Below are 55,643 nucleotides of genomic sequence, written 5' to 3' on the forward strand. Positions count from 1 at the left end.
ACATGTACAGGATGAACCCGCTTTCGAAGGAGCCCGTCATGACTGCCGCCCCTGACCGAGACCCCCTGGACGTCCTGCTGAATGAGTCCAGCCCCCGCACATCGACAGTGACGGACGACGTCGCCGCCGAGCTGGCCGAGCTGCAACAGCTCGCGGCGGCAGAGGCCCGCGTCAGCCGCCACCGCTGGGCCCGTCCTGCGGTCGCCGGAGTCGCTTCGCTGGTACTACTCGGTGGCATGGCGACAGCGGCCGCCGCGGCGACGGGCGCGTGGTCGCCGTGGGCGGAGACGCCGGACGCCTCGATCACCTATTCGCTGCCCAGCGGTGTCCAATGCGAGGAGCGCATGGGAGACGTTCAAGGGACCGATCCGGCGGCCGTCGCCGTAGTCGAGAACTTCTACCAGACGACCGACATCGACGCTCTCCTCAGCGACGGTGCGCTCGAGGGGACCATCGCGCAACTGCGCACCGAGGACCAATCCTTCATCAACGCTGACGGATCCCGCACGTCGGCCGGCTACGGCACCGAGTTCTACAACGCCGACCGGGAGTACTCGACCGCGGTTGGACGCATCATCAGCAACGCCCGCGACGCCGAACTCACTGCGCAGAACGTCGACGTCGACGCCGCGAACATCAGCATCGCCGGCGAAGCCCACTGCCCCGGAGCGACCTGGTGACCCGCAGGAAGATCGATGAGGCGGAGCAACTCACCGAGGCCCTGCGCGTCGCCTCGCCCGACCTGCTCAAGTACCTACAACGCCGCCTCCCTCTCGAGGACGCCGCCGACGCGCTCGCGGACGTCATGCTCACCGCATGGCGCCGTGTCAGCGCCCTCCCCCGCACCGCGGAGGAGTCGAGGATGTGGCTGTTCGGCATCGCCCGGAACGTCCTCTCGAACAGCACTCGCACCGAGAGCAGACGAGCTGACCTCTCCGGCCGGCTCCGCGGCGTCCTCGCGACCGCTCCCACGGAGGGACGCCCAGCCGACGAAGGAGTCGACGTGCGCGACGCGATCGACAGGCTCGCGCCAGAACAGGCCGAACTCGTCCACCTCATCCACTGGGACGGCTTCTCCATCACCGAAGCAGGACACCTCCTCGGCGTCCCCGCGTCCACCGCACGTACCCGCTACCAACGAGCACGAGAAGACCTGCGGTCGACCCTGGCGACATCACCAGCACGCGATGACGACGCCAAGCCCCTCCGAGCGGTCCGCTGAAAGCGTCCCGCAGATCGATCCCTCATCGGGACGTCTCCGCGGGCGGCCTGTTCGCCTGCAAGGATCGCGCCGTGACACTTTCGGACGTTCTGGCGATCATCGGCCTTGTCGGCGGCGTGGTGGGGTTCCTTTTCGCTCTTAGCGCCCGCAAGACGGCGGACAAGTCGGAGCGCGTTGCCAACGACGCTCGCGCAGACGCCGCAGCGGCTCAGAGGCGGAGCGCAGATTCGAATGATCGGATCGCGGCGGCAGTCGAACAGATGGCGGCGCGCTCCTCCGAGCCCGATGTCGACTTCGTGCGTGTGTTCGAGGACGCCTTGAACGCGAGGGTGGAGTGGGCGATCGAAGAGCGGGCCGAGCCGCACTCGTATCGGCTGCGAAACACCGGGAACGTCGGCGCCGAGGACGTGCAGATCAGGGCCATTCCTGCGGAGCACGCGGCCCTCCTCGATGGAGGCGACCTTGGCAACATCGACGCGGGACAGGTCGGCCTCTTTAAGACCTCACCGCGCCTGTCGCTGTCACCGCATCGCGTAGCGGTGAGCTGGATTGAAGGGGACACCCGGCAGCCGATGAGGGCTGAGCTCAACCTCCCCTAGGCCCGTCCCGCAGGCCTACAGGTTAGAGCGGGAGACTCCATCCCTCGGGCTTGTCGATGACCTGGCCGTTACGTCATCCCCATCGACGGCTCCGCTCGTAGAACGGGTTTCTGATCTTCGGACCATGACGCGGGAGTCAACGCGGGTCGACTACTTTCCCTTGGGGTGAGCCAGACTGGCACGGGGGCGTTGCGGTCGCCTCCGTGATCTATCGAGGAGGCAACGTGGCTTTTGTGCGGACAGCAGCCGGCGCAACGAATTACGCCACGCCCGGGGAGCTGTATCGGAACCTTCCCCGCCGTCCCGGCGCCGTGCCAGGGCTCTGGGCGCATCAGGCCGAGATGCTGAGGACCTTTACCTCGAAGGCGAACGCTCCGGACGTTGCTCTGGAACTGCCCACCGGCACCGGCAAGACGTTGACTGGTCTCTTGATCGCGGAGTGGACTCGCCGGAGCCGACGAGCGCGAGTTGTATATGCCTGCCCGACCCAGCAGCTCGCCCGGCAGGTGGCGTCGTCGGCGTACCGCGAAGGTATCGACGCCGCCGTGCTCGTCGGGCGCCACACGGATTGGCCAGTCGCGGGCCACGCGGCTTACGAGGCTGCCGAAGCGATCGCTATCACGACCTACAGCAGCGTCTTCAACAGCAATCCTCACCTGGCCGACGCCGACCTCATCCTGTTCGACGACGCGCATGCCGGGGAGCAGTACGTCGGTGAGGCTTACGGCGTGGAACTCACTCGTTGGAAGGACCCCGGGGAATACGGGGCCGTGCTGACAGCGATCGCGCCCGCACTCGATGGCGTCTTCCTGGAGCGGCTGCGCAGCGCTCAGCCCGACCCCAGCATCAACGGCGACGTCCGCCTCGTCGTCCCGCTGCGCCAGCCCGGGATGGTCCCCGCGCTCGACGCCGTGCTGAGCAAATTCGGCTCCCCGCACAGCTACCGCTACTCGATGATCCGGGGAGGCCTTGCATCGTGCCTGGTCTACGTGGCCTACTCCGGGATCCTGATCCGCCCGTACCTCCCGCCGACCTACCAGAATCACCTATTTTCCGGTGCCCGCCAGCGGGTCTACCTCTCCGCCACCCTCGGAGAAGGCGGGGAGCTCGAGCGGGCGTTCGGTCGACCCGGAATCGTCCGGCTTGAACAGCCAGACGAAAGCACGGCCCCACGGTACGGCCGGCGCTTTTTCGTCTTTCCCGAGTTCGTCGAGGACGCAGACCCGTTAGACCTGAGCAAGCGGATCGTCGCCAAGGCAGGCAAAGCGCTTGTCCTCGCGCCACAGACGGAGACCGCCGTCACCGACTCCAATGCGCTCGCCCAGCCGGGATGGCCGGTCTGGGGAGTCGATCGGGTCAGCGACAGCATGGCCCCCTTCGCCGCGCTCGAACACGGCGTCTGCGGGCTCGCCGCACGATACGACGGTCTTGACCTCCCGGGAGATGCCTGCCGACTCGTCGCGCTCGATGGAGTTCCCGACCAGGACAGCCTCCAGGAACGTTTCCTCCAATCCCGTGCCCGCGCAGGAGCAGCGCTGGCGGCCCGTGTCCGCACCCGCGTCGTACAGGGCGCCGGGCGATGCACTCGAGGCCCCGGCGACACCGCGATCGTGCTCGTGCTCGGCTCCGCGTTATCCCGCTACTTGACCCGTCCCGAAGTGATCGCAGCCCTCGACTCGGAACTGCAGGCCGAGATCCGCTTCGGACGCGAGAACTCGCAGGCAGCCGAGACGGCGGATGTGATCGCCAACGTCGAAGCGTTCCTTCATCAGGACACCGACGAAAGCTGGCGGACTCAGGCGGAACCGGCCCTGACCGACTACCGGCGGGAGATGATGCAACAGATGCCTCCCGGCACGTCCGCGCTTGCGTCATGCGCCGAGCACGAGATCCAAGCATGGGCAGCCGCGACGACCGGAGCCTGGGCCGATGCTGCCCAGCACGCTCACGAGGTCGCCCGACTCGTCGGAGCCGGCGGCGCCAGCACATCCGGCTACCGTGCCTTCTGGATCTACCTCGAGGCAGCATGGGCTGATCAAGCTGCCGACGATGCGGGCGACGCCGCGAGCCGGTCTGCCGCCGGCAGCCTCGTGCGCCAGGCCGAGCAGGTGATGGGCCTGGGCTCATGGGTTCGGCAGATGGCGCCCTTCCCCGCCATGCAGCGCTCGGCGTTGAACTCCGTTGACGCGCTTGCCGTGAATGCGGTCGTCGCGGAGCTCGAAACCGGCGTAAACCAGGGAAAGCTCCACCGCCGGCTCGGCGAAGTGCAGGCTGGCCTGCAGGAGCGCAGCCCCGGTCTTTATGAGCCCGCGTTGACTAAGCTCGGCGCCCTCGTCGGCGCGACGGCCGAGAAGCCTGCCGGCCCAGGAAGGTGCGACTCGACCTGGTGCTGGGACAACGAGCTCTGGCTCGCGCTGGAGGCGAAGAGTGACCACGAGCCGACCGGGGTTGTACCTCATAAGGACGTCCGGCAGGCCAACGACCAACTCAGGCTGCTAGCAGCCGAGAGAGGTGTGGAGATTGCGCCGGTCGGAAGCGCGACCATCATCATCTCGCCCAAGCCGGGCGTACACGATAACGGCATCAAGGGAGCGGAGCCGCACGTACATCTCGCCCAACCGCCCACGGTCTCGGAACTGGCTCATGACGTCGAATCGGCGTGGAACGACCTCCTCGCGAAAAGCAGCGGACGATCGACCGCGCAGCTTCGGCAACTCGTCGCGGACACGTTCAACAGTCGGGGGGTGCTGCCGTCGCAGATCCACGAGCGGCTCACCATCGATCCGGTTGGCGAGAAACTCGAGCCGCCGGCGTGACGACGACGGGGCAGAAGACAGACGATTGGGGAAGCAGCCGTACTTCACCTACGAGCTCGACGCGGCACTCGCTATGGCGCGCATCGTCTCGGCGTGCTCACAGCACGGCCTAGAGCACCACCGGACGCCTCAGCGACCCAGAGGACGATCCCCATACGGGACCAGGCGGTCTCGGGGTGGAAGACTCTGCGGTAGCTTCACGAGCGGGGGTAGTCATGGTGGAAGTACTCAAGGGTTTGAGCCTGCTCGCTTCGGGTGTCGTGATCGCCTTGATCTGCTCGGTGTTGGAGTTTCAGAACGGCGTTCGTGCGGACCTGGATCAGACCGGGGGCCAGCTCAGCCCGGTCCTGGTCGTGGGTTTTCTGATCGGACTCGTCGTGTCAGCCGTCGGCGCGATCGTGCTCTACCGGTGCTACGAACGTGCCCGCGGCGTTCGCTAGCTGCTAGCCGGAACCTGCAGCCGGAGCGTCAAGCGCTGTGGACATGCGGCCTGTGGCGGTGAGGTCGAGAAATGGGGACTTCGCTAACGCCGCACGCGACGGACCAGCGGAGGCCGCCGGTGTCGCCCTGCTCTCGGCCGCGACGCACAGCCCGGCCGAGAGCAGCACCGCCGGCCCAGCGGCCCAGCGAACGATCCCCTTCGGGACGGTCCGCCGGCGGTCCGTGCAGCACGGCACCGACTCCCGGACTCGGTTCGGCCTAGTGTCGGGAGCGCGAGCCGATGACTGGCCACCTGGACAGACGACGCGCTCGTAGCCTCGTGCGTGTCGGTCTCGCGAGCTTCAGACGAGAGGTGGTCGGAACGCATGACGTCGCTGAGCAATGCGGTCGGAAGCGGTCGCCCGAAAGCAGGTACACGGATCGAAACAGTCCGCGTCAGGTGGTATCTGCGCTCGACGTCGGATCCTGTTCCGCCCTCGGTCTGGACGCAGCTCTGCGCACGCCACTTCCGCGAAGGCACGCCAGTCCGCTTCGGGCAAACGGAGCCGTTGCGACAGAAGTTCGAGGACGACGTCTTCCACGCGGTGTGGCAAGCGGCCCGCCTGGATGTGCAGTTCACGGGAGCTAACACGCTCACCTACGGGTCGCTTCCTTCGGCGAAGGACCAGGAGAGGCACCTCTCCTCTATCACGCTGAGCCTCGCACCCCAGGCGATCAACGATGCATTCACCGCGCGACTGCTCGACTTTTTCGTCGCAGTCGCGGACGCTTATTCGGCCTTCTACGCTTCCGCGGAGGTCATCCGTGGCTCGATCGCCGGCAGGCGCGGAGTGCTCAGCGACTCCGAGACAGAGACGGTGGTCGTACTCCTCCGCAGCTCAAACTAGTTCGCTCTACCCCCGTAACCCGTCACGCTCGCCTGGTACGGAGCGCCATACCTGCCACGCATCAGAGAGACCCTATCATGGTGGATGGTTCACGTGCATCGAGACGGGCTCGTCCATCAGCTGTCGAACTCACTCGACACCCGGGAGCGCCTCGGGGGCGATGGTGAGTGGGTCGACCCCCACCTGCGGTGCGTCGTGCAGCCTAACGACGGACGGACACAGCCGCTGCCGATCACTCCGGCGCGCGAACGGCCCGACCTCGCTCCGCTGAGGTAGACCACTCGTCGAAACGGACCGGATGACGATCCCCATATGGGACGGAGCTGAGCGGGTAGCGTCACCGGCATGACCTCGGGTTCGCGTCACCGCATTCGAGTTGCTGCCGCGCTCACAACCGGAGCGGCGCTGCTCACCGCCGCCGGCTGCGCGCCGGCGGTGCAGACGTCGGGATGCCCGGGCTGGACGTATTTTGGATCCGCGGAAGCCCGCTACGAGGTCGCCGAAGCGGTCATCACGACCGCCTCCCCTCGTGCCTCGGGAACTCAGAGCGTCTTCAGCGTCGCAGCATCCGCATACATGGTCACCGTGGATGAGACAGAGAAGGGACCGTTCATTGCAGGAGAGACAATCCGCGTCGTGTCGATGCCTGATGCGTGCAGCGGCACCGACCTCTACCCGGACGGAGACCCGATGGACACCGACCAGCCCCTCCGCCTGTACCTCAGTTCCGGGAACGGATTCTGGGCGACACTGACTCCGCTCGAGGGCGCTGAACCGATCGAGGAATAGCCCGCCAGTCGATCCTCTTACGGAACACGACCGCGCTCTATTTCCGAGGCTCGGCTACCGACGTCGAAACGCTGCATACAGCGCGCCGGTGATGATCAGAACACCGATTCCAACGAGGACCCAGGTACGAGGATCCTCATGGACGCTGGTGCAGACGCCCGGCGAGTTCACGTACTCCGCGCAGCTCCCCGACCGGTCACCGGCAAGAAGGACCACCGCGATTAGAGCGACGAACGCAACCGCGAGCCACCACCACCGCACGCGCCGCCGAACCAGTGCACCCATGACGAGACTGTACGACGGCAGCGCTTCGTCGCGGGGGCTGCCAGGTCTCGATCGTCGATCGATGTGATTGCCCGCCGCTCCCCCTCTCATCGGGGCCGACCGCCCCGATGCCAGCAGGCCAGAGGAGCGTCCGAGTGCCCCGGAGCGAGAGCGACCCGCTCAACCATCCCCTACCGGACACCACATCCTCTCAGGCCGCTGTTCTGGGAGAGTGGACTGAATCGTGAGGGGCACCAATGATTGATGCGCGGCGGACCGTAGATATGGATCGGCTGCCCGGAGGGTTCCGATGAACGGTCCGCGCGAAGTGCTCGGCCTTCCGCCCTTCGCGCTGTTCTGGAGCGCAACGACCATCCGCTCTTTCGGCAGTGCGATCGCGGGTGTCGCGTTCCAGGTGCTGATCGTCTCGGTACTGAACGCAACGCCTGCGGAGATCAGCATTCTCGCGGCGCTCGGCGTAGTGCCGTACCTGCTGTTCGGTCTGATCGTGGGCGCGCTCATGGATCGGTGGCGGCGCCAGCGGACGTTGGTCGTCACCAGCATCGGGCGTGCGCTGATTCTGGGAATGATCCCCGTCCTTCTCCTTCTCGATGCGCTCACCTTCTGGTCACTCGCCGCGGCAGTCCTGCTGCTCGGTGTCCTGACCTTGTTCGCGGACTCCGCCGCGCAGCCGTTCCTCCCGCAGATCGTTCCCCGGTCGTCCTTGGTGATGGCCAACGCGCGACTGGGCCAGAGCGAGACCCTGGCGGGAACGGCAGGACCCGCGCTCGGCGGAGCACTGCTCAACCTGATCGGCTCACCACTCCTGCTCGCCTTCGACGCTGCCATCAACGCGGTGTCGGCGGTGCTGCAATCACGCATCAAGGTGGAGGAGCGCCGGCCCGATCGCCGCGCACCAGGCCGTCACATCGGTCACGACATCCTCGAGGGAATGCGATTCACCTACCGGCAGCGCACCCTCCGGCCGCTCGCGCTCTCCGTCCACGCCTGGTTCCTCGGCAACAGCATCGTGACGACGGTGTTCGCGGTGTTCGTTCTCCGAGAGCTGTCCCTGCCCGCTTGGGCGTTCGGCGTCTCGCTCGCGTTCGGCGGCGTCGGTGGCCTCCTCGGAGCTCTCGTCGCACCTGCTGTCGGGGCGCGGGTCGGAGCGGGTCGTGCGATCCTGCTGGGCCGTGCGCTCGTCATCCTGCCCTGGCTGGCACTCGCCGTTCTTCCCCTCGACGTGGACAGCGGCCTCGGTCTCCTGCTTCCCGTCGTCTGCGCCGTGCAGTTCGTCTACGGGCTGTCGATGGGTATTGAGGATGCCAACGACACGGGATACCGGCAAGCGATCGCGCCCGACGAGATCCAGGGCCGCATGAACTCCACCATCCGCACAGCGAATCGCGTCGTGTTTCTCTTCGGTGCGCTGTTGACCGGCGTCCTCGTAACGGCTTGGGGCTACAACCTGACGATCGGAGCGGCGGCGATCGCCTTCACCGCAGCCGCGCTCATCGTCGCACTCTCCCCCCTGCGCAATGCCCGCCACGAAGACGCAGAGATCTCTCCCGAGCAGGCTCCCGACTCGATGGACGAGACAACTCGCTAAGCGAGCCCGCCTGACGCCAAGTTGAGGTGTGCTCCAAACGAGCGCTCTCTGCCGCCATAATGCGATCGCAGAACACCGCCACAGAGCGATCATCTCTACACAGTGTCCCGACAACCCCGTCCGATGAAGAGTCCCGCTGAGGCACCCCACTCGGGACGGTACTCGTGGCGACCCGACGAAGGCGAGCTGCTCAGAGGCGCCGCTGCCTGTGTGCTCCGTCCGTCCGTGACGGCGACGTGTTCCGGCGGAACGACGCCCTCGGCGACCTGCGGAAAGACGCCCTCGGCGACCTCCGGGTCGGGCCGCGGCCGTCGCTCGCCGAGACCGAGACGGCGCTCGGCATCGAAAGCGATCCCGGCGACCCTCCCTCCGCCCGGCCGTCCGGCCGTTCGAGCAGCGGGCCAGCGCGCCCGGTCTCGTGGTGAACGTTCACGTGCAGGATCCGCGACGCACTTGTCCCGTCCCCTCCCGCCCGCCTACCGTGGTGCGTGAACGTTCACGCCGACGACGCCGCGAAAGGGTCACCCATGACCGACTCCACCCCGACCACTCCCGCACCCGGCTGGGCGGTGCTCGGCCCCGGCAGCATCGCGCGCCGGTTCCTCTCCCAGCTCCCGGCGAGCGACCGCGGCGCCCGGCTCGTCGCGGCGGGCAGCTCCGACCCGGGGCGCGCCGCGGCCTTCGCCGCCGAGGCAGTCGAGCACGGCTTCGCGGACGCGACCGCCGGCGACTACGCCGCGGTCCTCGCCGATCCGCGGGTCACCGCGGTCTACATCTCCACCGTGCACACGGGTCACGCCGCGCTCGTGCTGCAGGCGCTCGAGGCCGGCAAGGCCGTGCTCTGCGAGAAGCCGCTCGCCGTCAATCACGGCACGGCGATGGCCCTGGTCGACGCCGCCCGCAGCGCCGGTCTGCCGCTGGTCGAGGCGTACATGTACCGCTTCCACCCGCAGACCGCCGCGCTGCTCGAGCTCGTCCGCGACGGCGCGATCGGCGACGTCGTGCACATCGACGCCTCCTTCTCCTTCCGCACCCCGTCCCGCGAGGGCCGCCTGTACGACGTCGCGACGGCCGGAGGAGGCGTCCTCGACGTCGGCGGGTACACCGTCACCGCCGCGGCGGCCGTGGTGCAGGCCGCGACCGGTGCCGCCGTCGCGGACGAGCTCGAGCAGCGCGGCGGTCTGCGGGTGGAAGCGGTACATGTACGCCTCGACCAGCGGCAGACCGGCGCTGCGGGCGGCGTCGACCAGGGCCATCGCCGTGCCGTGATTGACGGCGAGCGGCTTCTCGCAGAGCACGGCCTTGCCGGCCTCGAGCGCCTGCAGCACGAGCGCGGCGTGACCCGTGTGCACGGTGGAGATGTAGACCGCGGTGACCCGCGGATCGGCGAGGACCGCGGCGTAGTCGCCGGCGGTCGCGTCCGCGAAGCCGTGCTCGACTGCCTCGGCGGCGAAGGCCGCGGCGCGCCCGGCGTCGGAGCTGTCGGGCGCGACGAGCCGGGCGCCGCGGTCGCTCGCCGGGAGCTGGGAGAGGAACCGGCGCGCGATGCTGCCGGGGCCGAGCACCGCCCAGCCGGGTGCGGGAGTGGTCGGGGTGGAGTCGGTCATGGGTGACCCTTGCGCGGCGTCGTCGGCGTGAACGTTCACGCACCACGGTAGGCGGGCGGGAGGGGACGGGACAAGTGCGTCGCGGATCCTGCACGTGAACGTTCACCACGAGACCGGGGGCGCTCCCCCGCTGCTCGAGCGGCCGGGCGGCCGGGCGGAGGGAGGGTCGCCGGGATCGCTTTCGATGCCGAGCGCCGTCTCGGTCTCGGCGAGCGACGGCCGCGGCCCGACCCGGAGGTCGCCGAGGGCGTCTTTCCGCAGGTCGCCGAGGGCGTCGTTCCGCCGGAACACGTCGCCGTCACGGACGGACGGAGCACACAGGCAGCGGCGCCTCTGAGCAGCTCGCCTTCGTCGGGTCGCCACGAGTACCGTCCCGAGTGGGGTGCCTCAGCGGGACTCTTCATCGGACGGGGTTGTCGGGACACTGTGTAGAGATGATCGCTCTGTGGCGGTGTTCTGCGATCGCATTATGGCGGCAGAGAGCGCTCGTTTGGAGCACACCTCAACTTGGCGTCAGGCGGGCTCGCTTAGCGAGTTGTCTCGTCCATCGAGTCGGGAGCCTGCTCGGGAGAGATCTCTGCGTCTTCGTGGCGGGCATTGCGCAGGGGGGAGAGTGCGACGATGAGCGCGGCTGCGGTGAAGGCGATCGCCGCCGCTCCGATCGTCAGGTTGTAGCCCCAAGCCGTTACGAGGACGCCGGTCAACAGCGCACCGAAGAGAAACACGACGCGATTCGCTGTGCGGATGGTGGAGTTCATGCGGCCCTGGATCTCGTCGGGCGCGATCGCTTGCCGGTATCCCGTGTCGTTGGCATCCTCAATACCCATCGACAGCCCGTAGACGAACTGCACGGCGCAGACGACGGGAAGCAGGAGACCGAGGCCGCTGTCCACGTCGAGGGGAAGAACGGCGAGTGCCAGCCAGGGCAGGATGACGAGCGCACGGCCCAGCAGGATCGCACGACCCGCTCCGACCCGCGCCCCGACAGCAGGTGCGACGAGAGCTCCGAGGAGGCCACCGACGCCGCCGAACGCGAGCGAGACGCCGAACGCCCAAGCGGGCAGGGACAGCTCTCGGAGAACGAACACCGCGAACACCGTCGTCACGATGCTGTTGCCGAGGAACCAGGCGTGGACGGAGAGCGCGAGCGGCCGGAGGGTGCGCTGCCGGTAGGTGAATCGCATTCCCTCGAGGATGTCGTGACCGATGTGACGGCCTGGTGCGCGGCGATCGGGCCGGCGCTCCTCCACCTTGATGCGTGATTGCAGCACCGCCGACACCGCGTTGATGGCAGCGTCGAAGGCGAGCAGGAGTGGTGAGCCGATCAGGTTGAGCAGTGCTCCGCCGAGCGCGGGTCCTGCCGTTCCCGCCAGGGTCTCGCTCTGGCCCAGTCGCGCGTTGGCCATCACCAAGGACGACCGGGGAACGATCTGCGGGAGGAACGGCTGCGCGGCGGAGTCCGCGAACAAGGTCAGGACACCGAGCAGCAGGACTGCCGCGGCGAGTGACCAGAAGGTGAGCGCATCGAGAAGGAGAAGGACGGGGATCATTCCCAGAATCAGCGCACGCCCGATGCTGGTGACGACCAACGTCCGCTGGCGCCGCCACCGATCCATGAGCGCGCCCACGATCAGACCGAACAGCAGGTACGGCACTACGCCGAGCGCCGCGAGAATGCTGATCTCCGCAGGCGTTGCGTTCAGTACCGAGACGATCAGCACCTGGAACGCGACACCCGCGATCGCACTGCCGAAAGAGCGGATGGTCGTTGCGCTCCAGAACAGCGCGAAGGGCGGAAGGCCGAGCACTTCGCGCGGACCGTTCATCGGAACCCTCCGGGCAGCCGATCCATATCTACGGTCCGCCGCGCATCAATCATTGGTGCCCCTCACGATTCAGTCCACTCTCCCAGAACAGCGGCCTGAGAGGATGTGGTGTCCGGTAGGGGATGGTTGAGCGGGTCGCTCTCGCTCCGGGGCACTCGGACGCTCCTCTGGCCTGCTGGCATCGGGGCGGTCGGCCCCGATGAGAGGGGGAGCGGCGGGCAATCACATCGATCGACGATCGAGACCTGGCAGCCCCCGCGACGAAGCGCTGCCGTCGTACAGTCTCGTCATGGGTGCACTGGTTCGGCGGCGCGTGCGGTGGTGGTGGCTCGCGGTTGCGTTCGTCGCTCTAATCGCGGTGGTCCTTCTTGCCGGTGACCGGTCGGGGAGCTGCGCGGAGTACGTGAACTCGCCGGGCGTCTGCACCAGCGTCCATGAGGATCCTCGTACCTGGGTCCTCGTTGGAATCGGTGTTCTGATCATCACCGGCGCGCTGTATGCAGCGTTTCGACGTCGGTAGCCGAGCCTCGGAAATAGAGCGCGGTCGTGTTCCGTAAGAGGATCGACTGGCGGGCTATTCCTCGATCGGTTCAGCGCCCTCGAGCGGAGTCAGTGTCGCCCAGAATCCGTTCCCGGAACTGAGGTACAGGCGGAGGGGCTGGTCGGTGTCCATCGGGTCTCCGTCCGGGTAGAGGTCGGTGCCGCTGCACGCATCAGGCATCGACACGACGCGGATTGTCTCTCCTGCAATGAACGGTCCCTTCTCTGTCTCATCCACGGTGACCATGTATGCGGATGCTGCGACGCTGAAGACGCTCTGAGTTCCCGAGGCACGAGGGGAGGCGGTCGTGATGACCGCTTCGGCGACCTCGTAGCGGGCTTCCGCGGATCCAAAATACGTCCAGCCCGGGCATCCCGACGTCTGCACCGCCGGCGCGCAGCCGGCGGCGGTGAGCAGCGCCGCTCCGGTTGTGAGCGCGGCAGCAACTCGAATGCGGTGACGCGAACCCGAGGTCATGCCGGTGACGCTACCCGCTCAGCTCCGTCCCATATGGGGATCGTCATCCGGTCCGTTTCGACGAGTGGTCTACCTCAGCGGAGCGAGGTCGGGCCGTTCGCGCGCCGGAGTGATCGGCAGCGGCTGTGTCCGTCCGTCGTTAGGCTGCACGACGCACCGCAGGTGGGGGTCGACCCACTCACCATCGCCCCCGAGGCGCTCCCGGGTGTCGAGTGAGTTCGACAGCTGATGGACGAGCCCGTCTCGATGCACGTGAACCATCCCCCCTGAGAGGTTCTCTCTGATGAGTGGCAGGTATGGCGCTCCGTACCAGGCGAGCGTGACGGGATACGGGGGTAGACCGAACCAGTTTGAGCGGCGGAGGGGTACGACCACCGTCTCTGTCTCGGAGTCGCTGAGCACTCCGCGCCTGCCGGCGATCGAGCCACGGATGACCTCCGCGGAAGCGTAGAAGGCCGAATAAGCGTCCGCGACTGCGACGAAAAAGTCGAGCAGTCGCGCGGTGAATGCATCGTTGATCGCCTGGGGTGCGAGGCTCAGCGTGATAGAGGAGAGGTGCCTCTCCTGGTCCTTCGCCGAAGGAAGCGACCCGTAGGTGAGCGTGTTAGCTCCCGTGAACTGCACATCCAGGCGGGCCGCTTGCCACACCGCGTGGAAGACGTCGTCCTCGAACTTCTGTCGCAACGGCTCCGTTTGCCCGAAGCGGACTGGCGTGCCTTCGCGGAAGTGGCGTGCGCAGAGCTGCGTCCAGACCGAGGGCGGAACAGGATCCGACGTCGAGCGCAGATACCACCTGACGCGGACTGTTTCGATCCGTGTACCTGCTTTCGGGCGACCGCTTCCGACCGCATTGCTCAGCGACGTCATGCGTTCCGACCACCTCTCGTCTGAAGCTCGCGAGACCGACACGCACGAGGCTACGAGCGCGTCGTCTGTCCAGGTGGCCAGTCATCGGCTCGCGCTCCCGACACTAGGCCGAACCGAGTCCGGGAGTCGGTGCCGTGCTGCACGGACCGCCGGCGGACCGTCCCGAAGGGGATCGTTCGCTGGGCCGCTGGGCCGGCGGTGCTGCTCTCGGCCGGGCTGTGCGTCGCGGCCGAGAGCAGGGCGACACCGGCGGCCTCCGCTGGTCCGTCGCGTGCGGCGTTAGCGAAGTCCCCATTTCTCGACCTCACCGCCACAGGCCGCATGTCCACAGCGCTTGACGCTCCGGCTGCAGGTTCCGGCTAGCAGCTAGCGAACGCCGCGGGCACGTTCGTAGCACCGGTAGAGCACGATCGCGCCGACGGCTGACACGACGAGTCCGATCAGAAAACCCACGACCAGGACCGGGCTGAGCTGGCCCCCGGTCTGATCCAGGTCCGCACGAACGCCGTTCTGAAACTCCAACACCGAGCAGATCAAGGCGATCACGACACCCGAAGCGAGCAGGCTCAAACCCTTGAGTACTTCCACCATGACTACCCCCGCTCGTGAAGCTACCGCAGAGTCTTCCACCCCGAGACCGCCTGGTCCCGTATGGGGATCGTCCTCTGGGTCGCTGAGGCGTCCGGTGGTGCTCTAGGCCGTGCTGTGAGCACGCCGAGACGATGCGCGCCATAGCGAGTGCCGCGTCGAGCTCGTAGGTGAAGTACGGCTGCTTCCCCAATCGTCTGTCTTCTGCCCCGTCGTCGTCACGCCGGCGGCTCGAGGTTCTCGCCAACCCGCTCGATGGTTAGCCGCTCGTGGATCTGCGACGGTCGCACCCGCCCACAGTTGCACGTGTCCGCGACCATTTGCCGAACCTGCGCGGTCGATCGTCCGCTGCTTTTCGCGAGGAGGTCGTTCCACGCCGATTCGACGTCATGAGCCAGTTCCGAGACCGTGGGCGGTTGGGCGAGATGTACGTGCGGCTCCGCTCCCTTGATGCCGTTATCGTGTACGCCCGGCTTGGGCGAGATGATGATGGTCGCGCTTCCGACCGGCGCAATCTCCACACCTCTCTCGGCTGCTAGCAGCCTGAGTTGGTCGTTGGCCTGCCGGACGTCCTTATGAGGTACAACCCCGGTCGGCTCGTGGTCACTCTTCGCCTCCAGCGCGAGCCAGAGCTCGTTGTCCCAGCACCAGGTCGAGTCGCACCTTCCTGGGCCGGCAGGCTTCTCGGCCGTCGCGCCGACGAGGGCGCCGAGCTTAGTCAACGCGGGCTCATAAAGACCGGGGCTGCGCTCCTGCAGGCCAGCCTGCACTTCGCCGAGCCGGCGGTGGAGCTTTCCCTGGTTTACGCCGGTTTCGAGCTCCGCGACGACCGCATTCACGGCAAGCGCGTCAACGGAGTTCAACGCCGAGCGCTGCATGGCGGGGAAGGGCGCCATCTGCCGAACCCATGAGCCCAGGCCCATCACCTGCTCGGCCTGGCGCACGAGGCTGCCGGCGGCAGACCGGCTCGCGGCGTCGCCCGCATCGTCGGCAGCTTGATCAGCCCATGCTGCCTCGAGGTAGATCCAGAAGGCACGGTAGCCGGATGTGCTGGCGCCGCCGGCTCCGACGAGTCGGGCGACCTCGTGAGCGTGCTGGGCAGCATCGGCCCAGGCTCCGGTCGTCGCGGCTGCCCATGCTTGGATCTCGTGCTCGGCGCATGACGCAAGCGCGGACGTGCCGGGAGGCATCTGTTGCATCATCTCCCGCCGGTAGTCGGTCAGGGCCGGTTCCGCCTGAGTCCGCCAGCTTTCGTCGGTGTCCTGATGAAGGCACGCTTCGACGTTGGCGATCACATCCGCCGTCTCGGCTGCCTGCGAGTTCTCGCGTCCGAAGCGGATCTCGGCCTGCAGTTCCGAGTCGAGGGCTGCGATCACTTCGGGACGGGTCAAGTAGCGGGATAACGCGGAGCCGAGCACGAGCACGATCGCGGTGTCGCCGGGGCCTCGAGTGCATCGCCCGGCGCCCTGTACGACGCGGGTGCGGACACGGGCCGCCAGCGCTGCTCCTGCGCGGGCACGGGATTGGAGGAAACGTTCCTGGAGGCTGTCCTGGTCGGGAACTCCATCGAGCGCGACGAGTCGGCAGGCATCTCCCGGGAGGTCAAGACCGTCGTATCGTGCGGCGAGCCCGCAGACGCCGTGTTCGAGCGCGGCGAAGGGGGCCATGCTGTCGCTGACCCGATCGACTCCCCAGACCGGCCATCCCGGCTGGGCGAGCGCATTGGAGTCGGTGACGGCGGTCTCCGTCTGTGGCGCGAGGACAAGCGCTTTGCCTGCCTTGGCGACGATCCGCTTGCTCAGGTCTAACGGGTCTGCGTCCTCGACGAACTCGGGAAAGACGAAAAAGCGCCGGCCGTACCGTGGGGCCGTGCTTTCGTCTGGCTGTTCAAGCCGGACGATTCCGGGTCGACCGAACGCCCGCTCGAGCTCCCCGCCTTCTCCGAGGGTGGCGGAGAGGTAGACCCGCTGGCGGGCACCGGAAAATAGGTGATTCTGGTAGGTCGGCGGGAGGTACGGGCGGATCAGGATCCCGGAGTAGGCCACGTAGACCAGGCACGATGCAAGGCCTCCCCGGATCATCGAGTAGCGGTAGCTGTGCGGGGAGCCGAATTTGCTCAGCACGGCGTCGAGCGCGGGGACCATCCCGGGCTGGCGCAGCGGGACGACGAGGCGGACGTCGCCGTTGATGCTGGGGTCGGGCTGAGCGCTGCGCAGCCGCTCCAGGAAGACGCCATCGAGTGCGGGCGCGATCGCTGTCAGCACGGCCCCGTATTCCCCGGGGTCCTTCCAACGAGTGAGTTCCACGCCGTAAGCCTCACCGACGTACTGCTCCCCGGCATGCGCGTCGTCGAACAGGATGAGGTCGGCGTCGGCCAGGTGAGGATTGCTGTTGAAGACGCTGCTGTAGGTCGTGATAGCGATCGCTTCGGCAGCCTCGTAAGCCGCGTGGCCCGCGACTGGCCAATCCGTGTGGCGCCCGACGAGCACGGCGGCGTCGATACCTTCGCGGTACGCCGACGACGCCACCTGCCGGGCGAGCTGCTGGGTCGGGCAGGCATATACAACTCGCGCTCGTCGGCTCCGGCGAGTCCACTCCGCGATCAAGAGACCAGTCAACGTCTTGCCGGTGCCGGTGGGCAGTTCCAGAGCAACGTCCGGAGCGTTCGCCTTCGAGGTAAAGGTCCTCAGCATCTCGGCCTGATGCGCCCAGAGCCCTGGCACGGCGCCGGGACGGCGGGGAAGGTTCCGATACAGCTCCCCGGGCGTGGCGTAATTCGTTGCGCCGGCTGCTGTCCGCACAAAAGCCACGTTGCCTCCTCGATAGATCACGGAGGCGACCGCAACGCCCCCGTGCCAGTCTGGCTCACCCCAAGGGAAAGTAGTCGACCCGCGTTGACTCCCGCGTCATGGTCCGAAGATCAGAAACCCGTTCTACGAGCGGAGCCGTCGATGGGGATGACGTAACGGCCAGGTCATCGACAAGCCCGAGGGATGGAGTCTCCCGCTCGAACCTGTAGGCCTGCGGGACGGGCCTAGGGGAGGTTGAGCTCAGCCCTCATCGGCTGCCGGGTGTCCCCTTCAATCCAGCTCACCGCTACGCGATGCGGTGACAGCGACAGGCGCGGTGAGGTCTTAAAGAGGCCGACCTGTCCCGCGTCGATGTTGCCAAGGTCGCCTCCATCGAGGAGGGCCGCGTGCTCCGCAGGAATGGCCCTGATCTGCACGTCCTCGGCGCCGACGTTCCCGGTGTTTCGCAGCCGATACGAGTGCGGCTCGGCCCGCTCTTCGATCGCCCACTCCACCCTCGCGTTCAAGGCGTCCTCGAACACACGCACGAAGTCGACATCGGGCTCGGAGGAGCGCGCCGCCATCTGTTCGACTGCCGCCGCGATCCGATCATTCGAATCTGCGCTCCGCCTCTGAGCCGCTGCGGCGTCTGCGCGAGCGTCGTTGGCAACGCGCTCCGACTTGTCCGCCGTCTTGCGGGCGCTAAGAGCGAAAAGGAACCCCACCACGCCGCCGACAAGGCCGATGATCGCCAGAACGTCCGAAAGTGTCACGGCGCGATCCTTGCAGGCGAACAGGCCGCCCGCGGAGACGTCCCGATGAGGGATCGATCTGCGGGACGCTTTCAGCGGACCGCTCGGAGGGGCTTGGCGTCGTCATCGCGTGCTGGTGATGTCGCCAGGGTCGACCGCAGGTCTTCTCGTGCTCGTTGGTAGCGGGTACGTGCGGTGGACGCGGGGACGCCGAGGAGGTGTCCTGCTTCGGTGATGGAGAAGCCGTCCCAGTGGATGAGGTGGACGAGTTCGGCCTGTTCTGGCGCGAGCCTGTCGATCGCGTCGCGCACGTCGACTCCTTCGTCGGCTGGGCGTCCCTCCGTGGGAGCGGTCGCGAGGACGCCGCGGAGCCGGCCGGAGAGGTCAGCTCGTCTGCTCTCGGTGCGAGTGCTGTTCGAGAGGACGTTCCGGGCGATGCCGAACAGCCACATCCTCGACTCCTCCGCGGTGCGGGGGAGGGCGCTGACACGGCGCCATGCGGTGAGCATGACGTCCGCGAGCGCGTCGGCGGCGTCCTCGAGAGGGAGGCGGCGTTGTAGGTACTTGAGCAGGTCGGGCGAGGCGACGCGCAGGGCCTCGGTGAGTTGCTCCGCCTCATCGATCTTCCTGCGGGTCACCAGGTCGCTCCGGGGCAGTGGGCTTCGCCGGCGATGCTGATGTTCGCGGCGTCGACGTCGACGTTCTGCGCAGTGAGTTCGGCGTCGCGGGCGTTGCTGATGATGCGTCCAACCGCGGTCGAGTACTCCCGGTCGGCGTTGTAGAACTCGGTGCCGTAGCCGGCCGACGTGCGGGATCCGTCAGCGTTGATGAAGGATTGGTCCTCGGTGCGCAGTTGCGCGATGGTCTCCTCGAGCGCACCGTCGCTGAGGAGAGCGTCGATGTCGGTCGTCTGGTAGAAGTTCTCGACTACGGCGACGGCCGCCGGATCGGTCCCTTGAACGTCTCCCATGCGCTCCTCGCATTGGACACCGCTGGGCAGCGAATAGGTGATCGAGGCGTCCGGCGTCTCCGCCCACGGCGACCACGCGCCCGTCGCCGCGGCGGCCGCTGTCGCCATGCCACCGAGTAGTACCAGCGAAGCGACTCCGGCGACCGCAGGACGGGCCCAGCGGTGGCGGCTGACGCGGGCCTCTGCCGCCGCGAGCTGTTGCAGCTCGGCCAGCTCGGCGGCGACGTCGTCCGTCACTGTCGATGTGCGGGGGCTGGACTCATTCAGCAGGACGTCCAGGGGGTCTCGGTCAGGGGCGGCAGTCATGACGGGCTCCTTCGAAAGCGGGTTCATCCTGTACATGTCCACCCGACCCGCAAACGTCTGCCGCAGCACGAAATCGGCTCGCCGCCCTCGTCAGGGCGCCGGCGACCACGCCGGACGTCAGGTCGCGAGGGACGCGGCGAGCTCGGCGGGCGCTCCGGCGGAGCGGGGCTGCCACGACTCGAAGACGCCGTAGGCGATGATCCGCTCCGCGGTCGACAGCAGCGGATTGCAGCTCGTCATCGTGATGAGGCGGTCGGTCGGAGCGACGTCGCTCGTCCAGGGGACCGGATCGATGACCTGCACTTCGGAGGGCTGCACGTATTCGAGGTTCCGGAACCGGTAGGTGTACCAGCCGTCGGCGGTCTCGATGTAGATCGCATCACCCAGTTGCAGCTCATCGATGAGGTGCATTCCTCCGCCGGCGGCGGAGCGGTGCGCGGCGATCGCGAAGTTCCCCACTTCGCCGGGCATCTGCGTTCCCGGGTAGTGGCCGATGCTGCCCACGTCGAGCACGTTCTCCGCGTCGACGCCCTCAGCGATCGTGCGCACCCACCCCTCGCCGTACCGGGGGATGTAGAGGTTCCCGAACGTCGTGTCCAGAGCCGCGACCGGCGCGATCACCGGGTCAACAGGCGCGGCCGGCTCAGCGCTCGGCTGTGACGGCACCTCAGCGGACGGCGCGCCATCGCCCCAGCTCTGGCGCAGCTCAGCCGCTTGATCGGTCTGCCGGCCTGCGATTACGGCGTCGTTCCACCACAGCTGCCAGGCGAGGAACAGCAGAACGAGCACCCCTGCGGTCATCAGCAGCTCGCCTAGGACACCGAAGAAGGACAGGCGTCGACGGGCCGGACGGCGCCGGCGCCGCGGCACGTCCACGGATGACGGAGCGGTCATGCGAGGAGTCTAGGTGTGCCGCTCTCACCGGCATCGCTACGGGAGACGTCTCGTGCGGGAATCGTTCGACGGTCCGACGTTTTGGGCCACTGCTCGTTCTCGCGCGCCGTCGCCGTCCCTTCCGCTGCCTGCCCTGACCCACTGGCAAGCGCGTCACCGCAAGCGAATCGCGTCGCAGTGTTCAGCCCGGAGTGCACCGGGCCGAACGATCAGATAGCGACGGACGGTGTAGTAGCTGCTCCATCCGGCGTGTTTGTGCGAATACTCGGGTTCCGGGTGCGTGACGGGTAGACGAGGGCTAGACCGGCTGCTGCAATCCAGCACGCTGTCCAGAGGCCGTGTCCGGGAGTGCTGTCGGCGCTGCCCCATTCGACCCAGAAGAATCCTGGGTCTGCCACAGGGCAGGCGATAACAACTGCTGCAACCGTCGCTACCCCTGCGGGAACCCAGGGAACGAGGCGTGCGACCACCAGAGCTACAACGACGAGAGCGAGGGCGCCCCAGAGATACAGAAGGGGCATGAGGTCGTATGACGACATGGCCTCAGCGCAGGACGGGTTCATTTCATTCCATCTAGCGCCTGTGCATGGCTGCCAGTAGGACGACGTCGTCCAGGTCACCCACAGTGAGATGCCCATGAGCGTACCCGCGCACGCCAACCGGACTAGAGCCTTAGTGTGCTGGCGTCGCCCCATGCTGAAAATGCTAGTCCGCCGACCGTCCCGGTGGACGATCGTTCATCGGTGCACGCAGACGCGACACCGAGCGCCTGTCGTTCCTCACGGTCGCCTGCACAGCTCGTCGCTGCGTCCCAAACCTCGTGCAGATGACCGTGAACGTTCAGGTCTTCGAGTTCGTCTGCACAACCGACGTGAGCGCGCCGGAATCGTCAGCCGCAGTAGTGATGCTCGAGTACTTCACCCCTCGAAGAAGTAGTGCAGCACTCACCCCGCCGACTACAGCCGCCACGACACCGAGACCGACAGCGATCCCCGCCGTCATCGGATCACCCACGACGGCAGCTACGCCGGCCGCAACAACCCACGGAACGCTCGACCCTACGGCCGGCCCAATAGGGCTGATCAGCGGGGACGACTCGGTGGCTCGTCCCGACCGCAGAGTGATCAGAATCGCCACGAATCCTCCGGCGACGGCAGCCAGGGCACTGACCCCACCGATAATGGCGCCCACCATAATCAAGTAGGCGAAGGCGCCCCACCCGCCCTGTTCGCGGAAGTCGGAGTTACCCGTAAGGACCAATCCCAGACCGAGCAGCGCACCCAGCACCACGCCGACGGGTACAGCACAGAGAGCGGCCCTCCGATGAAGATGGACGATCTGCCGCATGTAGCCACGTTAGCCGGAGAGTCTCCCGGTCAGCGCAATGGCCGTCCCGTAAGAGGATCGTTCACCGATGCGGATCTGACCCGAGTGGTCCAGCGCGCTCCTGCCGTTCACCCGTTGGTCCGATAGTGATGTTGTGCAGACGCTGTCGCTCAAGGCTTCCGCAGCGATCGCGGGCGCAATCACTCTCCTCGCCCTCGTCGCGGGCGTCTTCCTCGACGGATTCTCGTTCGCGTGCAACGAGTCCCTTCCGCCTCAGTGCACGGGGTTTGACGTCGCGTGGCCGGCTCTGTGCTCTGTCGCCCTCGCGACCCTTGTTCTCCTGGTCGTAGCGATTCGCGCCAGCAGGCGCTCTCACCCTCGATGGAGGTGGCTGTTGCTCGCCTTGGGCGTGGTCGGCGCCGTCACCAGCTGGGTTCTCGCTCTGCGTACCGCCATGATCATCGGTTGAGCAGCCCACGGCACGGTCGAACGACCGCTTGTTCCGTATGGAGATCGTTCATCGGGGCGAGGGGGCGGTGGCCTTCGCTTCGACCGTGTGGATCTAGCTCAGGTTCACCTTCGAGTTCTATGTTGAGCCCATGAAGCGACTCGCGACGTCAGGCCAGTTGGTTGGATGGACAATCGCCTTGCTCGGGGCTGCTGGTGCCGCCGCGTTCCTGGTGCACTGGAGCTCGTGCCTCGGTGGCCTGAACGAGGGTTGCTACAGCGCCACACAGTCAGACTTCACGTGGATCGCCACAACGATCGTCTGGGCCGTCGCCTTCCCGCTCGTGATATTCGGCGCCTTCGTACTCTCGCCAGGACGACCCGTCACGCTGATTGGTGTTGGGCTCCTCATGGTCATCAACCCCCTCACCGACCCTGGAGCGTTCTTTCTCCCGTGGGATGTCGCGGACACCTTGCCCTTTACCGGCGTCGCCACGTCGCTAGCTGCTGTGACTGCAGGTGTCCTCCTGGCCGGATCTTCCTACCGAGCCCGTCGGCCCGATCACAGCCGAGTCGGGAAGCCAGCGCCCGCTGACGTCGCCTACTGACCTTCGATCGGACTTGGGTCGTCCCGTTAGGGGATCGTTCACCGGTCGCGTATCCAGCTACGGGCAGCGGTAGGTCTTCGCGAAGTCGGTTGCCGTGAACTGCCTTCCCTCGGTCATAGAGGTCAGTGACGGGCAGATGTCGTTGTTGTGCGCCGCCGCTACGAAGGGGGTCGCTGCTTGTGGGACGCAGCCGTAGTCCTGGTCGGGCTGGTCGAGGATTCGCAGCTGACCCGTCTCCCCGGCGGCGAGGTGAAGATCGGACCAGGAGCAGGACCAGGTGAGTGAGGCTCCGGTGTCGTTGGTGATGCTGACGTAGTGGGAAGGGCCATGCACTCCGAACAGCAGATCACCCACCCACAGAACCGCGGCCGCCACGACGGCTAGAGCTCCCAGCGCGATCGACAGTCTCACCAACCGTCGTTGGCGGGGTGGTGTCTGCCGGTCCGGCGAGAGTCCACTCGGATCCCAACTGTCCAGACGTTCAACCACGGCGCCTCCACCCCTCAGCGCGGCTAAGAACGGCGACGAGTGCCGCGCTAGTTCCCTTAAGTTTTCCCACGGGAAAACAGTCGGCATGACACGGCTCTCACCACGAGGAGCAACCGACTCGCGACCGAGAGCGTTCCGTTAGGGATCGGTCCCGCTTTCAGGTTGGATGCGCTCACAGCGGGTATCCGAAGTAACGTTCTTGCCAGCTCGGATTGCTCATCACGATCGGCCCGTCGTACTGGCCCCAGAGGGATTCCTCGGCAGCGACCGCGAAGTCTAAGGCTTCGAGAGCTGCGGTTATCGGTTGCAGGTCCTCCGGTTCGACCAGCGCGTCGAACTCCTCTCGCGAGTACGCTCCCGGCCTCTCGAGGGCGATGAAGCAGAGGTCCCCGTGCTGGCTGATGGCGACGACGAGGTCTGCCGTCGTGCGTGTGGCTGCACCGTTCACTGTCACCTGAGTAAACGTTGCGGAGTCCTGCCAACTCCACGGATCGTCTACCGACACCGCGCCGGGAAAGCTCTTCTCGAGGAGCGCTGCAAGCGCGTCCACCTTTGCGGCCAGTCGTTGTCCGTCGAAATCGATCGGCCGCTCGGGAGCCGCAGGGTCATCCATCTCGCGTAACCGGCGTTCAAGCGCCGCGCCCTCTAACCACATGCTCGAAGTGTCCTCCATGCCGACCAGGTTCGGCTCGTCTGATGAGCTGAGACGACGGAGCAAAGTTGACCGCCCTTCAGCTCGAACGGACGCACGGTCGGCTGCTTGTGGTCATCGAGGCTCGCCCGGAGCAGTTGACTGTTCCGTTAGGGGATCGTTCACCGGTACACGCAGACGCGACACCGAGCGCCGCGATGTGGAGTTGATCGCTTTGTGGCGGTGTTCTGCGGTCACATCATGGCGGCATCGAGTGACCGTCTGGAGTACCCCCTCAACGCAACAGCTTGTGGATCGCCGCGTTGTCTAGCGACCTTGTGACGGAGTTGAGTGTCGCGTCTGACTAAGGCCGAGTCGTTTCGGTTGACTTCGACCGACCCAAATCTCAGAGCTAAATCGGTTCTCAGCAGCGCGAAAACGGGATGTCAGAGCGCGATATGGCGATAACGTTTCGACGGACAGGGTCGAACGAAGGATGATCGGTTCGTCAATTAGAGCCAAGGGCCAATTTGGGGCTACCCGGTCGGAGCACGGGTAGCCCCAAAATCAGATGTTAGCGCCTTCGCTCCGAGCGGACCGGAGTCCTAGACAGAGAGCCTTCATCGTAGAGCGAAGGTCAACTTCATCCTTCAGCCGGTCGTTGCCCCGAATCCGGAGATATTTCCGTCTGCGAAAAGAGTCGCCTTCATCGAGTAGCCGTAGGTGACGATACCGGCCTGGACCTGGTACTGGTCCTCGACGTACCGTTCGGTCTCCGTTCCAGCGTCAGAGCAGGAGACGCCAGTGACCGTGACATTCACAGAGTAATTCGTGAAGCAACTGTGTGAACCAGTGAAGCCGTATCGAGCCTGAGTGACCCACGAGTAGGTACCGTCGAAGTACCAAGTACCGTTCTGCGTACGGCTGTAGGCAGCTCCGTTGGTGAATTGGCTGTAGTGGCGGCCTGTGACCGCTTGGGCCGCAGCCGCGGCAACGAGGCGGTCCTTCTCCTCCGCGGGCAGGTCGGCGGCCTTCGCCTCTTCGACACTCACCACGTATGGCTCGCCCGCGGTGGTGGTGGTCTCAACGACGCAGTCTTCGGCGGTAAGGCCCGACGCCTCACCTGACGCCTGTAGCGACTGGACCTGATCGACGCATTCCTGAACGTAGGTCGTCTCTGTCTCACTGACTGCCGCGGACGCAGGTGTTGCTGCGAGAGCTGTGCCGAGGACCATCGCCCCAGCGCCGATGAGTGAAAGATACTTTCTCATAGATTCCCCCGAATCGTTTGGTCTGATACTACGACCGACGCATGAAATTGCGTCTCGTGACGCAGGCCATCGCGCAGTCAAAGCGGGTCACATTAGAAACCTCGGTTCCACCGAACGTCGGGATTAGGCGCCTCGCAACTGCCCATTCAGGCGCGAGGCCCTCCGTCTCGTGGGGGATGCGAGACGCACTTGATGCGAGTATGGTCGGGCTATGGACATGTCGGCATTGCTCACAAGTATCCTGGTTGCCCTCATTGGGGCCGCCTATGTTGCGATTGCGATACTCGCTCTCGTGCAAATTCTTCGCTCACCGAACGAACTAATCTTGAAGGCCATGTGGGTGGCCGTAGTCATCATCGCCCCCTTCCTCGGTTCGGTCGCCTGGTTCTTCCTTGGAAGAAACCGCGGCCAAACATTGAACCACGGTCGAATGAGATGATTCAGGCTCTTCGCTCGAGGCCGACGCATCCGATTTTGGTGATCGCACGAGTCTGATACGTGGTTCGAATGACCGGAAAACAGTAGCTTTTTGAGACGTGCCTTCCGGCGGTCGCGCCACGTTCAACGGATCTGGATTATCGGGACGTCGGCTGTCTCGGAAAGACGTCTTGTCGCGTTTCGTCTCAGGAGGGGACGCGGAGGGTGTTTCCGAGTCAGAATGAGGTCGTGAGGCTTCTGGGTTAAACGCGTGTAAGTACGTCGAGTCAGGACGCGCAGCTGCAGCTCGACGCGCTTGTCGCCGCCGGCGTGCAGAAGCGCGACGTCTTCGCGGACGTCACCTCGGGGAGCAAGACCGCGATCGAGCGGACCGGGATGAAAAAGCTCCTCGAGTACGCCGAGGACGGCGACACCGTCGTCGTCTGGCGAGTCGACCGGCTCGGCCGCTCCCTGATCGACGTGCTGAACACGGTGAACCTGCTGCGCGAGCGCGGTGTGCAGGTCCGCTCGATCTCGGACGGCATCGATCCGTCGACGTCGACGGGCCGGCTGATGCTGAACATGCTGGCCACGCTCGCGGAGTACGAGCGGGAGCTCATCGTGGAGCGGGTCAACGCCGGCATCGCGGCCGCCCGCGCGAACGGCACCCGGTTCGGTCGGCCTCTGTCGGATCCGGTCGTGATTGCGGACAAGCTCGAGATCGCCGCAGATGCGCGAGCGCGCGGTCGCACCGCTGAGGACGCTGCTCGTCTCGTCGGGTGGAGTCGCGCGACGCTCTATCGCCATCAGCAGGCCCGAGCGGTCCGCGAGAGTGCAGCGATGTAGCGACTGATGGACGGCCTCGAGCGGTGGCGGATCCTTCGACTTCACGTCGAAGATCAGGTCCCCCTCGCGGCCATCGCCCGCGAGAGCGGCATCGGCACGCGGACGCTGCAGCGCTGGCATCAGCTCTATAAGAGGGACGGGCTCGCTGGGCTCGATGACGCTGCGAGGACGGACAAGGGCGGCCGGCGCACGGATCCGGCGACCGTCACCGCCATCGAGCGGCTCGCCCTGACCCGGCCTCGTCCGTCGATCGCGACGTTGCATCGCCTCACCATTGAGGAGTGCCTGCGCGACGGCCGGCCAGCGCCCAGCTACGCGACGGACCGTCAGATCGTGCAGGCCCTCGACCCAGCGCTCGTCACCCTCGCGTTGGAGGGTCCCGCTTCCTATCGCGACCGGCACGAGCTGGTGTTCCGCCGTCGGGCGGAACGGCCGAACCATATCTGGCAGGCTGACCACACCGAACTCGACATCCTCATCGTCGGAGCGAACGGCAAGCCCGACCGCCCCTGGCTGACGACCGTCATGGATGATCACTCCCGCGCGATCTGCGGCTACATGCTCTTCACCGGGGCACCCTCGTCGCTGAACACCGCTCTCGCCTTGCGGCAGGCGATCTGGCGGAAGACCGACCCGGCATGGGCGATGTGCGGGATCCCCGACGTGCTGCACGTCGACCACGGCTCCGACTTCACCAGCCACCACCTCGAACGCACCGCCGTCGAGCTGCACCTCCGGCTCATCTTCTCGACCGTCGGCCGACCCCAGGGGCGCGGCAAGATCGAGCGCTTCTTTGGCACCATCAACACCGAAGTCCTCCCGACCCTCCCCGGCCACCTCGGCCCCGGGAACCGCAGCCCGCAGCCCGTGCTCGATCTCCCGGGCGTGGACCGGGCGATCGGCGCCTTCATCGCCACTTACAACCAGCGCACCCATCAGGAGCTCGGTATTTCCCCGCGCGACGCGTGGGTCGCGGACGGCTGGATACCCCGCATGCCCGACACCCTCGACGAGCTCGACGGCCTGCTACTCACCGTCCCGACCCATCGCACTGTGCAACGAGACGGCATCCACTTTCAGGGCCAGCGCTATCTCGCGCCCACCCTCGCCCCGTTCGTCGGACACACCGTCACCATCCGCTACGACCCCCGCGACGTCTCCGAGATCCGCGTCTACGACCACGACACCTTCCTCTGCGTCGCCGTCGACGAAGCCCACCCCAACATCCGCCTCAGCCTCCGCGACATCGAAGCCGCCCGACGCGCCCGCCGCCAGGAACTCCGCCGCGCGATCCATGACCGCATCCCCACCGTCGCCCACCGCGAAGAACCCCACCTCACGGACCCCACCCCGCGCAAGAGACGTCTCCGCACCTACGAGGAGGAGTGATGAGCCAGAGCTTCATCGTCACCAAGGAACACCGCCGGTTCGCCGAGTTCGCGAACGCCGTCAAGAAGGAACGCACCATCGGTATCTGCCACGGCGACGCCGGCGTCGGGAAGACCAACTCCGCCCGCCGCTACGCCAACTGGGACGTGCTCGAGCCCTACGTCACCGCGTGGGGCCCGCGCAGCGAGGACGACGCGAAGCACAACGCGCTCGCCAACCGCTCCCGCACCGTCTTCTACACACCCGAGGTGCTGCCGCGACCCAAGGACCTCATGCGGGAGATCGGCAAGTGGCAGATCGACCTCGGCATCTGTATCGACGAGCACCTCCGTACGATCGGGAAAGTCACCGGCACCCGCAACGGAGACGCCTACCGACGGGTTGAGCTGCTCATCGTCGACGAAGCCGAACGCCTCACCCCGACCGCGCTCGAGCTGCTCCGCGATGAACACGACCGCACCCACCTCGCGATGATCCTGATCGGCATGCCCGGCATCGACCAGCGCTTCCGCCACTACCCCCAGCTCTATAGCCGACTCGGCTTCTCCCACCGCTACCGCGCCCTCGGCCGCGACGAACTCCTCTTCGTCCTCGACCGACACTGGAAACACCTGGGCCGCACCCTCAACCCCGACGACTTCACCGACGCCCAAGCCATCGCCGCCATCGAACGCATCACCCGAGGGAACTTCCGCCTCCTCGAGCGGCTCTTCCCCCAGATCAGCCGCGTCCTCAAGATCAATGAGCTCGAAACGATCACCGACGACGTCATCGAAGCCGCCGCCAGCGTCCTCGTCATCGGCAACTGACCCGCGACACGGAGCAATCACAGAACACCGCCACCGAGCGTGCAACTCCACACCCGCGGCCGGTGTCAGTTTTCGAGGTCCTCTGCACAAGTTCGCAAGGTCCTCTGCACGACGCTTTGGGCGGCCCGTCGCGAAAGGCGGCACACGGCGGCTTCTAAGGAAATGCTCATGCCGCTGCACTCTGGAGGGCGGGCGAGAGATATAACGTCAGCGGGCGAACGTGCGCCCGTAGACCGCCACGTCCAGTCGTTCGTCTCCGAGCGGCAACGCAGAGGCGAGGACACCTTCACAAGTGAACCCGAGCCGCTCAGCAACGCGCGAGCTGCGCTTGTTCTCCACCGCCGTCCGAATCTCAACTCGACGGATTCCTCGGCTTCGGACCTCCGTCAGCAACGCAACGCAGGCACGAGTCACGGCGCCACGACCCTCGGCCGCAGCGTCGATCCAGTACCCGAGTTCCGCTGTCTGCGTGTAGGAGTTCGTTCGAAGAGAGGCGGAACCGACGAGGGCGTCGCCGGACATGATGACGGTCGGCAGCACGGATCCCGCGGCGAAGTCCGCCAGCTCAGCACGAGTGAAGGCAGCGGTGCCTTCGAGTGTTTGGTCGTAGAGCGCCCACGGCTCCCACCGCCGTAAACGCTCAAGATTGGCGAGCGTCAGAGCGTGCATCTCCTCGACGGTATCGAGGGTGCGTAACGCGAGCCGGAATCCACCGCCGAGTTCGTGAGTGAAACGCATGCGACCAGCATCTCGTAGGCAGCCCACTCCAACTACCGGAGCTGTCATTCGGAGCGTACGCCGGCATCGGGGAGCTACGTCTAGGTGCTCTTGCGCCCGAGGACGAGAAGGCCATCTGGTCGCACCTCACCCGTGGGCGAGACGTGACGGTAGAGCGTCTGGCGCGAGATGCCCAGTTCTTTGCACAGGGCGCCGATGTTCGTTTCCGGCTTGCCCATCGATGCCATTGCGAGTCGCACCTTGGCGGGCGTCATGGTGAACGGGCGCCCGCCGACCCGGCCGTTGCTCAGGTGCAGGACGCTGAGCACCAGATCCTGGAAGGGAGGATCGTGCTCGGCCAGCCGGGGAGGGTACATTCGACCACGGTACGTCAACATGCTGTCAAAGCGTCACATTACTGCCGGTATGGGAGGCGACGCGCCCGTCCCGTATGGGGATTCTTTATAGCGGATCGATCAGGCGGTCGGTGCGGGTGCGAGTGTTGCGCTTCCGGAGACAACCATCCAGCGCCCGGCGATTCGTTGCCATGCGCGGACGTAGTGAAGCCGAGCCTCGATCCGTGTGCTGTGGTCGATCACAACGACGTCTACGACGGACCTGGTCTGGACGCCGCCGGCAACGGCCAGCGTGCTGCGACTGATTTCAGCAATCGACTCGAACTTCGTTGTGCCCGACGAATGTGCTTCGAGATCTTCGTTCCGGTTGATGATCGAGCCTTCGGGTGTCGTGAAGATCAGCTCGGGTGCGAGCAGTTGACCAAGCGCATCGACGTCACTTGCGCGCATCGCCTCTAGCAATCGATCCTCGGCAGCATCGACGGTTTCGTGGGGCATGGACGGGGACGACATCCGGAAAGAGTATCTCTGCTCGTTGCGCGGCCTGCGTCCGTATGGGGATCTCTGCCGAACGGTGGGGGGAGCGGTCTGGAGGGCGTCCGGTAGGGGGTCGTTCACCGCGCCACTTCGGCGAGCGGACTGGGCTGTCGTTCCTCGTAGACGCCTGCACAACGCGTCGCGCCACCCCGGCACTCGTGCAGACGACCGTGAACATTCAGATGCTCAAGGTCGCCTGGACAACCGACGACGGCGGACACGCTGTGAGGAATGTGGACGAAGGGGAGTCTCAGTGCAGCCCAGGAATGTCGCAGCGGCTCTCTTGAGCCTGCTCCTCCTCACCTCATGCGCGGCCACGCCACGGGCAAACGAAGGACCAGCAACCACCGGCGAAACCGACTCCGACAGAGTGGCCGGCGAATGGGTGGAGTTGCCAGAGTCGCCGCTATCCGCCCGCCAGGGCGTCAGCGCCCAGGTAGTCGGCACACGCTTCGTTCTGATCGGTGGATCCACCGACCTGGCATGTCCTCCGACTGCGAGCTGCGTGCCGTCCCTTACCGGCTACCGGAGCGATGGGGCTGTCTACGATCCGGACACGAGAACCTGGCAGCGGATCGCGGAGGCGCCGGTTCCGGTGAGCTTCTTCAGCACCGCGGCAATCGATGACAGCCTCTACCTCCTTGGCGCAGCGGATCTCACAACGGGCGACGACGTGTTCCTCCGCTACGATCTCGGCGCAGAGGAGTGGCAGCCCTTGCCGGACCCACCGACCACCGGCAGCAGCATCATCGCCACCGATACGCAGATCCTCGCGATCGCCGGGACGAACGAGTTCGGTCCTACCGAGGATGCCTTCTTCTCACCCACGACCGGAGCGTGGACCCCGTTACCGCCGGATCCGCTCGGCGACAGCTTCAATCGGAGCGCGGTCTGGCTCGGCGATCGCCTCCTGCTCTCTGGTCAGCAACTCATCGACAACCCGGGCGCGGAAGCTCCCTCGCTGACGCGGATGGCCGAGCTCAACGCAGACCTGACGACATGGACGCTGCTGTCGGACAGTCCGATCATCGGCGGCAGCCCACTCGCTGTCGGGGACGACGTCATCTTCCCCGAGCGGGGAAGCGCGGACGGTGGTGAGGTGGGGAACTGGGGCCGCTTCTACGACCTCGGCGGAATCTGGAATGCCTCGACTGGAGAATGGAAGACGCTACCGGCGGGCAGGCCGGACCCTGCTCAGCACGGTCTGTGGACGTCTGCACGCGGAGCAGTCAGCAGCAACCTGGCACTCCTCGATGACTCGCTCCTCAATCTGTCGGAGCGCACCTGGAGCCGGATTCCAGAACCGCCACGTGGCACCCGCCTCGGTCAGACGGTAGTCGTCGGAGGGGGCGCGGTCCTCGTCTGGGGAGGCACCGATGGTGCACAAAACGTTGCCGACGGCGCAATCCTGTACCTCTGACCCGGGGTACACGTCAGCTTCACGCACCAGCTAGCTTCCCGCGCCGCCTCCAAGAACAGAGACGCCACTTTGGCCAATGGACCACGCGCAGTGTGGCCAGCGCATTCATCGGCCGTGTACGGGCGGCCGTCCCGAACCTGGCAACCTACCCACGCACGGGTCTGATCGACTCCGCGTTTCAAGCACCGGCATCGAAAGTATGGACCGCTGACACATCCACAACGGCTCCGGACGCGAATCCGGCAGGGTCTATCGACGTGATTGAGTACCTGGTCTGGTCCCGGAAGATCGCCCAGATCACGTTGATGCGGCGTCGAGCGAGAGCGATCAGCGCCTGCTTATGCGACTTGCCTTCACGTCGCTTCCGTTCGTAGAACGAGCGCGAGACGGGGCAAGTTCTGGAAGCGATGAAGGCCGCCTGGAAGCAGGCGTTCAGCAGGCGCCGGTCGTAGCGCCTGGGCCGGTGGTGGTTGCCGGAGATCTTCCCTGAGTCGCGAGGTACCGGCGCGAGGCCGGCGAAGCTGGCCAGCCGATCGGGACTCTCGAACGCGGCGAGATCAGCACCGGTCGCGGCAAGGAAGTCCGCGGCGATCCTGCGCCCGAATCCCGGGATCGACACCAGCAATTCCGCCGAAGTGCTTCCCTCGAGCGCTGCTTCAATCTCTGCCTCCAACTCGGCGAGCTCGTCCCGGATGCGGAGAAGGTCATGCGCGGACCGGCTGATCAGCCGAGCTGCGGCAGCTTCCCCCACGACAACGGAGGTCTGTTCACGAGCGGCCTCGATCGCTGTTTTCGCGACGACCGCAGACTTCCAGCACCCCTGCCCCCTCAGCCACGACGCGAGACGGCTCTCTCCCATTCGCCGGATCGCTGCGGGCGTCGCGTACCGAGTGAGCAGCACCAGTGGCCCCCTGGTCGTTGCGAAGTTGAACGCTGACTCCAGCGACGGAAAGTAGTGGACCAGGATCGCGCGCAGCCGGTTCACGGCGCGGGTGCGATCGTGCACCAGGTCCTCCCGCCGGGCCGACAGCAGGCGCAGATCCGCCGTGACCTCGTCGGCCTGGCGCATGAGCGTCACGTCTCGCCGGGTCCGCGCCTGGTCGGCGATGATGACCGCGTCCTTCGCGTCGGTCTTCGCCTCGCCCCTGTAGGCGCCCGACGCGTGGTGGATCACGCGTCCCGAAATGTAGAACAGGGGCTGAGCATGGGAGCTACTGCAGCAGCCCTGTCCCGCCGTGGTTCAGATCCGTCGCCCACGCGACGTCCGTCCCACCCGGCAGAGACGCGACGTCACCCATCAAGGTCAGGATCGCCGATTCCCGGTTCTTAAACCGCTGCGACAGCAGCTTCGTTCCGTTGCCATCAATGACGACACAGTGATGTTCGGTCTTGCCGGCGTCGATACCGGCCCAGAGTTGGGGCACGCAGGGTCCTTCCGTTGAGGGGTGCGGTACGCCATGAACGACCTTGCCGGCATGTCCTTACGGGGCGATCTGGTCGCGTTTCTCAATGAGCGGTCCTGCCGTTGCGGGATCCCGGGCGGCTAATCACGGCGTGCCATCAGTCGGCTGAAGGCGGTCAGCCGTACCCGGGATCCCTGGCGCGTTCCGGAGCCTACAACTGCCCCGGATCCACGGAAATAACGGTAAGGAAGGCGGTTCTCCGCCTGAGCAACCGAAGGGCGCAGTGCAACCCGGAGGGCGGCGGTGGAGAGAGTTTCGGCGCGATGTGAGGGAGCGCCGCGACCGCGTGCCGAAAGTCTCGGAGGAGCCGGTGGCGCAGCCACTTGAACGGAGCCCGTAGGTAGCTACGAGCGCAGCGAAGCGGAGGGAGCCGCCGAAGGCTTCACGGCAAAGAAGCGTGAGCCCAACGGGCGAACATCAGCGGCCGGCACCGCCGGCCGAACCTCTGGGCGGCGCTCCGTCGCCGCTGCGCGAGTGCAGCTCGCGCCCCCGGAACGGGGATGCCGGGGAGTGTGAGGGGATCGCCCCTCGCGGGCCGGCTGGAAGGCCGGCCCTCCCCCACCTGCGACCCCTGCATGTGAGACCGAGATCCGACTGCTGGACGCGGCGGATCTGGGGCACACCGAGATCTGATCGTCGCTGAAGGCCGGGGTCCCGCTCCCGGCCTTCGTCATTTCTGGTCCCCACCCGGAAAGGGGCCGCCGCGGAGGGACATCTGCCCGTTCCTGCACGGATGTTCACGGTAACGTCAGCCGACTCCTCAGCGGCGAGGAGGTCGGCGGGAGCTCGTGCCCCCGCCTGCTGCCGCTCGGGGCACTCAGCGAGGACCGACCCAGAGGACGACCATGCGACGACGACACGCCCTGCTCCCTGGAGCGCTCACCGGACTGCTGCTGGCCTCCGGGCTCGTCGCCGGAGGGCCCGCCGCGGCTCCAGCGGCGGCCGCTCCGGTGGCCCCCGCTCCCGCCGCTCCCGCTCCGGACCGCCCCGTCGCGGCTCCGGACGCCGAGCCCACCGTGATCGAGCCGGAGGCGGACGCGACGACGCAGCAGGCCGCCCTCGCCCTCGACGCCGACTTCGTCGACGTCGAGATCCCGGCGCGCGCCCAGGTGCAGACGCACCGCGTGACGATCGCGCTCGTCGCTCCGCAGGGCACCGTCCCGGGCGGGTACACGACCGCCGACGCCGTCCGCGCCCTCGACCTCGTCGACCGGTTCTACTCCCGCGAGACCAGCGGGGCGATCCGCTTCGAGCTCGACCAGGTCGTCGACTGGCAGGTCGTCGACCAGCCGATCGGCTGCACGAACACGGGCGGACTGCAGGACTGGATCGCGCAGAGGACCGGCTGGCAGCGCGGACCGGGCAAGCACCTGGTCGCCATGGTGCCTGAGGGTGACCCGTGCCCGAACTGGGCCAACGGCGAGCAGTCCGGCGATCCCGATGACGGCGGACGCGCGTTCCAGCCCGGACCGGACGCGTACTTCCTCGCGCACGAGCTCGGCCACAACCTCTCGCTGCCGCACGCCTACAGCGTGAACTGCGCCACGACCCGCGACTACGCCTCCACCCCGCTGCCCGCGGACTGCCGCCGCGAGGAGTACGGCAACCGGACCGACGTGATGGGCGGCGCCTGGTCGTTCCTGCCGCTGTCGTCCCCGTCGCTGGCGCGCCTGGGCACGCTGCCGAACACCCGCCAGCCGGTCTGCGGCGCACCCCGCACCACGACGCTCGACACCCTCGGAGCCGGACCCGCCGGCCGGCGTGCGCTCACCTGGAACGACCCGCAGGACACGGGCATCCGCTACTGGGCGCAGTACAACGACCGCGCCGACACGACGTCCGACGGCGGCGCGTACACGAGTCCCTTCCAGGTGCGCCGCGACGTCTCGGGCGTGCAGATCCTGCGCTCGAACCCGGGCCAGCCGTACGCCGGCGACCTGCTCGAGCGTCCGGGCGACGCGAGCGAGGCGAACGAGTTCGTGCTCGCCGGAGAGAGCGCAGCGCTCAACTCCGGCATGTCCGTGCGGGTCGACCGGATCGACGAGCTCACCCGGACCGCGACGGTCACCGTGACCGTGCCGTGCACCGACTACGTCGGCGACATCGCTCCGCTCGCCTCGTCGACGAGCGCTTCGTACACCTCGCCGTGGACCTCGGTCGGAGCGGTCGCCGACGGCGCCGCCTCGACGATCTGGGGCTCCTGGCCCCGGGTCGGAGAGCAGCACGTCGAGCTGCGCTGGCCGAGCGCCGTGACCGTCGACAGCGCCTCGGTGCTGTTCGCGAGCGACGCGGCCGACGCCGACGGACGCGGGCTGATCCCCGCGCGGTCGTGGCGGGTCGAGCACCTGGTCGGCGACGTCTGGACTCCCGTGAGCGGAGCGGCTCCCGGCCGCGAGCGCGACGTGCTGAACCGCGCGACGTTCGCTCCGGTGACCACGACGGCGCTGCGGCTCGTGTTCACGGCGTGGGGAGCCGGCGAGTACGGCGGGTCCACGGGCGTGGCCGAGATCGAGGTGAACGGCATCGCCCTCGCGGCCTCGGCGGAGGCGCGCGGGACGCTGCAGAGCGTGACGACCGCGACGACGCGCGACCTCGCGCAGTCCGTGCTGGTGCGCGACTCCTCCGGTCGCGCCCTCGCGGGCCGCTCGGTGGGCTTCGCGATCACCGGGCCGGCGGCCTTCGAGAGCGGAGCGACGACCGCCGCGGTGCTGTCGGGCGCCGACGGCGTCGCCGCGCTCCCCCGGATCCGCACCGGCTCCTCCGCCGGCACCGTCTCGATCACCGCGCGCGTCGACGGCGTGACGACGGCGCTGGCCGGAGCGAGCGTTGCGCCCGGCGCCTCCGTCACCGCGAAGGCGACCTCGCGGCTGATCCTCGGGAAGGTCGTCGTCACGGTGACGGCGACGAACACCGGCCGCGCGGCCGCCGATCTGACCGTCGTGACGCTCTACGGCACGGCGTCCTCGGCCGCGGTCGCCCCGGGCGCCACGGTGACCAAGGTGTTCCGCACGGGCAAGAGCTCGATCGCCGCCGGCACCGGCACGGTCACGGCCGTCTCGGGCGCCTCGCGCGCGAGCGTCTCGGTGGTCATCCCGCGCGCGTGACCGGGACGGGGGCTGCCCGCCCGCCAGGACGACTCCGTCCGGGCGGGCGGCTGCTGTTGGCGTCGAGGTGACGCGCCCGGCGACGTGCCGCGGCGGAGTGATCGGGGGACACGATGAGGCGGACGACCGCAGGGATCGCACTGGCAGGAGCACTGCTGCTCGCCCTGACGGGATGCGCGGGCGGAGGCGGGACGGTGGGCGAGGTCCGACTTGTAAGCATGACAACAAGTCAGCGCGGCCCGCTCGTCAGAACAGAGGAGGGAGCTGCCCTGAGGTGAGGATCAGCCGCAGCCCGACCGCGAGAAGAGCGCCCGTCGCGATGACGACTCCGACGATGAGCCGCCGCTCAGCGGCGCTGTCCGCCGCGGCGATCCGGTTCGCTCGGATCGCCTCCTCCTGCTCGATCAGGCGGCGGCTCGTCTTCCGACTCAGCCCCGTCAGCCGCTCGCCGTGCAGGCGCACACGGTCGGCCTCCTGCTGGAGTCGGCCGCTGGACAGGCGCGAGAGCTGATGAGCCGCGCGCGCGGCCCCGGGCCGCTCATCGACACGGCTGCGCTCGATCACGTAGTCACCGCCGGGATGAGGAACGCGATCAGCGCGGCGGCGTGGTCGGTGCCGTCCTCCCGGACGGGGAACCCTCCGAGCACCCACACCCCGGGGAGGGTGAGCGTGCTGCGGACGCCCGCGAGCAGCCGTTCGGTGCTGTAGCTCTCGTGCTCCTCGTAGTAGTTGCGCTCGAACGCGACGATGAGGCCGATCTGCTCGGGCGTCGCGCATCCGGTGTCGGCGTCGATGACCGGTGCGGTGCGGGCGGGGTCCGGGGTGAGGAACGCGATCAGCGCGGCGGCGAGGGCGGAGCTGTCGTCCTCGACGGGCTCGGCGCCCGGCAGGGCGTGGGCGTTGCGGACAGCGGCGAGCATCACGTCGTCGCTGTCGTCGGCGTTCTGGTCCCAGTGAGCGCGCTGGTCGGTGATGATGAGGGCGACCTGATCGGGGGTCGCGAGGCCGGTGTCGGTGTCGGTGCGGTACATGGTCTGTTCCTCTCAGCGGGTTGCGGCCAGCGCGGTGTTGATGTCGACGGTGATCCCGCGCTCCGCGAGGCGGTCGAGGGTGGCGGGCTCCTTCGCGATCTGCTGCCAGCCCTCGGGCGAGATGACGACCGCGTGATCCCCGTCAGCGTCGTTGAAGAGGACACAGGTGCGCGAGTCGAGAACGGCCCCGGTGCGCGGGCAGAGGATGTTCTTGCTGACGAGGTAGGTGACCGTCTGGTCACGGAGGATCGCTTCGAGGGTGTCCATGTGTGTTGCTCCTGCTCCTGGCTGATCGTTTTTCTTTGCCTCTCCGGCGGGGAAAACCGTTTGAGTGGAGCCGGCGGAGTGACACCGATCACGGGCGAAATAAGCCCGTAGGGCGCGTCCGGGATCGGTGGCACGCAGCCGGTGGAGCGAAATAGGTTGGAACCGCGGAGAGGTGAAGATTCTCAATCAGGTTTGTCAAGCCAGCGGGGGTGGTCTGGCTCGGTTGTTCTTCCTTCTCTCCCAGCGTTTTTTTGCCTGGAAGGCACGTAGTGCCGAGCAGGGTCGGAGGTGGGAGCGCAACCCGGAAGGCGGAGGAGGAGAGGTTGTCGGCGCGATGTGAGGGAGCGCAGCGACCGCGTGCCGAGAACGTCGGAGGAGCCGGCCGCGCAGCGGCTTGCGTGGACGCCGCAGGCCCGTACGTTGCCGAAGGCTTCCAGGCAAAAATGCGCACAGCGCACAGCACCGCGTCGACCGGAGGTCGGCGTCCATGTCGGTGCCCGCGTCCGAGATCGTCTGCGCACCAGGGGCGTGCTGCTCCATCGGGCCGCACGTGCTGCCTTTGTATGCAGTGCGTACCGCTGAGAAGCCGCATATCTCCGCGGAGTAGGCCGGTTCCGCCGCGCCACGGGTGCGAGCATGACCGTAGGAGGCCTGGATGCGTGACGCGGTGATGGTCGTCGAAGACGACGTCGAGATGGGCGAGCTCATCAAGCGGGGCCTCACCGGCGACGGCTACGACGTCGACCTGTTCTCGAACGGGGTCGACGCGCTCAATTCGGCGCGCGAAGCGGACTACTCCGCGGCGATCCTCGACGTGATGCTCCCGGGGATGAGTGGCTTCGAGATCTGCCGGCACCTGCGCGCGAGCGGTGCCACGCTCCCGGTGATCATGCTCACCGCCCGCGACGCCCTGCAGGACCGCGTGTTCGGCCTCGACGCGGGCGCCGACGACTACCTCGCGAAACCGTTCCACTTCGAGGAGCTCTCCGCCCGCCTCCGAGCGATGATCCGCAGAGAGCACCTCACGAACCGGGCACCGGTCGTGCTGGGAAATCTGCGCGTCGACCCCTACGCGCACGCCGCGACGATCGACGGCGCCGTCCTGCCGCTGAGTCCCAAGGAGTTCGGAGTCCTCCGCGCGCTCGCGGCGCGTGCCGGGGACTTCGTGCCGCGGGAGGAGATCCTGCTCGAAGTGTGGGGGTCGGCGGACTTCGTGGACCACAACATCGCGGAGCAGTACGTCAGCTACCTCCGCCGCAAGCTCGTCGCCGGTGCCGCGTCGGTCGAGATCGTCACCCGTCGGGGTGCGGGCTACCGGCTCGGGGGGAAGCCGTGAGCTGGCGGTCCCTGTCGATCCGGGTGCGGATCACGGTGTCGAGCCTGCTGGTCGCGATGCTGTTCTTCGGGATCGTCGCGATCGTCGTCCGCGAGCAGCTGGACCACATCCTCGACGCCTCCACCATCGAGCTGGTCCGCTCGGGAGCGTCGCGGGCGCTGATCGAGGAGAGCCGCGACACCGCCGAGGCGGTCGTCGGCGGCGTCAGCAGGACACTCCTCCTCGCCCTGGCGATCCTCTTCGTCGTGTTCGCTGTGACGTCCTGGGTCCTCGTCGGCCTCGCGCTGCGCCCCGTCGGCAGGATGCGCGCGATCGCCGACCGGCTGCGCCAGGGACGCTCCACCGAGCTGCTCCCGGTCGGGCCCGCCCGCGACGAGCTCTCCGACCTCGCCTCGACCCTGAACGCGCTGATCGCGGACCTGCGGGAGTCGGCGGACCGGGAGCGGCGGCTCGTCGCCGACGCGAGCCACGAGCTGCGCACCCCGCTCGCCGCGCTGCGCACCCGGCTCGAGCTCGCTGAGCGGGTCCGCGACGATCCGGCGGCTCTCTACGCCGATGTCGTCGACGCGCGCCGCTCGATCGACCGCCTGCAGTCCCTGACGGACGGGCTGCTGATCCTGTCGAGGATCGACGCGGGCATCGCTACCGGCGACGCCTCCTCGGCGGCTCTGCGGGAGGAGGTAGCCGACAGCGTCGACCGCGCCCGGATGCTCGCCCGCGAGCGGGACCTCGCGATCGACTTCGTCGCCCCCGCCTCGATCGTCGCCGCCCGGTACCCGATCTCCCCGACCGATTTCGGCCGGATCCTGGACAACCTGCTCGCGAACGCCGTCACTGCGACGCCCGACGGCGGCAGCGTCAGCGCGACCCTCGTCGAGCGCGCCGAAGAGATCGTCCTCTCCGTCGACGACGACGGCCCGGGCGTTCCTGACGCGTTCCTCGCGGTCGCGACTGACCGTTTCACCCGCCCGGATGCCGCCCGCTCCCGCGACGGCGGCGCCGGCCTCGGGCTCGCGATCGTCGCCGGTCTCAGCCGCGCCGCCGGCGGCGAGCTCCGACTCCGCAACCTCGCCCCCCACGGCCTCGGTGTCGACGTCCGCATCCCCGCGACGCAGCCCCACCCGACCTCTCGCAAGGAGAACCGATGATCGACCCCCAATCCCTCCTCGACGGCGCCGGCCCCTGGGCGATCGCCCTGGTCTGCCTGATCGCCTTCGTCGAGACGGGCCTGCTGATCGGGTTCTTCCTCCCCGGTGACACCCTCCTCTTCTTCACCGGTGTCTTCGTCGCGACCGGCGTGATCTCCCTGCCGGTGCCGCTGGTGATCCTGATGGTCGCCGCCGCCGCGTTCCTCGGCGACCAGCTCGGGTTCGTCATCGGCCGCGCGAGCGGGCCGCGGATCTTCGAGCGCAAGGACAGCGGGCTCTTCAGCCGCTCGAGCGTCGCCCGCACCCAGTCGTTCTTCGACCGGTTCGGCGGCTGGGCGGTCACCATCGCCCGCTTCGTGCCGGTCGTGCGCACCTTCGCCCCCGTCGCCGCCGGCGTCGGGAAGATGCACTACGGCCACTTCGTCGGCTTCAACGCCCTCGGCGCCGCCGTCTGGTCCACCGGCGTGATCCTCCTCGGCTTCTTCCTCGGGCAGATCCCCGGCGTCGCGGACTTCGTGGGGAAGTACATCGACATCGTCCTCGTCGGCATCGTCGTTCTCAGCCTCGCCGGCATCGCCCTCACCTACTGGCGGCAGAAGAACCGCGCCGGACGCGACGCCTGAGCCCAGCGCTCAGGGGGTCGCCGTGACGGCCGCGCGCGGTCGGCGGAGCGCGATCACCGCTACCAGCAGCATGAACACCGCGAGGGCCGCGAGCGTGACCGGGCCGGTGCCCAGGCCCAGGCCCTTCCGGTCGACCGGATCCGCGAGCCAGTCGCAGACCGAGGCGCCGAGCGGTCGCGTGACGACGTAGGCGGCCCAGAACGCGAGGACCGCGTTCCGCCCCGTGAACCGGTGCGCGAGCGCCGGCACCGCGATGACCGCCGCGAACAGGACCGCGGACGGCAGGTAGCCGAACCCGAGCGTCGACGCGGTCAGGTCCCCGGCGGCCGTGCCGAGCGCGAAGGTCCCGGAGACGGCGAGCCAGTAGAACGCGGAGCGGCGCGGTGTCGTGATCGAGTGGATGGACAGCGTCCGCTCCACCCGCCACCACACGACAAAGACCGCCGCGAGCGCCACCGCGAACCCGAGAGTCGAGACGAGGTACGGGACCTCGGCGATCACGTGAAGCACGTCGGCGGCCATGGTGCTGAAGACCCTCACCATCAGCACCGCCAGCCAGTACACCCAGGGGACGTACCGGCGGGCCGCGAACTGCAGCGCGAGTGCCGCGAGGAACGCGAGCCCTGTCGCGCCGACCACGATCACCGGGTCGAACGCGGTCGCGAGGAAGTCCGACGCCGTCTCGCCCATCCCCGTCGTCAGCACCTTGAGGATCCAGAACAGCGCCGTCGCCTCGGGCACCGTCGAGGCGGCGTACCGGCCGGCGACGAGATGTGAGCGGATCCGAGGGAGCGGAGGTCGGCGCTGATCGGTGAGGTGCGTCATGCCGCCATGCTCGGGCAGCCTGCGGCACCCGGGCCTGGGGGCTTCGCCGGGTCCGTTGAACAAGCGCACAGCGACCCGCTCACCGGCAGCGCTGCCCGCTGCCTTCCGCCGTCATCTGGTCGGACGGTGCCCGGAGAAGCGCCGCCAACGGAACGACGGTGATGCAGCACGTTCGGTGTGCAGCCTGACCGCGAGCGGCGCCCAGACGATCAACGCCACCCCGGCGCCCAGGAGCAGCCCGCCGACGGTGTCGGAGATCCAGTGCGCACCGAGGTACGTGCGGCTGAGCATCATCGCCACCGTGTAAAGGGCTCCGGCGATGCGGACCCACCACAGCGGGAAGACGATCGCGAGGACCATCGCGGTCGTGGCGGCGTTCGCGCTGTGGCCGGAGGGGAACGAGCCGAAGTCGGCGTTCACGAGGATCTCCAGCGGCCGCGGACGCCCCACCGCGTTCTTGAGGATCTGCACCAGCAGCCCGCTCAGCGGCGCGGCGATCGCGAAGTACGTCGCCGCCCAGCGACCCCGCCAGACCAGCAGCGCCACGAACACGACGAGCGGGACCACGATCGTGCCGACGATCCCGCCGCCGAGGCTGTTCATCACCAGCAACGGCACCAGCCAGAACGTCGACCGGTGCTCGATGATCTCGTTCATCCACGCGGTGTCGAACCCGAACGGCTTGTCGTGCTCGCGGTAGAAGATCAGCGCGGCCAGAAGTCCCGTGAGCAGCACCGCGAGGCCCGCCGAGATCAGCGGCCAGCGTCGCGCCGCCCGATAGGCGATCGCACCGTCCGGTAGGGGTTCCCGGTTCGGCATCAGTGTCGTCCTCGTCTCTCGACGCGAAGCACGCCGCAGAAGTCCACGCTATGAACGAGCCGTCTGTGGCGGCGGCGGATTCCCCTGCATCCGTTGTGAAAGCACAGAGCCTCGACCCCATCAGCTCGGTACCGACCTGATCGCGTTCGGGTACTTCGGGTCGTTGTGAGCAAACACAACGCAGCACGGCGCATCCCGAGCCGCCGCCCACGTCCCGACTGAGACTCTGCGGGCATGGACATCTCAACGACGGCAGCACCGTCCCGCGGCCGGCGGCTGCTCAGCAAGGTCCCCGAGGTCACGATCTGGTTCTGGATCATCAAGATCCTCTGCACCACCGTCGGCGAGAGCTTCGCCGACTGGATCAACATGGTCCTCGGCGTCGGCCTCATCGCGACCGCCGTGATCTTCATCATCGTCACCGCAGTCGTGCTCGCGATCCAGATGCGGCTGCGCCGCTACCTGCCCGCCGCGTACTGGCTGACCGTCGTCGTCATGAGCGTCACCGGCACCCTGCTCACCGACATCCTCACCGACCAGCTCGGCGTCCCCCTCTGGGCCGGCTCCCTCGTCTTCTCCGTGCTGCTCGCGATCGTGTTCAGCGTCTGGTACTCGAAGGAGCGCACCCTCTCCATCCACAGCATCGACAACACCCCGCGCGAGGCGTTCTACTGGCTCACCGTCCTCGTCACCTTCGCGCTCGGCACCGCCCTCGGCGACTGGACCCTCGAGCTCACCGGCTGGGGCCCCGGCGTCTCGATCCTCTTGCCCCTCGCCCTGATCGCCATCGTCACGGGCCTCTGGCGCTACGGAGCGAACCCCGTCCTCGCGTTCTGGATCGCCTAAATCCTCACCCGCCCCCTCGGCGCCAACATCGGCGACTGGCTCGGCCTGTCCCCCGACGAGCAGGGCCTCGGGCTCGGCACCTTCGTCACCAGCATCATCTTCCTGCTCGCGATCCTCGCCACCGTCGTCTACCTCTCCCTCAGCAAGGCCGATGTCGACAAGGGCGCATCCGAGCACTACACCACGCCAGTCGCCCGCGAACGCCGTTCACTCGTCGCCTTCGCGGTCCTCGCCGTCGCCGTCGTCGGGCTGCTCGCCTTCACCAACAGCCAGCCGCACACCAGTCCGGCACCGGAAGGCGCAGCCCCGGCCTGCGATGCGTCGGGAACGCTGTCCGCAGCTGACGCGAAGGCATCCGTTCAGACCGACTTCCCCTCCGCCGACGTGCAGAACTTCCAGACGATCACCGCCGACACCCTCGCCCTCGTCACCAGCGGCGATCAGGCCGGCGCGAAAGCCCGCGCCACCGACCTTGAGACCGCCTGGGACGACGCGGAGCCCGCACTGAGCGCCGCGAACTGCCAGACGTGGACCTACGTCGACCAGCAGATCGACCCCGTTCTCTCCTCCGTCCGCGCCGGCAGCCCCGACCCGGTTGTCGAGAAAACGAGCATCCAGGACCTGCTGACCACTCTCGCCGGACGCTGACATGAGGCGTCAAGGTCTTCTTTTGCGACCCGAATCTGGCCTCCTCCGACCAATTGATCACTGCCGCCCTGCCCTGCCGCCGCCGCATCGGCATCAGCGCGACTCAACACATCGATCGGAACCGGTCGGTGACAAATCGGTCCGCTACTGAACCCATGCTCGAGCTCGTAGACGCACTCCGAGCACACGGGGCTGCCGACCAGGCCGGCGTCCGCGAGGTGCTCCACCCAGGGGTGCGAGCACTCACCACAGACCTCAGCGAGCAGAACCCGGAACCGGGCGCGGCGCGAACGGCGAGCGTCAGCTCGCCGTTCGCCACTGCGAGAGGCCGACCATCACGTGAGCGTAGCGAGCGCGCCACCAAGCAATCGCGCGCTTCGCCTCATACGCATCGCCTCTGGCGTCCCGTTTGGGGATTCCCATACGGACGGTAACTAAGGATCTATCCGGCGGTGATCAGCTCGCCGGGCGCACCGAGAGACGCGAGGGCGACATGGCACTGTGACGTCAGGAGCTTTCCGCTGATCCCGTCGTAGACGGCGGTGAAGACGTCCACCCGATGGAGGTCGAAGCCATAGGGCACGTCTGTTCTCTCCGCGGGCGCGTGCACGGTCAGCGCCCAGACCGGCTCGTCCTGTGCGACCCAGTAGTGGTCCGCGAGAGCGGGGTCATAAGCGGCGAGCTCCTCGTACGTGGTTCCGACCGCGTAGATCGGGTACTGCTTCTTCTCCTCCGCACTGAGCGTCGAGAGCTGGACTCCGGTGCCGTTAGCCAGGTCGAGCGCCGGGTTCGTCAGCTGCTGGACGTCGATGATCGGTCCCTCAGAGGCGGCGGTGGCAATGGGGGTGCCCGGCGGACCCTCTGGCGGAACGGTGGGTGTCAGGGACTCCGTCATCTCTGTTGGTTCGGCAGGCGTCTCGGTGGAGATGGGGGTCGTGCTGGCGGTGGCGTCGATGGTGACGGGGCCGGAGCGGATGCGCATCGTCGTGGAGGTCTGGGTGAGGCTGACGTCCTCGGCGCCCAGCACGTCCATGAGCCACTGCTCTCGTTCGTCGGCGGCGTCGAGGCAGCCGACGTACGTCGTCGCGGGGCCTCCGGTGACCACCCACACGGAGGTCTGCAGGCCGGCGGACTGGAGGTCGTAGGTGAGCGTGTTGCAGGGACCGTCGACGCTGAGCTGCGACCGGCCGTCGGTGCCGGTGATGCGAAGGCTGACGGGGTGATCGAGCAGCCATCCGCCCGATCCCTGGTCACCGACGACCGAAGTGGTCTCGTAGACGAGCCTGGTCGCGACTTCGGCGCCGAGCAGTTCACCCGGCACCTGCGCCGTCGACGGCGACCCGGGGCTGCTGGCGCTCGTCGCGCATCCACTGGCGAGGAGCGCCGCGGAGAGGCAGAGGATTATGAGGGGGAGGACTCTCGCCCGCCTGACGGTCACTGGTCCACTCCGGTCTGCGTCGCGGGCGGGTTGGTGCAGTCGACCGCGGTGGTCAGTCCCGTGAATATCTCGATCCGGCCGCCCTTTTGGCACACCTGCGTTCCTGCGAGGGAGAACAAGGCGGCGTCCGTCCCGTCTGCGTCGGTCCCAGCGAGCGCAGCACACGCCGCTGCGAGCGACGCAGTGGACTGCTTCGCGGGCGTCTGAATCTCGCCCGACAGGGCGACGCCCTGCCCGTCCTGTTCCCAGCAGGTGACGGGCGCTGCGACCGGAGTGCCGCGCTCCGTCGTCACCGCCGTGAGGACAGCGACGCTGAGAATCGCGCCCGCGATGCCGGCGAGGGTCACCGCCGCGGCCTGGCCGAGACGTCGGCGGCGGCGGATGCGGTGCGCGAGGCGTGCGCTGATGCGCTCGAGCTGCTCGTCGCTCAGGTCAGGATCGTCCATGGTCTTCTGTCCGTTCCGTCAGGGTTCTCGCCAGTGATGTCCGCACCCGCGAGAGGCGGTTGCGGACAGTCCCGTGGGACAGGCCGAGGGAGCGAGCGGCATCGCTGTAGCTGAGGTCGTCCTCGATGCACGCCGTCCAGATCGCCCGGTCCGTCGCGCTCATCTGCTCGACCAGACGCCGCACGTCGAGCAGCCGGTCGCTCGTCTCCGCGTCGACGCCGCGAGAGGCGGTGTCGTCGGAGAGGGGCAGGTGGCGTCGGCGCTGCTCGCGGCGGTTGGTCGAGAAGCTGAGGTTGCGTACCGTGACCAGCAGCCAGGGCAGCACCGACTCCCCCACGATGCGCACGCCCGAGCGGCGCTGCCAGAGCAGGAAGAAGCTCTCCTGCACGACGTCCTCGGCATGACCGGCGTCCGCGAGGAAGCTTCCCGCGGCGCGGTAGACCGCGCGGCCGTGCATCCGGAAGAGAACGTCCAGCGCCGACGGGTCACCGCCGCGAAGACGATTTACCAGCGTCACCTCAGCAGCACCGACCATCCGACATCACCCCCTCAGTAGTGAATGCCCTCAGAGCACGGTTTCGTCTCAGGCGTCATTAACGAACTTTGTCGGTTCGACAGTGCCTCTGTGACCTATCCCCTACCGGACGCCCGCCAGATCATCATCCGCGCGCGACGGTCGGCCTGGCATCGCGCCGCCGTGATCATCGCTCGGGAGTCGAGGGACGGCCTTAAGGCATGTGGGAGGCGATGGCCGCGAGGGCGAAGCCGACGAGTGCGGTCGGCAACGCCAGGATGCACCAGACGATTTCCCACCCGTGGTGAGCATGGGCCCCGCTTGTCGCGCGAATGACGGTGAGGACCCAGACGCTGATAGCGCTGGTGAGGGCGACGATGCCAGCCGCGAGGAGGAAGGCTTTCCCTGCTGCGGCCTCCTCGTCGGTGGGCATCAATCCCATGCCGATTCCTCTCTCACTGATGGAGAGGTAGGTCAGCATGACGGGCGCGACGATCATCCCGAGGACGGCGATCGCGGCGATCACCGGACTCAGGGGTCCCTTCCGAGCGACGTCAACCACGCAGTGCACACTATCCGCGCGTCGCTAAGCCCCCCCTGCGAGCGGGCCGCTCGTCGTCCGGCATGGAGACGCCCTGCCGGACGCCCGCTGGACCATCCCCATACGGGACGCGCACAAGGCGCTCGGGTTCGCGAGACTGAACTGATGTCGGGGTTGCTGGTCATCGATCTCGTGTCGCGCGTGATCAGAGCCCGCTGCGGCCGAGCCGCGGCGCACGAGAGGTGACGCGCCCGACGTCGGGAATCAGCACGCCTCATGATTCACGGCGACGGAGAACAGGACATCAACCGGCCGATCTGCGGCGTCGGCTCAGTGCCCAGACGAGCGCGCCCGCAAGGAGCACCGCGCAGGTCAGCCCGGCGACGTGCAGGACGAGCGAGAGCGTCCCGTTCTCGGGGAGCAGGAAGCCGTAGGGCACCCACCCGTCGGTCGCTCCGCGGACGAGCACGACGACGACCCAGACGATCGGGTAGGGCAGGACCACCCACAGCCGGCGCCAGGAGAGCGGCCCGCGGTCGTTGACGACGATCCAGTCGAGGAGGACGAGCGCGGGGAGCACCACGTGCAGGACGGCGCTGACCCAGGGCGGGGCCGTCCCGGTACCGGGAACGAGGGGGTTGTAGATCACGGCGACGACGATGGAGTAGGCCGTCGCCGCGCCGCGGACGTAGCTCAGCCACACGGGCGTCGGACGGCGGGCGAGCGCGACCGATCCGGCGACGATCAGCACCGCGCTCGCGAGCAGGCTGGTCTGGTTCGTGAAGTAGCCGAAGTAGTCGAACGGATTCGGGTCGCCGACCGCAATGCTCAGCGCGTAGGTGTGGAGGATCACCGCGACGGCGGCTGCACCGACGGCGATGCGCGCTACACCCACGAATGGGCGGGTCGGTGCCGGGGAACTCATCGGGTCAGCCTAGGAGCCGTCGGGCTTCCTGATGACCCGCAGCAGACCGGCTGACAGCGGTCAGCCCGCCGGCACCGTCCGCATCTCCTCGCCCACCGAGGTGTGCAGATCGCCGCTTCGACTGGGGCTCTGCACCATCGATGACTCTGTCCGAGTGCGAATGACGGGGGTCCGTGTCACCCTGACTGCATGGGTTAACTCCCGGCCGGCGCTGGGCTCTGCCTCTCCCCTTCGTCTCTTCCCAGCCGGTGCAGCACTGACGGGATCGGGCAGGCTCGCCTGGCTAGCGCTACCGAGGGGTGGGTGCTTGCATGGCCCTCATGTCGACCCCATTCACGCCTCAGCCCTCCTCGCCCCGCGCGGAACCGCACGACAGCGCGATTTCAGGGCGGCTGAACTGGTTGCGAGCGGGCGTGCTCGGCGCGAACGACGGCATCGTCTCGGTCGCCGCTCTCGTCGTGGGTGTCGCCGGAGCGACGACCGCCACGGCACCGATCCTGACGGCGGGCGTCGCAGGGGTCGTCGGCGGTGCGATCTCGATGGCGCTCGGCGAGTACGTGTCGGTGAGCAGCCAGAGCGACAGCCAGCGCGCACTGATCGCGAAGGAGCGGGTCGAGCTGGCCGAGGATCCCGACGGGGAGCTCGAAGAACTCGCCTGGCTCTATCGAGCGCGTGGCCTGACCCCGGAGACAGCGCATCAGGTCGCCCGCGAGCTGACCGAGAACGACGCTCTGACCGCACATCTGGAAGCGGAGCTCGGATTGAACGAGGAAGCGGTCGCCAGCCCGCTCGCCGCCGCCGGCGCCTCGGCGCTGCCGTTCCTTCTCGCTGCTGTGCTGCCGCTGCTGGCGATCCTGCTCCCTCCGCCGGACTGGAGGGTTCCGGTGACCTTCGCCGTGGTGCTGATCGCCCTCGCCGCGACCGGATACATCAGCGCACGGGTCGGCGGCAGCCCGGCTCTGCGCCCGATGATCCGCATCGTCGTCGGCGGCGCTCTGGCCCTCGCGGCGACGTTCCTGATCGGCCTGCTGCTCGGCACGTCCGGCGCAGTCTGATGTCCCGGATCCTCGTCGTCGAGGACGACCCGCAGATGGGTGCCCTCGTCGAGCGGGGACTGCGGGAGGACGGCTACGACGTGCAGCTCGTCGACAACGGCGTCGACGCGCTGATCGCCTTCACCGCGGGAGACGTCGATGTCGCCGTCGTCGACGTGATGCTGCCAGGGATGACCGGGTTCGAGGTCTGCCGACGGATGCGGGAGTCGGGCAGCACCGTCCCGGTCGTGCTGATCACGGCGCGGGACGCCGTCGAGGACCGGATCTTCGGGCTGGACTCGGGCGCCGACGACTACGTCACCAAGCCGTTCCACTTCGGCGAGCTGAGCGCCCGGATCCGCGCACAGATCCGGCGCCGAGCCAGCGGCCCGCAGCCAGTGGTCCAGATCGGAGCGCTGCGCCTGGATGCCCTGTCCGTGCGCGCGACGGTCCGAGAGCGTCCCTTCGCGCTGAGTGTCAAGGAGCTCACGCTGCTGCGCTTCTTCGCCGTGCATCTCGATGAGGTACTGACCCGGACGGAGATCCTCGCCGAAGTGTGGGGGTCTACGGAGACGTTCGAGCCGACCCTCGTGGATCAGTACGTCAGCTACCTCCGCAAGAAGCTCGCCCTCGCCGACACAGGCCTCCGGATCACGACCGTCCGCGGCGCCGGATACCGGCTGGAGCGCGCCGAGTGAGGTTGCTGCGCTCCCTGTCGATCAGCTCCCGGATCACCCTCGGCAGCCTCCTCGTCGCGCTGATCGGGGTCGGCGTGATCACCCTCGTGCTGCACGGGCAGTTCCGCAGCATCGTCGTCGCGTCCGAGGTGACCCTCGCCGAGGGCGACCTCGCCCCGTATCTCGCCGATCTGGGATCGGACCCGACCGAGACCCCCGACCCTCCGGCCGAGGGGATCCTGATCTTCGCGCGCGCTCCCGGCGGAGCGGTCCCCGTCGATACGATGCCGCACGACGTCCACGAGGTTCTGGAGCGCAGCACCGGCAGCGACGGCACCTCGACGGTGATGACCGACGAGGACGTCCGGTTCACGATCGTCTCCCGGACCCTGGACACGAGTGCGGGCACGTGGGAGCTGTGGGCGGCTCGCAGCGGCGCCGGCAGCGACCTGACCGTCGCGGCCCTGGACCGGACGCTGCTCGTCAGCGCCGCGGCCCTCGTGATCCTGTCCGCCCTCGCCGCATGGCTGCTCACCGGCGCCGCCCTGCGTCCGGTCGAGCGGATGCGCCGCACCGCCGCGTCGCTCGGCGACCGGCACGGCGGCGAGCTTCCCGTAGGCCCGGCGACTGATGAGCTGTCGGATCTGGCGGAGACGTTGAACGCGTTCATCGCCCGGACGCGGGACACCGCCGATCGGGAGCGGCAGATGGTGTCCGCGGCCAGCCACGAGATCCGCACGCCGCTGGCAGTCGTCATCACCCAGCTCGAACTCGCGCACCGGCACTTCGGCGACGCGGACGCCCTCGAAGAAGAGATCCGCGCCGCCGAGGGGTCCCTCGCCCGCCTGTCCCGCCTGGCGACGAACCTCCTGGAGCTCTCCCGGCTGGACGCCGCCCCGCCCGTCACCGCGCGCGCGACGGCGAGCGAGCTGGAGACCGAGCTGATGGACTCCGTCGACCGGCTGAGGACGATCACCGGCGGCACCGGCCCCGACATCGAGCTCGATACCGCGATCGAGCGCGCCGACGCGCCCTACCCGCTCTCGGTGAGCGCGTTCTCGCGGATCCTCGACAATCTCGGCGCGAATGCGATCGCCGCGACGCCTCCTGCCGGACGCATCACCCTCCTCCTCGAGCAGCACGATTCCACCCTCGAGCTGAGCGTCCGGGACACTGGGCACGGCATCCCGGAGGAGTTCGTGCCGCACGCGTTCGAGCGCTTCTCTCGACCCGACGAGGCGCGCACCAGCCGCGACGGCGGCAGCGGGCTCGGGCTCGCCCTCGTCGCAGCTCTCGTTGACACCGCGGACGGATCGGTCACCATCGAGAACTGTCGACCCGCCGGAGTGAGGGTGACGGTCGTGCTGCCCGAGCGGTGACATGTGAGACCTCGAACACGAATCGGACTCCGGCGGGGAATCGGCACGCATCCCTCATAGTCGACACCAAGACTCCCCCGCGACGGTAGGAGCGCGCCCCCGGAAACCCGAGGTCGGCGCATGCGACACCGACCGGAGGGCGCCGCCGTGAGCACCACGATCCGACCGACCAACGCACCCGCACCCCACGCGCCGACCACGCTGCGGCGGTCGCAGGCCGACCGCGAGCGATCCCTGCGTCGGCGCCTGCGTTCCGCGGACGCGCTCGTCACCGCCGGCTGGGTCTCGGTCGCCCTCGCCATCGCGCTCTACCTCGCAGCCGGCGGGCCCGCGGAGGCCACCGATATCGCCGGAGCTCTCACGGCCGCAGGGATCGTCGCCGGCCTCGTCGGCACCGACCTGATCCTGGTCATGCTCGTCCTCGCCGCCCGGATCCCCTGGATCGATCGCACCTTCGGCCAGGACACCACGACGGCGCTGCACCGTCGCCTCGGCAAGCCCGCCCTGTCTCTGATCCTCGGGCACGGTGCCCTGCTCACCGTCGGCTACGCCCTCACCGACGGGCTGACGCTGTGGAACGAGACACTCGCTCTGTACTCCGGCGCCGACATGCTCCTGGCGCTGCTCGGCAGCACCCTGCTGGTGCTCGTCGTCGTCACCTCCCTCGTCGCCGTGCGCCGCCGCTTCGCGTACGAGGCGTGGCACGCGATCCACCTCCTCAGCTACGCGGCGGTCCTCGTCGCCGTCCCCCACCAGCTCTCCGCCGGCCAGGTCCTCGCCGGGAGCACCCCGCAGCGCGTCTACTGGCTCGCCCTCTACGTCCTGGCGTTCGGAGCGATCGCCGGGTTCCGGTTCGCGGTGCCCGTACTCGCCACCCTGCGGCACCGGATCCGGGTCGAGGCCGTCGAGACGATCGCCCCCGGCGTCTTCTCGCTCCACCTCTCCGGCCGCGACCTCTCCCGCCTCGGCGTGATCGGCGGGCAGTACGCGATCTGGCGGTTCTGGAGCCGCGGCACCTGGTGGCATGCGCACCCGATCTCCTTCTCCGCCGTCCCGACCGACACCCGCGCTCGGATCACCGTCCGCGCACTCGGAGCCGGGACCGACCGTCTCGCACGACTGCGCCCCGGGACCGCGGTCTCGATCAAGGGGCCCTACGGGATCTTCACCGACGTCGCCCGCACCGCCCCGCGGCTCGCGATCATCGCCGCCGGCATCGGCATCACCCCCGCCCGAGCGCTCCTCGAGCACGGCGGCCTCCGACCCGGCGAGGCCACCGTCCTGCTGCGCGCCACCGACGACTCCCAGACCTACCTCTGGGACGAGACTCGGACACTGGTCCGCAGCAGCCGCGGCGCGCTGTTCGGGATGATCGGCCGGCGGCCCGCAGGGCTGGCGACGTGGATGTCCGCCGAGTCCGTCGCCCGAGGTGTGACGATCACCTCGGCACTGCCGGGCCTGCTCGACTCCGACCTGTTCGTCTGCGGTCCGACCGCCTGGGCCGACCTCGTCGTCCGCGACGCGCGAGCGGCAGGCCTGCCCGACCGGCAGATCCACGTGGAGAGGTTCGACTGGTGAGAACACGAGCAGCAGTCGCCAGCGTCCTCGCCTCCCTCGCCGTCCTCGTCGTCGGCTGGCAGATGGGATCCGCCGGCGCCACCGGGTCCCCGCTCGCCACCGGGACGAGCGACACCACAGCCACGGAAGGAGCGGCTCCCGCGGTGACCACGCCGACCCCGGCCGGCGCCCCCGCCTCGACGACGCCCTCCGCCGGCGCGCCCACCGACCCGTCGGCCGGTACGAGCTCGACGGCCACTGCGAGCCCGTCCGCCTCGGCCGACGGCACGTGGACCGGCTCATCTGTTCCGACTCGCTTCGGCGCTGTGCAGGTCGCGATCACCGTCGCCGGCGGGCAGATCACCGACGTCACGGCCGTGCACCTCACGGACAAGGACGGCCGGTCCGTGTCGATCTCGCACCGGGCCGCGCCGATCCTGCGTCAAGAAGTCCTCGCCGCCCAGTCCGCGAACGTGCAGGCGGTCAGCGGAGCGACCTACACCAGCGACGGGTACCTCACCTCCCTGCAATCGGCGATCGACCAGGCCGGACTCTGACCGTGCACACGTTCACGACGATGGGCACCGTCGTCAGCCTGCGCGCCGCCGACGACACCCCGGTCGGCGACGTCGAAGCCGTCTTCGCCGACGCCGACGCCCGCTTCAGCCTGTACCGGCCGGAGTCGGAGGCGTCCCGGATCGCCCGCGGCGAGCTCGCGCTGACGGCCGCGTCCGAGCAGATGCGGACCGCCTACACCGAATCGCTGCACTGGCGAACGGCGACGGACGGCGCCTTCACCCCGCACCGGCCCGACGGGGTCATCGACCTCGCCGGAACCGTCAAAGCGACCACCATGGCGCACGCGGCCCGGCTGCTCGGCGACGGCGAATGGCTCCTCGATGTCGGGGGAGACGTCCTCACCTCGCCCGCCGACAGCTGGACGATCGGGATCGTGGATCCCGGCGACCGGCAGGCGCTGCTCTGCATCGTCCCCCTCGGCGACGGTCGCCGCGCGATCGCCACCTCCGGGACCGCCGAACGCGGAGAGCACGTCTGGCGCCGACCTGCCGAGCCCGGTGACGTCCCCTTCGTGCAGGTGTCCGTGATCGCCGAGGACTTCGTCACCGCCGACGTCCTCGCGACCGCGATCCTCGCCGGCGGCGTCGGGACGCTCGACACCGTCACCGACCGCTTCGACGTCGACGTCCTCACCATCGACGCCGCCGGTGCCCTTCTCGTGACCGACCGGCTCCGCCGCCTGATCGCACCGGCGAGCCGGCACACGTCCTGACTCCGCTCGGTCGGCTCCTCGCATATCGGCGGTGAAGCGGGGAGTCGGCTCGGAGGACGGGCGAGTGATCGTTCGAGGGCTCACACGAACACGTCCAACGGCAGAGCGCGCAGGGCGGGGCGCGTTAGCGTCACGAGGACAGCCCCCCTCTCGACCGAAGGCGCCCCCGATGAACGACTGGCAGATCAACGGCCTCCCCCTCCACCCGCTCCTCGTGCACGCCGTCGTGGTTCTGCTCCCCCTCGCCGCACTGATGCTCATCCTCGGCAGCCTCTGGCCGGCCGCCCGCCGCAAGTTCGGGATCCTCACCCCGATCATCGCCCTCGCCGCGCTGATCGCCGTCCCGCTCACCACGCAGGCCGGTGAAGCGCTCGAACGACAGACGGAGCCGTCCGCGATCCTCGAGAAGCACACCGAGCTCGGCGACCACCTGCTCCCCTGGGCTGCCGGCCTGTTCCTCGTCGCCCTGGTCCAGTGGCTCTGGTTCCGCCGCACGCGACGAACCGAGGACCGAGCCGCCACCACCCGCCGCCCCCTCGTCGGAATCGTGCTCGCCGTCGCAGCGATCGCCATCTCCGTCGGAGCGACCATCGACGTCATCCGCATCGGCGACTCCGGCGCACAAGCAGTCTGGTCCGACTCCACCTCGAGCACCAGCACCGATCAGGCACCCGCGCCCGATAGCGACGACGACTGACCCACCCGATCTCGGGCACTGCCCTCTCCGGCTGACACCGCCCCCTCTTCGCAGGAGGATGGTGTGAGTTCCTCAGCACTCGACGCCATCTGCGAGGTCCTCGGCTGCCAGGTGGGCGACATCCTGACTCACGTGCCGGACGACGTCGGGAGCAGTACGGATCGGCTCGGTGACCGAGCGGCCCGCTGACACGTCGCACCTCGGTGGTCGACTGGTCACCGCGGGCGTCGTCCAGCTGGTGGCCGTCGTCGCGCTCAATGTGCTGGGGCCGATCGTGCCCGTCTGAAGGATCTCCGGCCCGAGCGCTCAGGGTCCACTGCGGTCCCCGATCTGTCGCCTCTGCTCCGCTGGGCGATCGCCGCGGCGGTGTTCCTCGTCTGGGCCTGGTCGACGGCGTGGCCGGCCGGCCCGGAACGCACCCGCGACCTCGCCCGCCACGAGGACCGGTCCCGGAAGCTGGTCGACTCGCTCATCATCGCCGCCACCTTCTTCAGCCTCGTCCTCGTGGTCGTCGCACTCCTCCGCAGCCAGCAGAAGGACCCCGTCGGATCCGCGGCCGCGATCCTCGCGGTCGTCGGGGTCGTCGCGGCCTGGGCGCTCGTCAACACCGTCTACGCCTTCAAGTACGCGCGCATGTACTACCTCGACGACCGCCACCGCTTCGACTTCGACCAGGACGAGGACCCGTCCTACAGCGACTTCGCCTACACCGCGTTCTCGATCGGGATGGCCTACAGCGCGAGCAGCATCACCCAGTCCTCCACCCCCTCACGCCGCGTAGCCCTGGCCCACGCCCTGCTGTCCTACTTCTTCGGCACCTTCGTCGTCGCCGTCGCCATCAACCTCATCACCGGCCTCACCCAGGGAGGGTGAGGATCGCCGCACATCCGCAGGCAGGAGTGTCGGAGCTCGATACTGATGTCATGGCATCACCGCTCGTCTCCGACGTCGCTCACTCCGGTCTCACCGTGGCCGACCTCGACGACGCGCTGGTGCTGTGGTGCTCCGGTCTCGGGTTCGTGCTCGAGCGCACCTTCACGCTCGACGTGGAGGTCACGGCGGCGACCACCGGCGTCCGTGGAGCCGTGATCCGCGCAGCGACGGTGACCCTCGGCCCCCACCGTGTGGAGCTGCTGCAGTACGACCCGCCCCGACAGCTCGAGTCCGCCGGCTCGCCCGCACAGGTCGGCACGGTGCACATCGCGCTCACGGTCTCGGACCTCGATCGTGTCCTCGAGCTCTGCGCTGGACACGGTTGGAGACCGGTCGGGACACCTCACCGGATGACCGCTGGCGCCCGAGCCGGCACGCGCATCATCTACCTCGAAGGTGCCCTCGGCGGATTCCTCGAACTGATCGCGCCCCCGCAGCTCCCGTAGGCCGCGTCGGCCGATCGCGTCGAGGGCCCGATCTCTCAGCCCGCCAACCTCGCCATCCACTCCTCCACCGCGTCGGGCGTGCGCGGCATCGCCGCCGAGAGCAGGATCGACGACGTCTCCGTGACCACGAGGTCGTCCTCGATCCGGA

At 68.0% G+C, this 55,643-nt stretch carries 57 protein-coding genes and 6 pseudogenes (1 of these 63 running past the window's edge); 33 read left to right on the plus strand and 30 right to left on the minus strand.

Going from position 1 to position 55,643, the window contains the following annotated elements; all coding sequences use genetic code 11:
- Positions 1-38 precede the first annotated feature (38 nt).
- The 7 genes from C5C33_RS01955 to C5C33_RS01985 all read left to right on the plus strand — a co-directional run bounded on the left by C5C33_RS01955 (position 39) and on the right by C5C33_RS01985 (position 6,754).
- Entirely contained in the window at positions 39-680 is a 642-nt protein-coding gene (locus tag C5C33_RS01955; RefSeq protein ID WP_146085733.1) for a hypothetical protein, read from the plus strand.
- Positions 677-1,222, plus strand: a complete 546-nt coding sequence (locus tag C5C33_RS01960) for an RNA polymerase sigma factor (protein ID WP_104260280.1) — start codon at positions 677-679, stop codon at positions 1,220-1,222. Before C5C33_RS01955 ends, C5C33_RS01960 begins: the two co-directional genes overlap by 4 nt.
- A gap of 71 nt (positions 1,223-1,293) precedes the next feature.
- Positions 1,294-1,821, plus strand: coding sequence for a hypothetical protein (locus tag C5C33_RS01965; RefSeq protein WP_104260281.1), 528 nt, complete (start codon positions 1,294-1,296; stop codon positions 1,819-1,821).
- Between the two features lie 224 nt (positions 1,822-2,045).
- Complete coding sequence (locus C5C33_RS01970; RefSeq protein WP_104260282.1) at positions 2,046-4,637, plus strand: DEAD/DEAH box helicase; 2,592 nt, start codon at positions 2,046-2,048, stop codon at positions 4,635-4,637.
- Between the two features lie 215 nt (positions 4,638-4,852).
- A complete protein-coding gene (locus C5C33_RS01975) occupies positions 4,853-5,077 on the plus strand; it encodes a hypothetical protein (RefSeq protein ID WP_104260283.1) in 225 nt (74 codons plus the stop codon).
- A gap of 366 nt (positions 5,078-5,443) precedes the next feature.
- A complete protein-coding gene (locus C5C33_RS18135; protein WP_146085734.1) occupies positions 5,444-5,965 on the plus strand; it encodes a hypothetical protein in 522 nt (173 codons plus the stop codon).
- A 345-nt stretch (positions 5,966-6,310) separates the two neighbouring features.
- On the plus strand, positions 6,311-6,754 hold the full coding sequence (locus C5C33_RS01985; RefSeq protein ID WP_104260285.1) for a hypothetical protein: 444 nt from the start codon (positions 6,311-6,313) through the stop codon (positions 6,752-6,754).
- Between the two features lie 54 nt (positions 6,755-6,808).
- On the opposite strand, the gene C5C33_RS18770 is transcribed toward C5C33_RS01985, so the two are convergent.
- The gene (locus C5C33_RS18770; RefSeq protein WP_181137742.1) at positions 6,809-7,039 is read right to left on the minus strand and encodes a DUF4179 domain-containing protein; all 231 of its coding nucleotides are present in this window, start codon (positions 7,037-7,039) and stop codon (positions 6,809-6,811) included.
- Between the two features lie 289 nt (positions 7,040-7,328).
- On the opposite strand from C5C33_RS18770, the gene C5C33_RS01990 reads away from it, so the two are divergent.
- Positions 7,329-8,627, plus strand: coding sequence for an MFS transporter (locus C5C33_RS01990; RefSeq protein ID WP_104260286.1), 1,299 nt, complete (start codon positions 7,329-7,331; stop codon positions 8,625-8,627).
- A 527-nt stretch (positions 8,628-9,154) separates the two neighbouring features.
- Positions 9,155-9,793 (plus strand): annotated as a pseudogene (locus C5C33_RS02000) (Gfo/Idh/MocA family protein); the annotation flags it as partial.
- Between the two features lie 108 nt (positions 9,794-9,901).
- Here C5C33_RS02000 and C5C33_RS02005 read toward each other — a convergent pair.
- Together C5C33_RS02005 and C5C33_RS02015 are read right to left on the minus strand one after the other, a co-directional pair.
- A pseudogene (locus C5C33_RS02005) lies at positions 9,902-10,234 on the minus strand (Gfo/Idh/MocA family oxidoreductase); the annotation flags it as partial.
- A gap of 527 nt (positions 10,235-10,761) precedes the next feature.
- Positions 10,762-12,060 (minus strand): MFS transporter, encoded by a 1,299-nt coding sequence (locus C5C33_RS02015; RefSeq protein ID WP_104260286.1) that lies wholly within the window; start codon positions 12,058-12,060, stop codon positions 10,762-10,764.
- Between the two features lie 289 nt (positions 12,061-12,349).
- Here C5C33_RS02015 and C5C33_RS18775 point away from each other — a divergent pair, with 289 nt between their 5' ends.
- Entirely contained in the window at positions 12,350-12,580 is a 231-nt protein-coding gene (locus tag C5C33_RS18775) for a DUF4179 domain-containing protein (protein WP_181137742.1), read from the plus strand.
- Positions 12,581-12,634: 54 nt separating this feature from the next.
- Here the strand turns inward: C5C33_RS18775 and C5C33_RS18140 are convergent, their stop codons facing one another.
- From C5C33_RS18140 to C5C33_RS02055, 9 genes are all read right to left on the minus strand, one after another.
- Positions 12,635-13,078, minus strand: coding sequence for a hypothetical protein (locus C5C33_RS18140; protein WP_104260285.1), 444 nt, complete (start codon positions 13,076-13,078; stop codon positions 12,635-12,637).
- Positions 13,079-13,147: 69 nt separating this feature from the next.
- Positions 13,148-13,945: a hypothetical protein gene (locus tag C5C33_RS02020; protein WP_146085735.1), complete on the minus strand. Its 798-nt coding sequence runs from the start codon at positions 13,943-13,945 to the stop codon at positions 13,148-13,150.
- 366 nt (positions 13,946-14,311) lie between these two features.
- Positions 14,312-14,536: a hypothetical protein gene (locus C5C33_RS02025; RefSeq protein ID WP_104260283.1), complete on the minus strand. Its 225-nt coding sequence runs from the start codon at positions 14,534-14,536 to the stop codon at positions 14,312-14,314.
- A 215-nt stretch (positions 14,537-14,751) separates the two neighbouring features.
- Positions 14,752-17,343: a DEAD/DEAH box helicase gene (locus tag C5C33_RS02030; RefSeq protein WP_104260290.1), complete on the minus strand. Its 2,592-nt coding sequence runs from the start codon at positions 17,341-17,343 to the stop codon at positions 14,752-14,754.
- Positions 17,344-17,567: 224 nt separating this feature from the next.
- Positions 17,568-18,095 (minus strand): hypothetical protein, encoded by a 528-nt coding sequence (locus C5C33_RS02035; protein WP_104260281.1) that lies wholly within the window; start codon positions 18,093-18,095, stop codon positions 17,568-17,570.
- 71 nt (positions 18,096-18,166) lie between these two features.
- Entirely contained in the window at positions 18,167-18,712 is a 546-nt protein-coding gene (locus tag C5C33_RS02040; protein WP_104260280.1) for an RNA polymerase sigma factor, read from the minus strand.
- A complete protein-coding gene (locus tag C5C33_RS02045; RefSeq protein ID WP_146085736.1) occupies positions 18,709-19,350 on the minus strand; it encodes a hypothetical protein in 642 nt (213 codons plus the stop codon). Before C5C33_RS02045 ends, C5C33_RS02040 begins: the two co-directional genes overlap by 4 nt.
- Positions 19,351-19,467: 117 nt before the next feature.
- Positions 19,468-20,244, minus strand: a complete 777-nt coding sequence (locus C5C33_RS02050) for a class E sortase (RefSeq protein WP_104260278.1) — start codon at positions 20,242-20,244, stop codon at positions 19,468-19,470.
- A gap of 840 nt (positions 20,245-21,084) precedes the next feature.
- On the minus strand, positions 21,085-21,591 hold the full coding sequence (locus C5C33_RS02055) for a hypothetical protein (RefSeq protein ID WP_146076974.1): 507 nt from the start codon (positions 21,589-21,591) through the stop codon (positions 21,085-21,087).
- 578 nt (positions 21,592-22,169) lie between these two features.
- Here C5C33_RS02055 and C5C33_RS02065 point away from each other — a divergent pair.
- The gene (locus tag C5C33_RS02065) at positions 22,170-22,625 is read left to right on the plus strand and encodes a hypothetical protein (RefSeq protein ID WP_104224249.1); all 456 of its coding nucleotides are present in this window, start codon (positions 22,170-22,172) and stop codon (positions 22,623-22,625) included.
- Positions 22,626-22,682: 57 nt separating this feature from the next.
- On the opposite strand, the gene C5C33_RS02070 is transcribed toward C5C33_RS02065, so the two are convergent.
- The 3 genes from C5C33_RS02070 to C5C33_RS02080 form a co-directional block, all read right to left on the minus strand.
- On the minus strand, positions 22,683-22,979 hold the full coding sequence (locus C5C33_RS02070; RefSeq protein WP_181136173.1) for a hypothetical protein: 297 nt from the start codon (positions 22,977-22,979) through the stop codon (positions 22,683-22,685).
- Between the two features lie 307 nt (positions 22,980-23,286).
- The gene (locus tag C5C33_RS02075; protein ID WP_104260276.1) at positions 23,287-23,787 is read right to left on the minus strand and encodes a hypothetical protein; all 501 of its coding nucleotides are present in this window, start codon (positions 23,785-23,787) and stop codon (positions 23,287-23,289) included.
- Positions 23,788-24,395: 608 nt separating this feature from the next.
- A complete protein-coding gene (locus tag C5C33_RS02080) occupies positions 24,396-25,016 on the minus strand; it encodes a hypothetical protein (protein ID WP_104260275.1) in 621 nt (206 codons plus the stop codon).
- A 217-nt stretch (positions 25,017-25,233) separates the two neighbouring features.
- Here C5C33_RS02080 and C5C33_RS19195 point away from each other — a divergent pair, with 217 nt between their 5' ends.
- The 4 genes and pseudogenes from C5C33_RS19195 (at position 25,234) to C5C33_RS02100 (ending at position 28,477) form a co-directional block, all read left to right on the plus strand.
- Complete coding sequence (locus C5C33_RS19195) at positions 25,234-25,455, plus strand: PLD nuclease N-terminal domain-containing protein (RefSeq protein ID WP_374953815.1); 222 nt, start codon at positions 25,234-25,236, stop codon at positions 25,453-25,455.
- Between the two features lie 227 nt (positions 25,456-25,682).
- Positions 25,683-26,279, plus strand: a pseudogene (locus C5C33_RS02090) (recombinase family protein).
- A 6-nt stretch (positions 26,280-26,285) separates the two neighbouring features.
- Entirely contained in the window at positions 26,286-27,668 is a 1,383-nt protein-coding gene (locus C5C33_RS02095) for a Mu transposase C-terminal domain-containing protein (RefSeq protein WP_104260273.1), read from the plus strand.
- Positions 27,668-28,477: an AAA family ATPase gene (locus tag C5C33_RS02100; protein WP_104260272.1), complete on the plus strand. Its 810-nt coding sequence runs from the start codon at positions 27,668-27,670 to the stop codon at positions 28,475-28,477. Before C5C33_RS02095 ends, C5C33_RS02100 begins: the two co-directional genes overlap by 1 nt.
- A 207-nt stretch (positions 28,478-28,684) precedes the next feature.
- Here the strand turns inward: C5C33_RS02100 and C5C33_RS02105 are convergent, their stop codons facing one another.
- The 3 genes and pseudogenes from C5C33_RS02105 to C5C33_RS02115 all read right to left on the minus strand — a co-directional run bounded on the left by C5C33_RS02105 (position 28,685) and on the right by C5C33_RS02115 (position 30,063).
- A complete protein-coding gene (locus C5C33_RS02105; RefSeq protein ID WP_181136172.1) occupies positions 28,685-29,215 on the minus strand; it encodes a GNAT family N-acetyltransferase in 531 nt (176 codons plus the stop codon).
- A gap of 80 nt (positions 29,216-29,295) precedes the next feature.
- Positions 29,296-29,502: pseudogene (locus C5C33_RS02110) on the minus strand (helix-turn-helix domain-containing protein); the annotation flags it as partial.
- A 168-nt stretch (positions 29,503-29,670) separates the two neighbouring features.
- The gene (locus C5C33_RS02115; protein WP_104260270.1) at positions 29,671-30,063 is read right to left on the minus strand and encodes a nuclear transport factor 2 family protein; all 393 of its coding nucleotides are present in this window, start codon (positions 30,061-30,063) and stop codon (positions 29,671-29,673) included.
- A gap of 394 nt (positions 30,064-30,457) precedes the next feature.
- On the opposite strand from C5C33_RS02115, the gene C5C33_RS02120 reads away from it, so the two are divergent.
- Positions 30,458-31,507 (plus strand): hypothetical protein, encoded by a 1,050-nt coding sequence (locus tag C5C33_RS02120; RefSeq protein WP_104260293.1) that lies wholly within the window; start codon positions 30,458-30,460, stop codon positions 31,505-31,507.
- Positions 31,508-31,685: 178 nt separating this feature from the next.
- Here C5C33_RS02120 and C5C33_RS02125 read toward each other — a convergent pair.
- A pseudogene (locus tag C5C33_RS02125) lies at positions 31,686-32,931 on the minus strand (IS110 family transposase).
- Positions 32,932-33,815: 884 nt separating this feature from the next.
- On the opposite strand from C5C33_RS02125, the gene C5C33_RS02130 reads away from it, so the two are divergent.
- Positions 33,816-36,074 carry a hypothetical protein gene (locus C5C33_RS02130; protein ID WP_104260267.1) on the plus strand — a complete coding sequence of 753 codons (2,259 nt, stop codon included), beginning with the start codon at positions 33,816-33,818 and terminating at the stop codon, positions 36,072-36,074.
- A gap of 246 nt (positions 36,075-36,320) precedes the next feature.
- Here the strand turns inward: C5C33_RS02130 and C5C33_RS02135 are convergent, their stop codons facing one another.
- The 3 genes from C5C33_RS02135 to C5C33_RS02145 are packed head-to-tail and all read right to left on the minus strand — an operon-like array spanning position 36,321 to position 37,372.
- Positions 36,321-36,638 (minus strand): hypothetical protein, encoded by a 318-nt coding sequence (locus C5C33_RS02135; RefSeq protein ID WP_104260266.1) that lies wholly within the window; start codon positions 36,636-36,638, stop codon positions 36,321-36,323.
- Positions 36,635-37,105, minus strand: coding sequence for a hypothetical protein (locus C5C33_RS02140; protein WP_104260295.1), 471 nt, complete (start codon positions 37,103-37,105; stop codon positions 36,635-36,637). The genes C5C33_RS02135 and C5C33_RS02140 overlap by 4 nt, the downstream gene beginning before the upstream one ends.
- Before the next feature lie 12 nt (positions 37,106-37,117).
- Positions 37,118-37,372 carry a hypothetical protein gene (locus C5C33_RS02145; protein ID WP_104260296.1) on the minus strand — a complete coding sequence of 85 codons (255 nt, stop codon included), beginning with the start codon at positions 37,370-37,372 and terminating at the stop codon, positions 37,118-37,120.
- Positions 37,373-38,027: 655 nt separating this feature from the next.
- Between C5C33_RS02145 and C5C33_RS02150 the strand changes: the two genes are divergently transcribed.
- The 3 genes from C5C33_RS02150 to C5C33_RS02160 are packed head-to-tail and all read left to right on the plus strand — an operon-like array spanning position 38,028 to position 40,479.
- Positions 38,028-38,708 (plus strand): response regulator transcription factor, encoded by a 681-nt coding sequence (locus C5C33_RS02150; RefSeq protein WP_104260264.1) that lies wholly within the window; start codon positions 38,028-38,030, stop codon positions 38,706-38,708.
- On the plus strand, positions 38,705-39,856 hold the full coding sequence (locus C5C33_RS02155) for a HAMP domain-containing sensor histidine kinase (protein WP_104260297.1): 1,152 nt from the start codon (positions 38,705-38,707) through the stop codon (positions 39,854-39,856). Before C5C33_RS02150 ends, C5C33_RS02155 begins: the two co-directional genes overlap by 4 nt.
- On the plus strand, positions 39,853-40,479 hold the full coding sequence (locus tag C5C33_RS02160; protein WP_104226507.1) for a DedA family protein: 627 nt from the start codon (positions 39,853-39,855) through the stop codon (positions 40,477-40,479). The genes C5C33_RS02155 and C5C33_RS02160 overlap by 4 nt, the downstream gene beginning before the upstream one ends.
- 9 nt (positions 40,480-40,488) lie before the next feature.
- On the opposite strand, the gene C5C33_RS02165 is transcribed toward C5C33_RS02160, so the two are convergent.
- Positions 40,489-41,304 (minus strand): hypothetical protein, encoded by an 816-nt coding sequence (locus C5C33_RS02165; protein WP_104260298.1) that lies wholly within the window; start codon positions 41,302-41,304, stop codon positions 40,489-40,491.
- 111 nt (positions 41,305-41,415) lie between these two features.
- Positions 41,416-42,123 carry a phosphatase PAP2 family protein gene (locus C5C33_RS02170; RefSeq protein ID WP_181136171.1) on the minus strand — a complete coding sequence of 236 codons (708 nt, stop codon included), beginning with the start codon at positions 42,121-42,123 and terminating at the stop codon, positions 41,416-41,418.
- 234 nt (positions 42,124-42,357) lie between these two features.
- Here C5C33_RS02170 and C5C33_RS18875 point away from each other — a divergent pair, with 234 nt between their 5' ends.
- From C5C33_RS18875 to C5C33_RS18885, 3 genes and pseudogenes are all read left to right on the plus strand, one after another.
- The gene (locus C5C33_RS18875) at positions 42,358-42,969 is read left to right on the plus strand and encodes a hypothetical protein (RefSeq protein ID WP_258069157.1); all 612 of its coding nucleotides are present in this window, start codon (positions 42,358-42,360) and stop codon (positions 42,967-42,969) included.
- Positions 42,970-43,104, plus strand: a pseudogene (locus C5C33_RS18880) (hypothetical protein); the annotation flags it as partial.
- A gap of 249 nt (positions 43,105-43,353) precedes the next feature.
- A complete protein-coding gene (locus C5C33_RS18885) occupies positions 43,354-43,617 on the plus strand; it encodes a hypothetical protein (RefSeq protein ID WP_258069155.1) in 264 nt (87 codons plus the stop codon).
- A gap of 442 nt (positions 43,618-44,059) precedes the next feature.
- Here C5C33_RS18885 and C5C33_RS18340 read toward each other — a convergent pair whose 3' ends face one another.
- The 5 genes from C5C33_RS18340 to C5C33_RS02200 form a co-directional block, all read right to left on the minus strand.
- Positions 44,060-44,938: a hypothetical protein gene (locus C5C33_RS18340; RefSeq protein ID WP_181136174.1), complete on the minus strand. Its 879-nt coding sequence runs from the start codon at positions 44,936-44,938 to the stop codon at positions 44,060-44,062.
- A gap of 113 nt (positions 44,939-45,051) precedes the next feature.
- Positions 45,052-45,501 carry a hypothetical protein gene (locus C5C33_RS02185; RefSeq protein ID WP_104260259.1) on the minus strand — a complete coding sequence of 150 codons (450 nt, stop codon included), beginning with the start codon at positions 45,499-45,501 and terminating at the stop codon, positions 45,052-45,054.
- Entirely contained in the window at positions 45,488-46,036 is a 549-nt protein-coding gene (locus C5C33_RS02190; RefSeq protein WP_104260258.1) for an RNA polymerase sigma factor, read from the minus strand. The genes C5C33_RS02185 and C5C33_RS02190 overlap by 14 nt, the downstream gene beginning before the upstream one ends.
- Before the next feature lie 193 nt (positions 46,037-46,229).
- Positions 46,230-46,577: a hypothetical protein gene (locus tag C5C33_RS02195; protein WP_146081505.1), complete on the minus strand. Its 348-nt coding sequence runs from the start codon at positions 46,575-46,577 to the stop codon at positions 46,230-46,232.
- A gap of 283 nt (positions 46,578-46,860) precedes the next feature.
- Positions 46,861-47,451 (minus strand): Pr6Pr family membrane protein, encoded by a 591-nt coding sequence (locus C5C33_RS02200; protein ID WP_258069158.1) that lies wholly within the window; start codon positions 47,449-47,451, stop codon positions 46,861-46,863.
- 350 nt (positions 47,452-47,801) lie between these two features.
- On the opposite strand from C5C33_RS02200, the gene C5C33_RS02205 reads away from it, so the two are divergent.
- The 10 genes from C5C33_RS02205 to C5C33_RS02250 all read left to right on the plus strand — a co-directional run bounded on the left by C5C33_RS02205 (position 47,802) and on the right by C5C33_RS02250 (position 55,495).
- A complete protein-coding gene (locus C5C33_RS02205) occupies positions 47,802-48,536 on the plus strand; it encodes a VIT family protein (protein WP_258069159.1) in 735 nt (244 codons plus the stop codon).
- Positions 48,536-49,213, plus strand: a complete 678-nt coding sequence (locus C5C33_RS02210) for a response regulator transcription factor (protein ID WP_104226516.1) — start codon at positions 48,536-48,538, stop codon at positions 49,211-49,213. Before C5C33_RS02205 ends, C5C33_RS02210 begins: the two co-directional genes overlap by 1 nt.
- Positions 49,210-50,571, plus strand: coding sequence for a cell wall metabolism sensor histidine kinase WalK (locus C5C33_RS02215; RefSeq protein ID WP_146085730.1), 1,362 nt, complete (start codon positions 49,210-49,212; stop codon positions 50,569-50,571). Before C5C33_RS02210 ends, C5C33_RS02215 begins: the two co-directional genes overlap by 4 nt.
- Positions 50,572-50,718: 147 nt before the next feature.
- Positions 50,719-52,149: a ferredoxin reductase family protein gene (locus C5C33_RS02220; protein ID WP_258069160.1), complete on the plus strand. Its 1,431-nt coding sequence runs from the start codon at positions 50,719-50,721 to the stop codon at positions 52,147-52,149.
- Complete coding sequence (locus C5C33_RS02225; RefSeq protein WP_258063405.1) at positions 52,146-52,685, plus strand: FMN-binding protein; 540 nt, start codon at positions 52,146-52,148, stop codon at positions 52,683-52,685. The genes C5C33_RS02220 and C5C33_RS02225 overlap by 4 nt, the downstream gene beginning before the upstream one ends.
- Before the next feature lie 2 nt (positions 52,686-52,687).
- The gene (locus tag C5C33_RS02230) at positions 52,688-53,419 is read left to right on the plus strand and encodes an FAD:protein FMN transferase (RefSeq protein WP_258069152.1); all 732 of its coding nucleotides are present in this window, start codon (positions 52,688-52,690) and stop codon (positions 53,417-53,419) included.
- Positions 53,420-53,588: 169 nt separating this feature from the next.
- On the plus strand, positions 53,589-54,116 hold the full coding sequence (locus C5C33_RS02235; protein WP_104226519.1) for a DUF2231 domain-containing protein: 528 nt from the start codon (positions 53,589-53,591) through the stop codon (positions 54,114-54,116).
- A 63-nt stretch (positions 54,117-54,179) separates the two neighbouring features.
- Positions 54,180-54,305, plus strand: coding sequence for a helix-turn-helix transcriptional regulator (locus tag C5C33_RS19200; protein ID WP_181127398.1), 126 nt, complete (start codon positions 54,180-54,182; stop codon positions 54,303-54,305).
- 150 nt (positions 54,306-54,455) lie between these two features.
- Positions 54,456-54,989 (plus strand): DUF1345 domain-containing protein, encoded by a 534-nt coding sequence (locus C5C33_RS02245; protein WP_258069161.1) that lies wholly within the window; start codon positions 54,456-54,458, stop codon positions 54,987-54,989.
- 50 nt (positions 54,990-55,039) lie between these two features.
- Positions 55,040-55,495, plus strand: a complete 456-nt coding sequence (locus tag C5C33_RS02250; RefSeq protein ID WP_104223254.1) for a VOC family protein — start codon at positions 55,040-55,042, stop codon at positions 55,493-55,495.
- A gap of 35 nt (positions 55,496-55,530) precedes the next feature.
- Here C5C33_RS02250 and C5C33_RS02255 read toward each other — a convergent pair whose 3' ends face one another.
- A protein-coding gene (locus tag C5C33_RS02255; protein WP_219812914.1) for an aminopeptidase P family protein crosses the window boundary here: on the minus strand, positions 55,531-55,643 show its end. The gene runs 1,306 nt beyond the window's last position; 113 of the gene's 1,419 nt are visible here — the last part of the coding sequence; its start codon lies beyond the right edge, outside the window; its stop codon occupies positions 55,531-55,533.

The organism is Rathayibacter sp. AY1H3 (assembly GCF_002932015.1).

What these genes read in the sequence shown, in the direction of transcription:
- C5C33_RS02250 (WP_104223254.1), top strand. Translation starts at nt 55,040, where the DNA reads ATGGCATCACCGCTCGTCTCCGACGTCGCTCACTCCGGTCTCACCGTG.
- C5C33_RS02095 (WP_104260273.1), top strand. Translation starts at nt 26,286, where the DNA reads ATGGACGGCCTCGAGCGGTGGCGGATCCTTCGACTTCACGTCGAAGAT.
- C5C33_RS02170 (WP_181136171.1), bottom strand. Translation starts at nt 42,123, where the DNA reads ATGCCGAACCGGGAACCCCTACCGGACGGTGCGATCGCCTATCGGGCG.
- C5C33_RS02025 (WP_104260283.1), bottom strand. Translation starts at nt 14,536, where the DNA reads ATGGTGGAAGTACTCAAGGGTTTGAGCCTGCTCGCTTCGGGTGTCGTG.
- C5C33_RS02150 (WP_104260264.1), top strand. Translation starts at nt 38,028, where the DNA reads ATGCGTGACGCGGTGATGGTCGTCGAAGACGACGTCGAGATGGGCGAG.
- C5C33_RS18770 (WP_181137742.1), bottom strand. Translation starts at nt 7,039, where the DNA reads ATGGGTGCACTGGTTCGGCGGCGCGTGCGGTGGTGGTGGCTCGCGGTT.
- C5C33_RS02160 (WP_104226507.1), top strand. Translation starts at nt 39,853, where the DNA reads ATGATCGACCCCCAATCCCTCCTCGACGGCGCCGGCCCCTGGGCGATC.
- C5C33_RS18775 (WP_181137742.1), top strand. Translation starts at nt 12,350, where the DNA reads ATGGGTGCACTGGTTCGGCGGCGCGTGCGGTGGTGGTGGCTCGCGGTT.
- C5C33_RS02065 (WP_104224249.1), top strand. Translation starts at nt 22,170, where the DNA reads ATGAAGCGACTCGCGACGTCAGGCCAGTTGGTTGGATGGACAATCGCC.
- C5C33_RS02190 (WP_104260258.1), bottom strand. Translation starts at nt 46,036, where the DNA reads ATGGTCGGTGCTGCTGAGGTGACGCTGGTAAATCGTCTTCGCGGCGGT.
- C5C33_RS02080 (WP_104260275.1), bottom strand. Translation starts at nt 25,016, where the DNA reads ATGAGAAAGTATCTTTCACTCATCGGCGCTGGGGCGATGGTCCTCGGC.
- C5C33_RS02145 (WP_104260296.1), bottom strand. Translation starts at nt 37,372, where the DNA reads ATGGACACCCTCGAAGCGATCCTCCGTGACCAGACGGTCACCTACCTC.
- C5C33_RS01955 (WP_146085733.1), top strand. Translation starts at nt 39, where the DNA reads ATGACTGCCGCCCCTGACCGAGACCCCCTGGACGTCCTGCTGAATGAG.
- C5C33_RS02165 (WP_104260298.1), bottom strand. Translation starts at nt 41,304, where the DNA reads ATGACGCACCTCACCGATCAGCGCCGACCTCCGCTCCCTCGGATCCGC.
- C5C33_RS02115 (WP_104260270.1), bottom strand. Translation starts at nt 30,063, where the DNA reads ATGTCGTCCCCGTCCATGCCCCACGAAACCGTCGATGCTGCCGAGGAT.
- C5C33_RS02205 (WP_258069159.1), top strand. Translation starts at nt 47,802, where the DNA reads ATGTCGACCCCATTCACGCCTCAGCCCTCCTCGCCCCGCGCGGAACCG.
- C5C33_RS02210 (WP_104226516.1), top strand. Translation starts at nt 48,536, where the DNA reads ATGTCCCGGATCCTCGTCGTCGAGGACGACCCGCAGATGGGTGCCCTC.
- C5C33_RS18140 (WP_104260285.1), bottom strand. Translation starts at nt 13,078, where the DNA reads ATGACCTCGGGTTCGCGTCACCGCATTCGAGTTGCTGCCGCGCTCACA.
- C5C33_RS01975 (WP_104260283.1), top strand. Translation starts at nt 4,853, where the DNA reads ATGGTGGAAGTACTCAAGGGTTTGAGCCTGCTCGCTTCGGGTGTCGTG.
- C5C33_RS19195 (WP_374953815.1), top strand. Translation starts at nt 25,234, where the DNA reads ATGTCGGCATTGCTCACAAGTATCCTGGTTGCCCTCATTGGGGCCGCC.
- C5C33_RS01990 (WP_104260286.1), top strand. Translation starts at nt 7,329, where the DNA reads ATGAACGGTCCGCGCGAAGTGCTCGGCCTTCCGCCCTTCGCGCTGTTC.
- C5C33_RS02130 (WP_104260267.1), top strand. Translation starts at nt 33,816, where the DNA reads ATGCGACGACGACACGCCCTGCTCCCTGGAGCGCTCACCGGACTGCTG.
- C5C33_RS02015 (WP_104260286.1), bottom strand. Translation starts at nt 12,060, where the DNA reads ATGAACGGTCCGCGCGAAGTGCTCGGCCTTCCGCCCTTCGCGCTGTTC.
- C5C33_RS02055 (WP_146076974.1), bottom strand. Translation starts at nt 21,591, where the DNA reads ATGCGGCAGATCGTCCATCTTCATCGGAGGGCCGCTCTCTGTGCTGTA.
- C5C33_RS02050 (WP_104260278.1), bottom strand. Translation starts at nt 20,244, where the DNA reads ATGACCGCTCCGTCATCCGTGGACGTGCCGCGGCGCCGGCGCCGTCCG.
- C5C33_RS02020 (WP_146085735.1), bottom strand. Translation starts at nt 13,945, where the DNA reads ATGACGTCGCTGAGCAATGCGGTCGGAAGCGGTCGCCCGAAAGCAGGT.
- C5C33_RS02185 (WP_104260259.1), bottom strand. Translation starts at nt 45,501, where the DNA reads ATGGACGATCCTGACCTGAGCGACGAGCAGCTCGAGCGCATCAGCGCA.
- C5C33_RS02140 (WP_104260295.1), bottom strand. Translation starts at nt 37,105, where the DNA reads ATGTACCGCACCGACACCGACACCGGCCTCGCGACCCCCGATCAGGTC.
- C5C33_RS18135 (WP_146085734.1), top strand. Translation starts at nt 5,444, where the DNA reads ATGACGTCGCTGAGCAATGCGGTCGGAAGCGGTCGCCCGAAAGCAGGT.
- C5C33_RS02100 (WP_104260272.1), top strand. Translation starts at nt 27,668, where the DNA reads ATGAGCCAGAGCTTCATCGTCACCAAGGAACACCGCCGGTTCGCCGAG.
- C5C33_RS02235 (WP_104226519.1), top strand. Translation starts at nt 53,589, where the DNA reads ATGAACGACTGGCAGATCAACGGCCTCCCCCTCCACCCGCTCCTCGTG.
- C5C33_RS02105 (WP_181136172.1), bottom strand. Translation starts at nt 29,215, where the DNA reads ATGCGTTTCACTCACGAACTCGGCGGTGGATTCCGGCTCGCGTTACGC.
- C5C33_RS02045 (WP_146085736.1), bottom strand. Translation starts at nt 19,350, where the DNA reads ATGACTGCCGCCCCTGACCGAGACCCCCTGGACGTCCTGCTGAATGAG.
- C5C33_RS01985 (WP_104260285.1), top strand. Translation starts at nt 6,311, where the DNA reads ATGACCTCGGGTTCGCGTCACCGCATTCGAGTTGCTGCCGCGCTCACA.
- C5C33_RS18875 (WP_258069157.1), top strand. Translation starts at nt 42,358, where the DNA reads ATGGACATCTCAACGACGGCAGCACCGTCCCGCGGCCGGCGGCTGCTC.
- C5C33_RS02075 (WP_104260276.1), bottom strand. Translation starts at nt 23,787, where the DNA reads ATGGAGGACACTTCGAGCATGTGGTTAGAGGGCGCGGCGCTTGAACGC.